The organism is Planktothrix prolifica NIVA-CYA 540 (assembly GCF_963864145.1).
Lineage (GTDB): Bacteria > Cyanobacteriota > Cyanobacteriia > Cyanobacteriales > Microcoleaceae > Planktothrix > Planktothrix agardhii.
Genome location: NZ_CAWLTW010000001.1, coordinates 4,363,539 through 4,421,209, shown reverse-complemented (window position 1 = coordinate 4,421,209; position 57,671 = coordinate 4,363,539). Strand labels below are relative to the sequence as shown.

Genomic DNA, 57,671 nt, shown 5'->3' with positions numbered 1-57,671 from the left:
CAGGAATTAGAAGAAGCCCTAAAAATTCCAGTACAATTAGTCCCGATTGAACAGCTACCCGAATTATTAGAAAAAGTCCCATCAGGAACGGTGGTGACCAGTCGCTATTTTATTGGACAAGCTGAAGCCATTGCCGCCCCTAAGTCCGTGCGGGTGATTCCGATTGATATTCATAACTATGCGAAGGAAATTGAGTTGGTGCGGGATGCTCCCAAGGGGACTTATTTAGGAATTGTGAGTCTGAGTTCGGGGTTATTAAGGGCGACGGAAGTGATTATTCACAGCTTGCGGGGGGATGATATTTTGGTACTGACGGCTCAATTAAGCGATCCCTATAAGATTAATTCGATTATTCGCACAGCCCGGATTATTATTTGCGATCAAGCCAGTTATCCGGTGATCAAGAATTTGGTTCATACCAATCGAGAAGAATTGATTCGTCAACCTCAATTGGTCTGCTGTCCGAATTATATTGGTGCAGAATCAATTAATTTGCTCAAACGGGAGTTAGGTTTGAGTTAAAATTGAACATCTAAAATTTTAATGGTAGAATATCTCACTTACTAGGGAGAAAATTATGAAAACAGCAGTTTTAGAACAAAAGCAAAAACAAGATATTAGCAAATCCTCCGAGGTAGAAGCTAAAAATCCTTTTTTAGAAGAAGAAACGGGAGAATATAATCCTTTTGATACCCAAGATATAGAGGCTTTAGAGGATATTAGTACATCGGTTGAGGAAGAAACTGATATTGATGAACCATCTCCCCAAGAACCACCAATTCGTAAGGGATTAAATCTAGTTTTACTGGCTAAAATTGCTGCGGTTTTACTTGTGGTATTTGGATGTGTTTATACTGTAACTCGTCCCTGTGTGACGGGAGAATGTCAGGAAATAGATACCGCCAGAGATTTTAGTCAAAAATCTAAACAAATCATTGAAACCGTCAGTTCTTCTAAAGCTCCTATTTTGGCGTCAGAAGATTTACAATCGGGGATTAAACTCTTAGAAACCATTCCTTTTTGGTCGCCCCGTTATCCTGAATCCCAAGCTCTTTTATCGGTTTATCGTCAAGAATATAACGAATTAAATTCGGTAGTTAAATCCTTAAATGTGGCAGCAAAGGCTTCAGAAATGGGTCAAAATCCACCCCATTCCGTAGCAGATTGGACGAAAATGCAATCTTTATGGGAAGAAGCGATCGCCCTTTTAGATCAAGTTCCTAATAGTAGTATTGTTTATCCCTTTGCTCAAGCCCGATGGCAACAATATCGTGCTAATTTAGGGGATGTGAGAAATCGCTTAAAATTAGAACGGGATGGGGAACAAATTTTAGCCACGGCGAAGAAAACCGCCCAAGTTGCAGAAGCCCGTCAAGGAGTAGCCAAATATGCCGAAAGTTGGCAACAGGTATTTGAAACTTGGCAAACCGCAGCTAATACTTTATCGACTATTCCCTATGGGACAACGGCTTATCAATCAGCCCAGGTTTTATTAGCCCGGTATCAACCTAAAGTAGAAGCGGCTCGCGATCGCAAAACCATTGAACAAGTGGGTTTAGATGCTTATAATCAAGCGATTAGTAATTCTGAACAAGCCAAACTTTTAGAACAACGGGGTGCTTGGTCTGAGGCTGTTACCTATTGGAGTCGGGCGGTCAGTTACGGAAAACAAGTTCCGGTTAGTAGTTCCTATTCTGCGAAAATTAAGCCCCTTTTAACAACATTTAATGAGTCTTGGAAACGGGCAGATATTCAAAATCAGATTACATCTCGCTTGGAAAAAGCCCGTCAAGATTTAGGTAAATTATGCAGTGGAAATCCCAAGGTTTGTAACTATAGTGTAACTGAAAGTTTGATTACGGTTCGCTTAACCTCTGAATATGTCAATCAAATTCAATCTACGGCTAAAAATGCCGATCAAGCAGGGGATTCTAAAAAACGTTCCGAAGCTGAAAAGCACGTTCAAGTCCTCAAAGTTGCTTTAGAAACTATTAGTCAAAATGCCAAAATTTCCCTAGAAGTTTATGGGGCTAATAACGAAAAAATTGCCACCCATGTTCCTTTATAAAAACTGCTAAGTAGTTAGGCCCATTGTTGTGCGTTGTTGCACGTTGTTGCGCGTTGTTGCGCACGTTGTTGCGCACGTTGTTGCGCGTTGTTGCGCTTCAGCGCACGTTGTTGCGCTTCAGCGCACGTTGTTGTGCTTCAGCGCCCATTCTTCTTCAGTGCCCCTAGAAAGAGCGCTAAAGCGCAACAACGGCAACAACGTTTTTAGGAATTAATCTGGAGAACTCGCTTTAAAAAAGCAAATTGATCGGCAATTTCCTCAATCACTTTATCCGTGGGTTTTCCGGCGCCATGTCCGGCTTTTGTTTCAATTCTGATTAATACTGGATTTTCCCCAATATGGTGTTCCTGTAAAGCAGAAGCAAACTTAAAACTATGGGCGGGAACCACTCGATCATCATGATCTCCTGTAGTAATTAAAGTAGCTGGATAAGCGGTTCCTGGCTTCAAATTATGCAGAGGAGAATAGGCGTATAAGGCTTGAAATTCTTCGGGATTTTCCGGCGAACCATAATCGGAACACCAGGCCCAACCAATAGTAAATTTATGGAAGCGGAGCATATCTAAAACCCCCACCGCAGGTAACACCGCCGCGAATAAATCCGGGCGTTGAATCATACAAGCTCCTACTAACAACCCACCATTACTTCCCCCCATAATTGCTAATTTTTCAGTAGAAGTATAGCGGTTTTCTATTAACCATTCGGCGGCACAAATAAAGTCATCAAAGACATTTTGTTTCTTGAGTTTTGTTCCGGCTTGATGCCAATTTTCTCCATATTCTCCCCCGCCTCGTAAATTGGCGATCGCATAAACACCACCCATTTCCAACCAGACTAAACGACTAATAGAAAACGAAGGCGTTAGGGAAATATTAAATCCCCCATATCCATATAATATTGTCGGGTTATTTCCATTCAATTCTACCCCTTTTTTAGCAGTAATAAACATGGGGATTAAAGTACCATCTTTACTAGGATAAAAAACCTGTTGGGTTTCGTAATCATCGGGATTAAAGTCAACCTGAGCTTGACGATAAATTGTACTTTCTCCCGTAATCAGATTGTAGCGATAAATAGTATTAGGAGCGGTGAAACTGGTATAACTATAGAAGGTTTCCGTATCATATCGCTTCCCCCCAAAACCTCCCACAGAACCAATTCCTGGTAATTCAATTTCTCGAACAAATGACCCATCTAAATTAAAGATTTTCATTTGAGTATGGGCATCTTTCAAATAATCGGCAATGAATTGATTATTTAAAATGTTAACTCCTTCTAGGGTTTCTGGAGCTTCGGGAATAATTTCGGTAGGAATTTTGGTATTAATATCAATGGCAATTACTCGACTTCGAGAAGCATCTAAATCCGTCGTAAACCAAAAGATATCTCCTTGATAATCAATAAAACTATAACTGGCTTCAAACTCAGAAATTAGTTCTATAACCTCAGTATTGGGTTGAGTTAAATTTTGATAAAAAACCAAGTTTTTAGATTCAGTTCCCTTCCAAACAGAAATAATTAAATACTTACCATCTTCGGTAACAAATCCATTAAATCCCCATTCTTTATGATCAAGACGTTCATAAATTAAGGTATCTTCAGATTGGTCAGTTCCTAAACGATGGTAATAGAGTTTTTGAAAATAATTGATTTCTTCTAAGGGTTTTCCATCCTGGGGTTGATCATAACGACTATAATAGAATCCTTGATGATCGTGTGTCCAAGATGCTCCCGAAAATTTAACCCATTTTAAATGATCCGATAAATCTTCTTTAGTATTAATATCTCTGACTTTCCATTCTTGCCAATCAGAACCGGAAGTTGATAACCCGTAAGCCATTAAATTTCCATCTTCACTAATAGACATTCCTGATAGGGCAATTGTACCATCATCAGATAGGATATTTGGGTCTAATAAAACTTGAGGTTCGGCATCTAATGAGTCTAAAACATACAAAATACTTTGATTCTGGAGTCCATCATTTTTAAAATAAAAATAGCGATTTCCCTGCTTAAAAGGAATCCCATATTTTTCATAATCCCAAAGTTGAGTTAAGCGTTGTTTAATCGTTTCTTTGGCTGGAATTTGATTCAAATAACCGAATGTTACCGCGTTTTGGGCTTCAACCCATGAAGCGGTTTCTTCTGAATCTAAATCTTCTAACCACCGATAGGGGTCAGTAACGGTGACACCATGATAATTGTCAACTTGATCGGATTTCCGAGTTTGAGGATAGCTAAAGATTGAATTCTGTTCAGACATGGGGTTAAATAATAAGGGTTGAACTGCTGTGGGATGAGGCTATTACAGTGCCAAGTACCACTTGATAGATAATTGAATTGAGGTCATCGGCGAGTTTTGAGAAATTGTTTTGAGGTATTCTCGAACTCACCCCTACTGATTCTATTATAATTGAAAAAGATCATTATGATGAAATTAAATTTATGATCAATCAACAAATTACTTATAGTCGAGCCTATACCTTGGTTCCAACCTATGATTGTTTTAATCGCTGTAGTTATTGTAACTTTAGAACGGATATTGGTGAAAGTCACTGGTTAACCTTAACAGAAGCCGAAAAAATTTTAAAATCACTTCAAAATCAAGGAATTATTGAGATTTTAGTATTAAGTGGAGAAGTCCATCCCAATAGTTCTCAACGTTTAGCTTGGTTTAAAGGGATTTATGAATTATGTGAATTAGCAATATCTTTAGGATTTTTACCCCATACCAATGTTGGGCCATTAAATTTCACGGAAATGACCCAACTAAAACAAGTGAATGTTTCTATGGGTTTAATGTTAGAACAAATTAACCCCAAATTATTAGAAACCGTTCATCGTTATTCCCCTAGTAAAATCCCAGGACTGCGATTAAAACAGTTAGAATGGGCAGGAGAATTAAAAATACCATTTACCACTGGGTTATTATTGGGAATTGGAGAAACCTCTGAAGATATGAAAGAGACTTTAAAGGCAATCACAATGATTCATAAACGATGGGGACATATTCAAGAAGTGATTTTACAACCTCATAGTTTAGGGACTCAACAAATCGATCCCAGAAACAGTTTTAATTTACAACAATTACCCGAAGTTGTGGCGATCGCCCATTCTATTTTACCTCCTGATATTACCTTACAAATACCCCCCAATTTAGTTACCCATCCTGATATTTTATTAGCCTGTTTGGAAGCCGGGGCGCGGGATCTCGGCGGAATTGGCCCCCGTGACGAAGTGAACCCCGACTATCCCCATCCCCATCAGCAGTCCTTACAGGAGATTTTAGCCCCCAATGGGTGGGAATTGGTGCGACGGTTGCCCGTTTATCCTCAGTACGATCCTTGGGTATTCCCTGACCTGCAAGGGGCTGTGACTGAATGGCGAAAAAAACTTGCTATTTCAGAAACACCTGTGTTATATTAAATAACTGCATGGTCGTGGCGGCATAGCCAAGTGGTAAGGCAGAGGTCTGCAAAATCTCCATCCCCAGTTCAAATCTGGGTGCCGCCTTTAAAATAATCAATTTATGGGGTCTAGTCTTTCAGGATTTGATCCTTTATTTAGTTTGTTTGTTATGATCAAATATTATTACGGAACCTGCCCCTACATTTTCTTGTTTCCCCCAAAATAACTTATGTTAGATCTAACAAAATTGGCTCAACAAATGCAAGGCATGAGTCAACATATTAATCGAGAAGCAGAAGCATCCCGTAAACGCATTGAAATCGCTTTAAATTTAATTGAACAAGCGAAATTAAATGATGATCAGTTAATGCGGAACTATGAAGACTTTCATGCGAAAATGATCTTTAAACCCGCTACTCCCTTAGAACCTTTAAGTTATTGTCCTGATATTAATGCACCTCCTTTAGCCCATACCGTTTTTGCCACGGATGGTTCCCAAATTGCGCCCAGTGCCCATGAAATTGCCTATTGTTATTTAATTAATATCGGGCGAGTAATTTTACATTATGGTCAAAGTCGTCATCCGATTTTAGATAGTATTCCTGAAATTTATTATCGCCCGGAAGACTTATATTTATCCCGCCAATGGGGAATCAAAACCGAAGAATGGATGGGATATCGTCGGGCTGTATCCGAAGCAATTATTTTAGCAGAATCGGGGAATCAATTATTAGAAATTTCACCAAATCAACAGTTAACAGTTCCCACTTTAGCCTTAGTTGATGGCTCGTTAATCTATTGGTTTTTAGAACAATTACCCTCAGAAGCCAGAGATTTAATTTTATTACCAATTTTAGAATCTTGGGAACAGTTACGGTTAGCAGGTATTCCTTTATTTGGATATGTCAGTGCTTCTCGAAGTAGTGAAAGTTTATCCTTTTTAAGATTACAGGCTTGTCCCTTTGAGCAACCCAATTGTTTACAACATTGTCCGGGAATAGGAGGTATAATTTCAACCGGAAGCGAGAAAAAAGCCCCTTGTCAAGTGTTTGAACCCCTGCGGGATACGGTATTATGGGAATCCCAATTAAAACCCGGTCAACGCAGTCCTTTTTGGCGTTCTAATTCATCAATTTTAGATTTATATGAACATCATCAAATCTATTTTTGTTATGTGAATATGGGTAGTGAAATCGCCCGTTTAGAAGTTCCGGCTTGGGTGGTAGAAAATTATGACCAATTAGAGTTAGCATTAGGAATGGTAATGGCGCAAGTTCAAAAGGGATATGGTTATCCAGTGGTATTAGCAGAAGCCCATAATCAAGCAGTGGTAAAAGGGGGCGATCGCACTCGATTTTTTACCATGTTAGAGCAAGAAATGATTAAAGCGGGATTAAGAAATGTGGGAATTTCTTATAAGGAAGCAAGAAAAAGAGGTAGTATTGCGTGAAATCAGTCATCACTGTAGAGAGGTGCCATGGCGCGTCTATAGCACGTCTCTAGCAGTTATCAGAAAATACAATCAAAGAGTCCTGTGCGTCGTAGGTTGGCGTGCAGGACTTTTAGCCCTGTTTTCTTTAAACCCCGAACCCCACAATTCATGTAGACAAAATTTACCGAACCAGAGAAAACCGAGCTTGGTGTAAAGAAAAAGGAATTAGAATGAGTGGCCCCCGTTAGGTAGACCACCAGGAATTAGTAGTAAAGCCACTAAGAAATAAGTATTAGAAGATGAAAAAATTAGGAATGCTATTGAGGGTAAATTTGGTCAAGGAAAAAGAAGATTTAGCCTCAATCGCATTATGAATAAACTAGCTCATACTTCCGAAACGGCAATTACTATTACTTTTTTAGTCATGAATCTCTCTGTGATTCTTAGATAGATTTTTTGGTCAATTTTTTTATTCAATTACTTTTTTTGGGTAATTGATATTGCATGATTACCCTTCCCTTCAATATCAATGTTTTGAATTTAGCTTTAATCATCTATTGCTACCTGATAACAAAATTACGCAAATTCTCAAAATTTTTTTTATTCATTCTAATTTAGAGGTAATCACCTCAATCGGACGCAATACTTTATCATTGACTCGAAATCCTTGACGCACAACTTTTGTAATGGTTTGAGGTGAAAGATCCGGTTTAATTTCTCGATCAACAACTTTACAAACTTCAAAATCGGGCTGATTTCCCTCTAATTCAATCGGTGTTACTTGTCGTTTTCCGAGAATATTTAATAATTTTTTCTGAACATTTCCTACCGATTTCGGTAAACGTTGAATAAACTGGGGACTAGGATCGGGATTATTAGCCATATATTCCATTAAAAAGTCTAAAGCATCGACTACTTCTAATAATTCTAAAAATAATTCTTCATTAGCAGCTTGATTCTCAGAGTCTTGTTCGCGTAAAGTTTGTTTTAGTGAAACTTCTTGTCTGAGGAGAGTCCCGATTTTATTAAGGATGCGATCGAGGATTTCACTACTTATTAGATGATTCTCGGTTGGGTGATTCATAGTTATTCTATCCTAATTATTCATTGAAAAATTTTTAGTCTTCCAGAAACCGGATTTCTTCAAGAAATCCGGTTTCTATTAAAATAACGTCGCTCCTAGCTTTTGATCGACTTCTGAAATTTGATTAATTTGCTGAATCATTGTGTCTAAATTATCAAATTCTGATATAAACTTGACTTGAGTTTCTGGAGTTTCTAACTCAGAAAAGTCAGTGCGTTTAAATCGTTGAATCGGGGGTAAAATCGGGCGAAGATAATCGGCTAAAATTCGTTCTTCCTGATTCATTAAAGTTTTTCTAGCCTTAGCAATAATATCAGGAGAATAGCTGCGTTTTTTCATGGCTAGAGTAAACGCTTTGGTTATTTCAGCATTGGAAGCACCCGGAGATACTTCTAATACATCATAAGGATTTGGATTAGATAATTGATGATCCATGATTAAATCTTCCTAATAATAGATTCCTAACTGAGAGAAAATCGGTTGAAATGCAGGTTCATGGGGACAAAGTTGATAAGCAAATCGTGCCAGTTGCATAATTAGCTCGTGAGGTAATTGGCGACTTTCTGCACCCTTCATTAAAGCGATAATGAACTGTTCAGCCAGGTAGCGACGAACGGGGTCATATTGACAAGATTTTGCTCGTCTAACAGCATCTTCATATCGATTTTGTTTCATCAACTTATGAATTTCATTGAATTCTTGACCGATCTGATAAATTTCTTTAATGTCTGATTCTTGGGGAAGTAGTTCATAGGCCCATCGGCTAAAATTATATAAATCTTCAAAACTTAAATTATGTTGATTAAATCCCTCAGCAAAAACTTCTAAGCAGATTTTACCAATTTGGAATTTAAGCTCGTTATTGTTGGAGTTTTTAGCCCGACTAACAGCCTGCTCAAATTTACCATTTTTCCAGAGTTTGTCGATTTCTTCTGCTTCTATTGTATATTCTATTCTGTTGATTAAATCAATAATAATGGGATGATGAGCATCAATTTTTTGGAGATCTTTGAGTTGTTGTAATGCTTGAGTAGAATTAATGGTTTTATTGACTAAGTTTTGACGAATCTTTTCCGTTTTATGTTCAATCAAATAACTCCGAGATTCTTGACTGTTTAAAAGTTCATACCAAAATTCAGCAAAACTAAACTGTTCATCTATATTTGATATAACGTTCCTTTGGTTTTTACATAATCTGTCAATTTGATTAAACCATTCAGAATTAGTTGGAAATTCATGTTTAACTAATTTCAACACAGAAACAGCTTGTTTCCAACGGTTTTGTTGGAGATAATAATAGCCTTCTGAATAGGATAAAAACCCCTGAGCAAAACGTTCTGCTTCTGTTTTAGGAGATATCCCAGAGGGTTTAATTTTGATAGCTCGTTCTAAATCTCCTTCAAAAGCCGCAGCCACCGCTATGCCAAAAGAACTATAAAGAGCTACCAAAATTTTAACTTCTAAAACCGATGAATTTGTAACGGTTGGAAGTTGCAATGTTTTTAAAGAACGTTGATGACGTTCATAACATTCTGGTAAGATAAAAAGAACATCAATGTTAGCGCTAAAGTTAGGAAACTTTTGAATTAATTGTAAAGCCAAGGTATCTCGACGGAAGCGATCTCGTAACTGTAAATACTCTTGAGGATGATCATCTTTTAGGGTATCAATAGATGTTGATAGTAAAGATTGTAAACGAGTAGAAACCTCTGGATAATTGACGGATTTGCCTTGTAACCAAGAAATATTTTTTAGGTTTAGGGATGGATCAAGATTAAAATTTGCTAAAGCTGTTGCACCTGCTATTAACCAATCTCCGCGTTTATTCGGATAGATTTGAGCTTGATAGTAACAAGCAATAACCCAATTATGCAAGGATTTAATATCACAATTTTGAATCCATTGATTTTCTGTATTTTCAGCAATTGTTAACCAATCTTTTTCTTGCCAAATTTCTGACTCTAAACGAGGTTGAATGTGATCTTCTAGGTTAGATTTCACAACAGGATCAACACCAAACTTTTTGATAAAATTACTGCTACTAGACAAAGCTAATTTCAGTTTATTATTATTAACATATTCTTCAATTTCTCTAATTGCTAACAAACGCTGACGTCGAGTAATATTTTGGAGAATTAGACGTTGATTTTTAACTTGAGGATCAGCTAAAGATTGCCATTCTCGATCGGCTTGTTGCAAATTGTTCTGCTTAAAATAGGCAAAACCTCGCAAGTAATTCGCCTGTTGTCCAGGGACTTTTTCTAAATAATGGATGACCTGATTCCAGTTTTCTATTTTGACTGATAAAAGGCTTAACCGCATCCGAGCTTCTGTTAACTCTGGTAATAGCATTAAAGCTTCTTGGTAGTGCGTATCTGCTTTTTTAAAATCTCCCGATTTCTCAGCTAATAGTCCATTATTAAATAATTTTTTACTGTGAATAACCCGACTTAATTGTATGACTAACTCTTGTCCATCTGAACGATTAAATTGAGCTTGAGCCGGGTTTAATACAGCCAAAGCGTCTTGAAATTGACCTGCTTTTGCAATCGATCTGACTTTTTTTAAGGTTACTTCATATTGTTCTTCTTGCTTGACTTGAACAGAACAATTTTGAATTGCTGTTTGTAACTCATCAGTCACAAATAATTCCTGGGCTTGTGCAAAATAAGCTAAGGCTTGCTTAAACTGTTTTTGTTTAGCTTGCTCTTGACCTGTGGCGAAAAAACTTTGAAATTGATGGCGACATTTAATTTCTTTTTGACAACGCTCAGTGGATTGAATTAACTTCGGATCATCAATCAGATTTGTACATTTTTGATACAGTTGTACAACCTGTGATAAGACCGTAATATCCATGGGATTCTTTTGATCAGAATCTTCAAGTTTTCTTGCAGAAGCTAAGGTTTTCTGAACCATTTTAACTTGACTATGCCATGTTTTAACCTGGGGTTTAAATTTTTCTAGTAAATCTCCCATCGCCATATATCTAAATTTTTGTTCAAAAAAAGCTGGCGATGATGGCCATTGAGCGATGACTTTTTTCCCAATTTGAACGGCTTTTAGGAGTTGCTTCCGTTGCGCTAATGTTCTAGCTTGTTGAATATCTTTTTTAGATTGGGCTGCTTTTTGAAAAACCTCAACAACACCCACTCCAAAAATGATTAGGCTTAAATAATTAATCCAGTTTGAAATTGATTTCATGGACAATTTTCCTCTAAATTAGGAACAAAAAAGACTTCTCCGATCTCAATCGAGCTTTCTCTGCCTTTAAGGGTTGGGTTAACTGCAACAATTTTTGAAAATAACTGACTGCTACCGTAAAATTGAGCAGCAATTTTATTCAGAGAATCTCCCCGTTTAACGGTGTAATAAAAACCCCCACAGGATGATTGAGATCGAGTAGATTTTGCAGTAGATTTGATAGCAAGAGGCTTTAATTCGGGTAAAGGGGTGGTAGTAGTTGCTGTTGAGACTGGCGGAGATGGTTTAGTAGCAAATAGAGAGGTTCCCATTGCTCCTAAACCGAACCCTAAAACCAGAATTAAAATGGCTAAAATCACCAATTTTCCCGAAATATTGGGTTGAGTATTTAACGAATTTCCTGCGGGAATTACTATTGATTTTTCGTCAACTACAGGGAGTTCTTGTAATTGGCGAATCAGAGATAAATCTGTTTCGCAATTCGGGCAAATATTGTCTTCTATTTCCGGGCGATCGCAAACTGGACAAGTTAATTTAATCATTAGCGTGTTAATCCTGTAGCAATAGTTCCGGTGGGTAAATCCTGATCTAAATATTTCATAATATCAGGACGAAGTTCATCAAAAATACGATTGATTTCATATTCATTCCCCTGTTTTAAAGCACTAATTAGTTGGGAAAATTTACCTTCCATGACTCTAGCATGACTAGGATTAATCCGATAAGCTTGTGCAATTCCTTCACGAGTTAGACAGATTAACTTAACTGGATCTGGCAGGTTTTCATACTCTCGTCGTGCGTCTTCTGCTAGTTTTTGCAGGGCTGATTTATTATTGTGTTCTAGGGCTTGATTTAAGTCTTGAACTAAGGTCTGTAATCGCTGTTTTTGGGCGGGATGAATTAAGGAATCACAAACCTCTAAGACAAACTCAAACATAATTTGATAGAATTGAGCAGTATCTCGTTCTTCCGAGGCAAAATTATCTAATTCTTTGAGTTTCTTCTGAGCAACTTCTAAACGATCTGATTGAATCTTATCATTGTGATAAATTTGATTTGCTGATTTGATTACCTCTCCGGCAATTTCATTGGCATTTTGCACACCAGTTTCTGTTAAATTAGCAGCCGTATTTAGTTCTTTAATTCGTTGTTCGACCTGTCGAGAGATTTCTTCATTGATCCCTCCCCGTGAGAAAGAACAACTAACTTTAACCTCTGGTTTACTTTTGAGTGCAGCCATCATTTGTAAGGAGTTATTTTGTTCATCTAATTCGACCGTTACTAACACTTCTGTTCCTCGTGGATAGGGTTGATCTAAGGCTAACCACATATCGCCAATGCGTTCATCTCGGTCAGTGTTATCTAAATCTTTTCTCACCAGATCAGGACTAAAAAATTTAAAATGAATTAAGCGTTGTCCATCAGCTTCTGTTTTGAAATTATGGAATTTTTTAACGGGAAGAATCTCTCCTTGCGGAATAATTATAAATCGAGGATCATTGACTAATTCAATACAATAATCACGGGAAACTGTTGTAACTTTTTCGGTTAATCCGGCTGCTACAATTGCCGCCCCTTCTGCAACTGCATACATGGGATTAGGATGTACTAAAACTTGATTGATTGGGAAAGCTTCTCGAATTTTTTGTTGTACTATAGGAACCTGTGAGGAACCTCCGACCAACAAAATTATATCAATTTGATCTAAAGGATAATCAGAATATTTGATCACATCATAGCAAATTTTAACTGAACGCTCAATTAAAGGTGTAATTAATTGTTCAAATTTTTGACGAGTAATGGTAACTTGAATGGGAACCGCCATTCCTAATTCATCTAATAAAGGTGTGGAAGTAATAATCTCGGCTGAAGGCTGACTACTGAGTTGTATTTTGGCTTTTTCTGCTTCAATTTTAAGTTCTCCTAATAAACGAACTCGTTGATAATGGGGCATTTTGGCAATTAATTGATCAAAATTATTTAAACCTTCTTGACGGGCAACTTCTTGCTTAACAAATTCAATAATTGAGTGATCAAAATCATCTCCTCCTAACCATAAATCCCCTGCTTTCGCAGATTCAATAAATTGATTGCCCACCGCCGTCACAATTGAACAATCTAAAGTTCCACCCCCGAAGTCATAAACTAAAAGGGTTTTAACTTCATCAGAATTAGGACTATAACTATAGGAAATAGCAGCAGCAGTGGGTTCGGGAAGCAGTTCTCGTAAACTTAATCCGGCTTTCCCAGAGGCGATTTGAGTGGCATATCTTTGTTTATCATTAAAATAGGCAGGAATAGTAACAACGGCTTGATTAATGATACTTTTCTGTCCGGTTTTAGCTTGGTGAGTTTGAGCATTTTGGACTAATTTTTTGAGAATTTCTGCCGCAATATCTTCAGGTTGATATTCTTTTCCCCCTAACCAAACGGAAAGACTATTATCTGTTCCTTGAGTGGATTTAGTAATTTTATAACCAAAGCGAGATAATTGTTCTTGAATAACCGGATCATTAAACCCTCGTCCGATGAGACGTTTAATCGAAATGATCACGTTTTCGGGATCGTTTTGCAATTGATTATAGGCACTATTTCCAACTTTAATTTTACCTTGATCTAAGGCGACGACAGAACGGGTTAATTTTCGATCTGGTGGGGTGTTATCCTCTGCCGTTACGACATCAGTATGGGCTAATTTAAAAGCTGCTACTGAGTTGGTTGTACCGAGATCAATTCCAACGATGTTACCCATGATGTTTGTCCTAATTTAATCTAATATTGATGATTTGTTTGAGTGTAGAAACCAAGTTTCTTAGGGTTATGTTTAATTCATGTTTTACCCCCTACTTAACTCTGGAATTTTTTGGATTAGATACGCATTACTTCGCAATAGTTTTCGAGCGAGTTCTTGTTTTTGGATAAAGTTGGGTGATAAATTTTGAGATGAACCTCCTAAACCTAAACGGTAGATCACTTCTTTCGCCGCAATGGAGCGATAATCAAACCCCATTGAGTCGGCAAAAAGGGCGCGGGAAGTATCGCATCCATCATTTCTTGAGTTATATCTTAGGAGTTTATACCTCACATATTGTTTTGTCAATCAGTGAAATTACGGAACTTTCGTTTCAGATTTTTTTGAAGTTTAGGCTCCGTCTACCCCCTCGTTAGTCGAGCTATTTCACTAAAATATGATCTCTAAAACCCAGGGATAATGGTGCTACCAGTCAGAATCTGATTCGTTTCCCTCCCACATCTCCCGTTCTGAATCTCTTTCTAATTCCCGATCTAAAGCGTTTTGTTCTCGGTAATCATCGTAACTATCCTGAGCATCTCGGTCGGAGTCATATTCGTGGTCGTTGTTGTCGTAACCGTCTTCACCTGGGCCAAAATTATCGTAATCCATAGTCAGAATCCCTCATGATCACTTCTACTGACCTATTGCAACCTGCGAACAAAATTACGCAAATTTTCAAAAAATTTTTTTTAGAGTTCTGGACTCAATGCTATGGTTCGTGTGATTTCTCGTTGCTAGGTTCTACCTAGCAATGCCCAATTGCAGGCTCCGCCTGCTATGATTCGGAGGCAGAGCCTCCTGTTAGCATTCCCTGGTAGAACCAGGGAACAAGGGAACAATATCTGGTTTATAATTACACTGCAAGAAGGAGTAAAATTATGCCTGCAAAGGATATCTACCATGATGCTGTTAAAATAGCCTTAGAAAAGGATGGCTGGACAATTACCAAAGATCCCCTAGTCCTGCAATGGGGGGCTAAGGATTTGTTTGTGGACTTAGGGGCTGAAAAATTACTTGCAGCCCAAAAAAATCATGAAAAAATTGCTGTTGAAATTAAAAGTTTTGTGGGTAGTTCCCAAGTTAATGATTTAGAAAAAGCCGTAGGTCAGTATATTGTTTATCGAAATATTTTAGAAGAAATTGAAACTGACAGGGTTTTATATTTAGCAATTTCCCAAAAGGCGTTCCGAGATATTTTTATTGAACCGTTAGGTAGTCTAGTTTTAAGAAAAAATCAACTACATTTACTTGTTTTTAACCCTCAAAATCAGGAGGTTATACAATGGATACTTTAACAAAATACCAAACCATTATTTATCAAATTTTAAACGAATATGCTAAAATTCCCTATTCCTATGGAGAGCTAGAAAGGAGATTTATTATTAGTGAGGACAAAAATAGTTATTTATTAATGACCCTAGGATGGCAAGGAGATCAACGAGTACATGGCTGCTTAATTCATTTAGAGATAAAAGATGATAAAATTTGGATTCAACGGGATGGAACAGAAGACGGTATTGCTGAAGAATTAGTTAAGGCTGGTATCTCTAAAGAAGATATTGTTTTAGCCTTTCAACCGCCAGAAATTCGCTCCTATACAGAATACGCTGTTAACTAATCAAGAAACCGTTATCAAGAAATCGGGTTTTTGAGTTAACCTAATACTAATTCTCAAATAAAAAGTCTACTCCCCCAGAAACCCGGTTTCTAAGGCTCTGGGAGGGTTTGAAGCCTCAAAACAATCCCCGATAGCGAATAAATAACAAAATCACGGCCCAGGAGCCTAGGGCGACCTTAATTCCGACTAAAATATTCAATACAGGAATTACCCCGCCACTGAACAGATCTCCGAATTTTCCTGGGGGTAACTCCAAACCTGCTAGGGTGATCAAAGATAAAATCATAAAGATCAAAACCGAAATTTTCTCCCAAAACGAAGCTCTATATCGCCGATAAATGCCCATCATCCATTCGGGAGAGGAAGTAATCGCAATCAAACCGATGGCGGTTCCCCCGGCGACTCCGGCGGCAAAACCTCCCCCCGGAGTCAAATGCCCCCTAATCGCTAATTCAATCCCGACTAAGGCACTGATCATCGCTCCCAAACGGGCTAAAATAATTGAGGGTTGATCACTAAACTGATGGATACTGGCTAAGGGTTTCTCATTGCCGAGGAGAAAATAGACTCCCATGGTCGCGATCGTAAATACCACCACCTCAAAAATCGTATCGTAGAGTCGATTTCTGAGAATAATGGCTGTGACTGCATTAGGAATTCCGCTATCATTCACAATTGATTCCACCCCCGACAAAACTGATGAACTAGATTCGGGATTGGGCAGAATTAAAAACTTAGCATAAATCAAAATTCCAGCTAAAATATAGATCCATTTCATCACTATTTTTCCCCTGATGGCTGTGTATCAATATAGTTTAAGCAAGTTGTAGATGCGGAAAGTTGAGGTTTCATGATCTCATATAAACGCTGGATGCGAGTAAGAGTCTGATAGGGTTGAGAGGGCTCCTCTTGAATGCAGGTGAGATGAATGTCTTTATCGATTAAAGCCTGTTGTAATGTTTCGAGATCTTCATAGGAAATTAACTCTAACCGCAGATGATATTTGCCGAAAATTTTCCGAAACTCATCGAGAATCGGAGCATTTCCTAGGTCTTGAATCACCCCCAAACGCACCACCAGAGAAGAACGCACCGCCACCGCATAGAGGGTAATTGCTAACAGGGTTCCGACTAACCCCTCAGTTAAAGCCACATCTGGCGCACCCAAAACCGTATAGAGTAAGACGGCGATCGCTCCTAATATCCCCCGCACAATCAAAGCCTGATAGGGGTTTGCCTCCAATACCACCATCGCCGCCGCCAAGGGAAGTAAGGCCGTGATAATTTTAATATAGCTATCGTCCATGATCGACCTCGCTACTGGAACAGTAAGCCAAAACATACCCCAAAATAGTATTCCAGATCGCCAGGGAAATTAGGGCGAGAATCAGTAAGGGCCATTCGCGGGGAATTTTCAAGAGTAACCCAGCAATAATAGCCATCGATCCTAGGGTATCGGAGACGGAAAGACTATGGAGTTTGAATAAAATGGATCGCTTTCCCATCAAGGGAATCGTTCCCCAAAACCAAAATAGGAGTCCTATACCGATGAGAAAATAGCCAAATAAATCGATCATTGTTGTTCATTCATCCTTTTTAAAAGGTTAGCTAGTAACATAAATCCGGCATTGCCAACACTGAGAATAATCACTCCCGCAATCCCGATCATCCAGTCATCTCGTAAAACCGAGATCACTAAAATCATCACCGATGTCTTTGTCGCAATACTAGCAAAGGCTAACATTTTCTCCCAAATATCATCCTCTTGCCAACAGGCTTCTGATATCGGAATTAATAAGGCAATAATCATGGCAATCAAAACCCAGTTCATTTGGCTCTCCTTCGTCGTACCCAATGGACAGCATACCAACCATCTTCGTGGTATTTAACAACAATGGTTTTTGGGGTAAAGGTAATCAAAAAGATATCTAAAAAAATCAGTCCCGGTGTCCGGCGGGGTTTGACTTCTTCCCGGGTGATTTCCTCGTAATTATGGGGACGGAAAATCATTTCAAAGGCTTCAGTGTATGCTTGAGGAATGGCGATCGCAATTTCATAAAAAACCCATAACCAATCGGTTAAAACCGTTGGCGTTTTACGCAAACCGGGTAAAAGTAAGGCAATTGCGACCCCGATAATAATATTGGTCAGGCTAAAATTGGCTGTTAGTAGAAACCAAATTACTAACCGTAAAATTAGATTCAGATAGCCGATCATGACCACACCATCCAGAATAAAAGAATTAACATCAGACTCATGACTCCCATCAAATGATCAAATTGTTCGATGACCCGGGGGAGTTTAATTGATAACCGTTGAATCCCGAAAACATAGATTAACCAGCCCAGAATAATTGTGAGCAGAGGTTTGATAATATTAGCCAGGGTATAAGCCTGATAGTAGACAATATTGGCGCCTACCAAACCCGCTAGGAGTAGAATTATCCCTGGCCAAAAGCCTTTTCTGACTTTATCCTCTCCCCCAAAAGGTAAAAAGATAAATTTGGCAAAGGAGATGGCCGTTCCCAAAGCGGCTATATTCATGGCGATCACTTGCCAAGGTAAAAGATTTTTCATGGTTAACACCTTTGCCCCAAAACCTGACAATAGGGGGAAACCCGATATGGAAAAACTCGCGATCGCCAACGCGATCCAGAGGTGGGTATTCATCGGTTGATGTTTAAGTTCTGAGAAATTTCGACTCGGTAAAGTCCCTGCTATCAAAAATAAAGCGGATTTAACTAAGCCGTGGGTGAGGGCATAAAATCCTCCCACTTCCGGTGCTGCTAAAACAAACCCTAATTGGGAAATGGTATGAAAAGCCAGCATCCGCTTAGTATCCTTTTCAAACATGGCATAGGACACCCCCAGCAGGGCGGTGCCGACTCCAAAGAAACGGACAATGGGATCGATCTCACTAATCATCAGGGCTAAACGCACCAAGGGAAATACCCCGGCTTTGACCACCACCCCAGACATTAAAGCCGATACGGGGGTTTCTGCTTCCGAGTGGGTTAAGGGTAGCCACAACCCAGAGATAAAGATCCCTCCTTTGATTAGTAGTCCTAAAAAAATCAGGGCGACGGCTTCGGGTGGCACACCCTGTAAACCAGTAAAGGCAAAGGAATGATGGGTTTGATAGACTAACACCGCCCCGACTAAATAAAACAGCAGGGCGACGTTACTCACAAACAAATAGCGCAACCCCACCCAAATTGACCGATCGGATCGGGGATAGACAATTAACAAAAAGGTGGCTATTCCAATTACCTCTAATGCCACATATAAACTCATGAAATCCGCGCAGATAAACGCGGCATTCAGGCTACCGTGTAACAGAGTAACTTGGGTATAAAAAAAACTGGTTTTATTGGTATGCCAGCAGTAGAGGATCACTGCTGCGGTGACTAGCCCATTGGTTAAAATAAAATAGCCACTGAGTTGATCAATAATTAAGCTAACCCCGAAATGATCGAGTAACTGTAGATTCAACGGAGACGGATTCAGTAAGGTTTGTAACCCATATCCTATTGAAATAATTGCCATCCCTAGTGCTAAAACTTTATCCAGTTGGGGGAGAAGATAAATTGTAAAACCCACAAAAAAGGGCAGTCCAATCCAAACTAGGGTTAGAGTTGTCATGGTGTATTGTTTTTCTCGATCTCGTTAGTTTCTAAGGTGGGATTATCCTGGGCGAGTTTCATTACTCCCACTAGCATTAAGGCCTGAATTGAAAGACCGATTACAATTGCTGTTAAAATCACCGCTTGGGGGACGGGATCGGCGTAAGTTGGATTGGGGGTATCTGAAAGAATCGGGGTTAACAAACCATCCCGGGATGCAATTAGCACATAGTAGGCGATCACACCCGTACTCATGACATCCATCGAGATGGTCTTCATCAGCAGGTTTTTTTTCAGGATAATTCCGAAAAATCCACAGAGTATGGTGGCAAAGACAAAGGCTTCTAACACGATAATTAACCGGGGGCTAAGGGTTGTTTTTTAAACTTGGCTCTATTAAAGCGAGTCGTTTTTATTTCAACTCTATTAAAATAACACAAATGATTCAGTTTTTAGTCAGGTGAGGACAAATTCAATCATCAATAACTTTTCCCCGCATGGTCTTCAAATGTGAGTGCTTTGTTTTGCTATCCAGACGCCTTCTCTGAGAACTGCGAGTCGGTTTACTCGGTTTACGAGGTTTAGGAAGCGAAATCGCACTTTTAATTAAGTCTTGAAGTCGTTGTAAAGCTTCTTCCCGATTTTGTTCTTGACTACGGTATTCCTGTGCTTTGATAATAATTACCCCTTCTTTACTAATACGTTGATCATTTAATGTTAATAGTCGCTGTTTGTAATATTCAGGTAATGAAGAAGCGGAGATATCAAAACGTAAGTGAATAGCTGTTGCTACTTTGTTCACATTTTGCCCACCTGCTCCCTGAGAGCGAATTGCACTCATTTCAATTTCATGCTCTGGAAGGCTGAAAATGTTAGAAATTTTTAACATAATTGATTAATAATTTGAGGAAAAAATAGAAAAATTAAACCCGGTAAGGAAGGATCGCTAAATCTGTTTTTGGATCGAATAAATGAATTTTTTCCGGCGTTAGCGCTAACCAAATTTTTTCACCCTGTACAAATTCAGTTTCGGCGGGAATTCTGACTTGTAAGGAAAAAGGAAGATTATTTTCTCCGAATAGATGTACCCATAATAATGTTTCATGTCCTAATGCTTCCATTCGATCAACAATTACGGGTAAATTTTTAGTAGCTGGACAACTAACAATTAAGTGTTCTGGTCTAATTCCTAAGATTAATTTTTCTTCTTTTTGGCGAGGTAAAACCGTTTGCCAAATATCGGGTAAAGTTAAACGGAATTGGGGATGGGTAATTAATAAAGGGGCGATAAATTTAACCGGGATAAAATTCATTGGAGGAGAGCCAATAAATTCCGCTACAAAGCGATTATTAGGACGATTATACAGTTCTAAAGGAGGAGCTACTTGTTGAATTCTGCCTTGATTCATAACAGCAATTCGGGAACCCATAGTCATTGCTTCGACTTGATCATGGGTGACATAAATGGTGGTTGTGCCTAATTTTTTTTGTAATTCTACAATTTGGGCGCGGGTTTCGGTTCTTAATTTTGCATCTAAATTTGATAGGGGTTCATCCATTAAGAAAACCTGGGGGTTTCTGGCCATGGCTCGACCTAATGCTACCCGTTGTTTTTGGCCGCCAGATAATTGTTTGGGATATCGATCTAATAATGATTCAATTTGTAATAATTGGGCAACATTTAGGACTCTTTCATCTACGGCTTTTTCTCGTTCTGAAAGATAGCGAAATTGGGAAGGGAGCGATCGCGTTATTCCTACAATAGCATCTTCTAACCATAAGGGAGCAAAGATTTGATAGTCTCCAATGGTCAAGGATAATTGTTGCTTAGAATGTAAATTAGAGTCTTTTCTGGGAATAATTAAAGGCTGTTTGGGTTCTGTTTCTCGATAGGAACGACGCAACCCAAAAGCTAAGTTATCATAGACTTTTAAGTGAGGATACAGAGCATAGTTTTGAAACACCATGGCAATATCTCGCGCCTTGGGGGGTAATTCATTAACTAATTTATCCCCGATATAAATATTACCGCCAGTAATCGTTTCTAAGCCCGCAATTAACCTTAATAGGGTACTTTTTCCACAACCTGACGGCCCGACTAATACCATGAATTCGCCATCAAATATATTCAGATGCACCCGTTTTAAAATAGCTTGTCGGGTCAGGGTTGATTCTTGAAGTTCTGATGATTCTGTTTCCTCGGAGGCGGTTTGACGACGAATGGGAAAACTTTTATAAATATTATCTAAAATAACTTCTGCCATTTTAATTTTACCTAATTTTGAATCCAATAAATGATTGTAAATTACAACAATAAACTTTAATTTTACCTGATTTTCCGTAGGGGCGGGTTCTCTCAGATATTGATAACAAACCATTAACTGAATTAAACCCGCCCTTTCTTTTTCTCTCAGATATTGATCACAAACAATTAACTGATCTAAACCCGCCCTTTTCTTATCTTGGTGTTATAGCAACCGCCAAGGCAGTTAGGACACCAGATGGATCTTAGAACCCAGACGGTGAAGTATTTTCTCCCCTGTTCCCTCCCCCCCTAGCCCCCCGTGCACGGGGGTTTGGGGGGCTGTTCCCCTAGCCCTGCGTGTACGGGGGGTTTGGGGGGCTGTTCCCTGCTATAGTGAGTGTGATCCACGCTTACAGACCCTACGACTTGATCGAGATAATTCTCTCATCGGGTTTAAGTTTGAAAATGCGATCGCCTGTACTATCTTTTGTGGATAGATTAATTTGATCCGTGGGAACATGAATAATCCGATTATCACTGGTTAACAGATGGATTTGTTGTCGAGGTTTAGCCGGAGCAATTCCTACTAATATATCATTAGGAGATTTAAACTGGATCATGGAAATTCCGATCCCCCCTCGGTTACTTCCCCGCACTAATTCCATCGCAATTCGTTTAATATAACCCTGTTCTGTGACTAATAATAAACTGCCTTTAAGTGATAGGGTAACACATCCGATTAAATGTTCTTTTTGTCTTAACCGAGTGGCTTGGGAACCCTGGGCGACTTTACCCATAGGAGGTAGTTGTTCATCATTCAGATCAAATCGCAATAGTCGCCCCCCGGATGTGGCTAAGACTACTTTTTCATCGGCGTTAGAAAGGGTAGCAAAAGATAATTCATCGTCATCTTTTAGTTTAACAATTGTACTGCCTCGGTTGGTTAATTCCGCTAATTCTATTAGGGGTAAACGTTTAATTTTCCCCTGTTGAGTTAGGGTAATTAAATCGGTTTTATCGGGAAAAGCTGATAAGAGAAATTGAGCAATCATTAAGTCTTGGGGATTAATTGATGTATCTTTATAGGCGGAAGGAGATAATAAAGTAATAATTGGTTTTCCCTTAGAACGATTATTACCGACAGGAATATCCGCTACACTCAAGGGATAAGCTTTTCCAGTTCTCAACACCATGACTAGATTTTGACTGGTTTTAGTATTGTGGGTTTGGGTGATAAAATCATCGGTTTCCTCAATATTAATAGTGGTTTTATTGTCATTCTGATTCCGTTTAGAATCTGCGGTTTTGGGAGATACTCGCCGAATATAACCACGATGGGTAATTTCAATTACGGTTTCTTCATCCACCGGGGGTAAGGGTTGTAATACATCGGGAGGAGATGTCAGTTCTAATATCTTTTCTTTGGATATTTTAGCGGTTTTATCGTCAGATGTAATAGCATTCTGAGGATAAATAATTCGGGTGCGTCGTGCATCGCCATATTTTCGTTTAAGCGATCGCAATTCTTTTTTTAAGGATTTTAATAGTTCTGGACGTTCACCCAGTAACCGTCTTAACTGTTCAATATTAGTAGTTAATTGGCTAAATTCTTCCTGTAATTTTTGTCTTTCTAACCCAGTTAACCTACGCATAGGCATTGCTAAAATAGCATCGGATTGAATATCACTAAACCCTAATTGATTTTCTAAGGTTATTTTTGCTGTTGAACCATCGGGGGCATTTCTGAGAATTTCAATCAAACTATCTAAATTTTCTAAAGCTAGTAATAACCCTTCCACTAAATGACAACGCCGTTCGGCGGCTTCTAATTCATGGCGGTATTGACGGGTTAAAGTTTGTTCCCTAAATGATAGAAATTCTTGGAGAATTTGTTTTAAACTTAATTGTCGGGGTTGTCCATTCACGATCGCCAAAAAAATCGCCCCAAACTTGGTCATTAATTCCGTTTGCTGATAGAGATGATGTAAGACAACTTCGGGAGAAAATTCCCGTTTTAATTCAATTACAACTCGAATGCCTTCGCGATCGCTTTCATCCCTAATATCAGAAATTCCATCTAATTTTCCCGCATTAACTAACCCGGCAATTTTTTCAATCCAAGCTGCTTTATTCACCTGAAACGGGAGTTCAGTAACAATAATTGCATTTTTAGTCCGACGTTTTTGGGCGGTGGGAACTTCTTCCATTTTTGCCACTCCCCGCACCACAATACTGCCTTTTCCGTGATGATACGCTTCAGCAATTCCTTCGGTGCTAATAATTTCTCCCCCGGTGGGAAAATCCGGCCCAGGAATCAATTCGATTAATTTTTGTTCGGATAATTCAGGTTGATCAATTAAGGCAATTAGTCCATCGACTACTTCCCCTAAATTATGGGGGGGAATATTCGTCGCCATCCCAACAGCAATTCCCGAAGATCCATTTAACAATAAAAACGGCAGTTGGGCGGGTAAAACCGTGGGTTCCTGTTGAGAATTATCGAAATTACTAATAAAATTAACTGTAGCTTCCCCGACTTGGGAAAGTAACCCTTCATGGCCCACCGCAGCTAAACGGGTTTCGGTGTAACGCATCGCCGCTGGGGGGTCATTATCCACAGACCCGAAGTTACCATGACCCGCTAACAACGGATACCGACTAGAAAACTCCTGAACCAGTCTCACCAAGGCATCATAAACCGATTGATCCCCGTGGGGGTGATATTTCCCTAACACATCCCCAACTACCCGCGCACATTTGCGGTAGGGACGGTCGGGAGTTAACCCCAATTCGTGCATCGCGTACAAAATCCGACGATGTACGGGTTTCAACCCATCGCGAACATCGGGTAAAGCTCGGCCAACAATCACACTCATGGCATATTCGAGGTACGATTGTTGCATCTCGGTATGAAGCGATGTGGTGATCACTTGCCCAGAAAAGAGGTTTAACTGTTTAGCCATGAGTTTAGTTGAGTCTACAGCGATAGGGTTCTGACAGTTATCAGTAAACAGTAATCAGTAATCAGTGTCAGAGTTAATAGACTGTTTACTGACTACATCTGTACTAATAACTTATAACTCATTACTGATTACTGATTACTGTATGGCGTGGTATGATTACTTTTCGGTACTGGAGAGTGAAAAATAGAGATATTTGGTAAATCTATTTGAATAGTATATCGGGTGGGAGACTCAGATGAAGACCGTTCTGATTGTAGAAGACGATCAGGTTAATGCTCGTGTTTTTTCAAAAATCTTGACAAAACGGGGTGGATTAGCCGTTAAACACACGGAAAACGTGGAAGAAGTGCTGGAGATTGCTCGCACAGGGGAGGCGGACTTGATTTTGATGGATGTTTCCCTGGCGCGCAGTGTCTATCAGGGAAAGGCCGTTGATGGAATTAAAATTACCCAACTGCTCAAAGCTGACCCCAAAACCGCGAAACTGCCGATTATTTTGGTAACCGCCCATGCTATGGCCGGAGATCGGGAGGATTTTCTGGCTCAAAGTGGAGCCGATGACTATATCTCTAAACCCGTGATTGATCATCAAAAGTTCGTGGATAAGATTAAATCCTTGATCCCTCCAGAGGAGTGAGCCGCCTTTTTTAACCATACCTGCGGCTGTGTACTCCTAAGATTTTGGGATGATCGAGATCCTTGAGATTATGGACTAGGGGGCGTTGGTTGAGTATCTTTAACTTCAACTAGCACCTTTTGGATTTGGGGATTGGCTAGAAGTTTTTGGGTATCCTTGATTAAGCGATCGCCCCAAAGATTTTCTTTAAGATAATCAGAGTCGGCATAACGGCTATCCAGACGTAAAGCCGTTTCTCCTAAAGATAGGGCTTCTTGGGCTTGCCCTTTAGTGTACAGAGCAACGGCTAAAGCCAATAGGGGTTCGGCGGCTTTTGGATCGACCTTAATCGCCTGTCTCCATTTGCTGATGGCAATATCAATTTCTCCCTGTTCATACTTGACTAAGCCCACATTGTTAATGGCTGGCCAAAGACTACTTTCTTGGGCAAAGGCTTTCTCGTATTGTAAAATTGCTTCCTCTAATCGCCCCAACTTATAATAGGCATTGCCTAAATCAAATAACGCCCCCGGAACATTTGGGTCAAGTTTCAAGGCAGCTTCTAGGGATTGAACGGATTTTTGATAGTCGCCTTTTTTGAAGTAGGCTTCCCCTAAAATAAACTGCACCCCCGCTTCTTTGGGTGCTAAGTTCCTAGCTTTTTGCAGAAACTCAATCCCTTTATCGAGTTCTTCTAATTGTAGATATAAACTGCCCAACAAGGCCCAGGCTTGGTAATTATCAGGAGCTAGTTGAGTGGCGAGTTCTGCCCTGGGTAAAGCTAATTGATATTGTTGAAATCGCGTTAACTGAGCCGCTTCTTCGAGCAACCCTAATCCCGTTTGTTGGAGTTGTTCTGAGTCTAGGGTGGGGGTATAGGGAATCAGGGCTTGTCCCATGGCTGATTTAGCGACATTCCACAAACTGAGAGTAAGAATCACGGACAGAATCAGGGTTCGATTTCGCACAGTAAGAGTTAACCTAAATTTTTTAATATTTTGCGAGTTCTATTGATCTTACACGAACTTGAGTCAATTGCTTAAATAAAGGGTAATAAAATCTCAAATTCCGTACCCATTCCTGGCTGCGATCGCAATTTTAATTGTCCGCCATGTTTGGCGGTGACAATATGATAACTCAGGGATAAACTGGTTTCTTTTTCAGTCCGTTTGAGATTAGAAAATGAATCTAGGATTTTTTGTTGTTCTTCGGGAGATAATCCAGGGCCATTATCGGCAATGGAAATTGAAACCCAACGTTTGGGAGTATCGAGGTTCTCAACTGGAGATGAGTCTAAACTGATCATCGCCGTTGTAATCACAATTTGTGGAGCTTTCCCTAACTCTAAACTTTGGGAAATACTATATTCATCCACCCAATCTTTTCTAACTAATTGATTGAGCAAGGCATCAAAACCATGAATTAAAATATTGATAAATACTTGACTCAACTGTCCGACATAACAATTTACTGGAGGTAAACGACCGTAATTTTTAATTACTTTAATTTCTCGGTTAATTCGACTTTTCATTAATAGTAAAATACTATCCAAATGACTATGTAAATCCGCAGGTTTGGGATGAATTTCATCAATATGACAAAAATTTTGTAAACTGGTTGCTAATTTACTTAATCGTTCCGTACCACTTTTTATACTTGATAAAATCCGAGGAAAATCTTGGCGGAGAAAGTCAAATTCTATTTCTTCTTTCAGTTGTTCAATGGCCGGGAATTTCTGGGCATAATGGGATTCATAAGCGTCCAAAAGTTCAATTAAACCATCACTATAGGTGATTAAATAGGTTAAATTTCCCCAAATAAATCCCACGGGATCTAAAATTTCATGGGCAACTCCATCAACTAATCTTCCTAAACTCGCCATTTTTTCACTTTGTAACAGTTGAACTTGAGTTCTTTCATAGCGAACTTGAGTTTCAATTCCTCGAATTTGCCAATAGGCAAGATTCAATTCATGACTGTTTAAAAGACGATAGGAAACCATCCAGGGATAATCCTGAGAAGATAACCAATTTCCCTGTACCACAATCGGATCTATATATCCAGGGGCGGTTCGCTTCAATGACTGTTGATTTGCTGCTAGAATTGTAGTTTGTGCAGGTAATACTAATACCGGAGTTCTGACATAACTATAAAGCACATCTAGGGATTGATCTAAAAATAATTCTAACCCCTGGGGACGGAGAAAAAATTCTAGGAGATCCCGTCGAGAAATCATCCCCAAAAACTCAGAAGTGGAGTTTTCTTTTTGGTCTACAATAATTACTCCGGGGAGTAAGGGATGTCTTTCAAACTGTTGTACAAGGGTTCGTACACTCGAACCCAAAATTACTTGAAAATCATACAGGGGTAAATCTTCTAGGGTGGAGTCTAAACTTAAATCTCCTCCGGTTTGACTTTCCCATAAATAGGGTACAGATATGCTCGTCAAGGTACTTTTAGGTAGAATTAGCAACACAGTTTCCTGTCCCTCAGACTAGCATTAAGATGTCAAAAATTAATCAAAAATTTATTAATTTTAATTACCAGTGAGGGTTATCTTGTAATAACGCTTGAGCCGCATCCGCATCTAAAGGACGGGCGAAGAAATAACCCTAAATAACTTAGGGATGAATAACCTGTACCAAAATCATCAATACTTAGAGGAAGCCTACACTTCAAAAGCTAGTTTCTTAGAGGTTGACTCCCTACCCAAATACGGTGAAAAACCAACGGGGTGGAAAGCATCTGGAAACAGAATTAGATTAAACCAATTCTGTCCGCAGAATCTCAGCGTCTTCAGACCTGAGAGTGTCAACTATATAAATCCTTGATGTGATTCTACGCCATCACCATTCCCCCATCCACATTAAACACTTGACCCGTAATATAAGCCGCCGCCGGGTCTGCTGCTAAAAACCGAATCATGCCCGCCACTTCTTCCGGTTGACCGTAACGACCCAAGGGAATAAATTTGAGAATTTCTTCCGTATTTTTTAACTCTTTGGTCATATCCGTTGCAATAAATCCAGGCGCCACCGCATTCACCGTTATCCCGCGACTTGCTAATTCTTTTGCCACGGTTTTTGTAAATCCAATTACCCCCGCTTTTGCCGCACTATAATTAGCTTGACCAGGGTTGCCCATTTGTCCTGCAACGGAGGTAATATTAATAATTCGTCCTGACTTTTGTTTGAGCATTATTTTACTAGCCAGACGAGTACAAAGAAACACCCCGGTTAAATTCAAATCAATTACCGCTTGCCAGTCTTCTGGCTTCATTCTTATTAGTAAAGTATCACGAGTAATCCCGGCATTATTCACTAAAATATCAACTTTATTCCAGGTTTCTGTGACTTTGTTAAACAAGATATCAACTTGATCTGCCTTCGATACATCCGCCTGGAGTGCGATCGCTTCACCGCCCGCTTGGGTAATTTCAGCCACCACTGCATCCGCCACCGTTGAAGAACTGGCATAATTAACCACAATCTTTGCGCCTTCGGCAGCTAAGGCTAAGGCCGCAGCGCGACCAATACCCCGCGACCCGCCCGTAATAATTGCTACTCGTCCATTTAAGTGTTGTAAATTTTCAGGTAAACGTTCCATTTTGTAGTTTCTCCAACTATTATTCCCAAAACTCATCATCTCAGATTTGAGCAAATTCAGAGAAACCGAGTTGCTAAAGAATAGTTATAATTGAAGTACAAAACTTTCAGCTTATGAACTATGGCCGTTAAACAAACCTTTAATAACTTTCAAGAACTACTAACCAATTCCGATGTTCCGGTGTTAGTAGATTTTTACGCAACTTGGTGTGGCCCTTGCCAAATGATGACCCCGATTTTAGAAGAAGTCAATCAAGAAATGAATCAACAAATCCAAATTGTTAAAATTGATAGTGATAAATACCCTGAACTGGCATCTCAATATAATATTATGGCCTTACCGACATTAATTTTATTTAAAAAAGGTCAACCCGTTGGGCGTCATGAAGGAGTATTGCGATCGCCTGAACTAATTAAATGGGTGTATGGTTTACTCTAATTTGATTAACCACAAAGACACAAAGACACAAAGGTTTAGAGGACAATGCGTTTGATTCCATCTTTGATTAAAGGAACATTAAAATTAATCAGAAGTGCGAGTCGGTGTTGAGAAAGTTTGAGATAGGTAATTACTTGTGCCGTATGAACGGGTAAAAGAGTTTCGACAGCCTTGACTTCGATAATAACAGATTCATTGACCAATAAATCAAGTCGAAAGCCCGCTTCTAACTTAATTTTATCGTAAATTATAGGTAGAACTAGCTGCCGATCAACCCTGAAACCTCGTTTAGTTAATTCATACTCCAAACAAACCTCATAAGATCATGATGGGAGTGTGGAAACTCAGTGTCTTCAGACCACCAGAGGAAACACGACACAGGGGAATTTATTCCCCTTGAAATATTAAAAGATGTGCTAAAATCAAAAAACACAAGTAAGAACAATAAACATCTGCGTGTTGAAACATTCTAGTATCGGAGAAATCCCGGCTCCCCTGAAACAACGGTTAGGTTAAAGTCCTAACGGCAGTATGACAAGCAAGGAGCAAATAATGGCAGATTGTAGAGCGTACCGCAACTTGGCTTAGTGATGGCTTGGTGAAAGTGTATTGATTCAAGAGTAAAAGTATCGGGAAGATTGGGCTTGTCGCTTAATCAACTCAGTAGACGATATGCGGCGGTCGTAGCGAGAATTAGGTTAAACTAATCCTGTCCGCAGAATCTCAGTGTCTTCAGACCTGAGAGTGTCAAAAACACTTTCTAATAAACCTGCACCTAAAGCAGAATGCACAGTAAAAGCAGCATCAACTATCTGCTTTGATACTTGATTCATCTGATCAGAAATTGCCTCTCTCTGCATCTTTTCTTCTTTGTGTTTTTGTGTCTTTGTGTTTTTATTGAACCACAAAGACACAAAGTTTTTCTTAGTGTCTTCGTGTCTTTGTGTTTCTAAATAATTCTGTCTTTGTCCTAACCACCAAGTACGACTGCTATATTAGTCAATCTGAATTGATTGGGGGCCACCAGAATTTCCATTATTATTGTTAGAGTCCGAAGAACTCGATGCCGTAGTTCCGCCCTGTTTCTCGATCCAAGTTTTAATCGGATCATCGTTGAGGCTTAATTTTAATAAACCTGAGACAAACCCTCCCAAAAAGGCAATGGGTTCACGGGTTAATTCTTCTAAAATAGGTTTGAGTTCATCCATAATGAATCAAGATTCTCCTTAACTTGGCGATCGCAATAAATCCTCTTGAATTTTAGCGCGTTTAACAGAATTTGGCTGTTTAATAATTATTGGAACCTTCCGAATATCCACTTTCAGGAGAAGCACCCTCGGAATATCCCTCAGAAGATGTACTCTCGGAATATCCGCCAGAATATCCATCGCCATTACTGTAGGAATTACTATAGGAGTTATTATTTTCTGAATAACCACTATCATAATTTTCGGAATTGCTGGCGTAACTACCATCGTTATTAGCAGCTTGGGCTGGATCACCAGGATCACCATCTTCAATGGCTACTTTTGACCCGGTTTCTATACTATTGGGTTGATGGGCTTTGGCTTTAATACTGCCTTTTCGTCCTTCTAATTCAGGTAGTTTAGGGAACTTTTCAACTGGCATTCCCTCCACAACTTTCCGCATAAATTCCCCCCAACTATAGGCGGCACTACTACTAGCGCCCCAAGTCGGATCATTATTATCATTCCCTAACCAAATTCCGGTTACGGCTTGGGGAATATAACCAATAAACCATAAATCCCTGGCTTCTTCAGAGGTTCCGGTTTTACCCGCCACCTGTCGATCCGATAAAGCAGCCGGGCCTCCGGTTCCCGCATTCACTACCCCTTCTAACATCCAAGTAGTGATGGCGGCACTGTTTTTATCTAAAACGGGTTTGGGTTTAAATTTAGCTTGATAAATAATATTTCCCTGTTTATCTAAAACCCGACGAATGCCATGGGCCGGAATATAACTGCCTTGATCTGCTAGGGTTCCGTAAGCATTGGTTAACTCTAATAAATTAACTTCATAGGCTCCTAATGCCATAGCATAGGTTGGCTTTAATGGTGATTTAATTCCCATATCTTTTGCCATTTTCATAGCGGGTTCAAACCCAACATCTACTAATACTTTAACCGCAATTACATTTACAGAACGGCTTAAAGCATCGGACATAGACATCCATCCAGAATGCTTATTCCCATAATTTCTAGGACGGTAGCCATCAACCTTATAGGGTTCATCTAAATAACTATCATAGGGGGAAAAACCCGCCCCAATTGCTGTTGCATAAACTAATCCTTTAAAGGTTGATCCCGGTTGTCTTTGAGCTTGAGTAACACGATTAAATTCACTATCTTTATATTGATATCCTCCCACCATGGCTTTAACTTCTCCGGTTTTTGGTTCTATGGAAACTAAGGCCGCTTGACCAAAATTTGAACCCGCACCATCAATTTCTACCGCATCTTTAATAGTTTTTTCTGCTGCTTCTTGCCATTTCACATCTAAACTGGTTTCAACTGTTAACCCACCAGCTTCTATCACTTCTTTAGAAACATATTGGGGGAGTTCTTTTAATACATAACTCGAAAAATAAGGAGCTTTAACTAATAAACGTTTAGGTTGACTGGGTTTAAGGGTCAGGGGTTCTTGTATCGCCGCTTCCGCTTCGGCTGCGGTAATTACCCCAGCATCCTGCATTCTTTGTAAAACAATATTGCGCCTTTTTTTGGCCGCTTCTGGATTTTCCAAAGGAGAATATTGACTCGGTGCGGGGGGTAAACCCGCTAACATTGCCATTTCCGACAAAGTTAATTCGTTCACGGGTTTACTAAAATAAACAGAAGCCGCATCCGCTACCCCGTAAGCACCCGAACCCAGATATACTAAATTCAAATAGCGTTCTAGGATATCATCTTTACTAATTTGATCTTCTATTTTCCAAGAAACCATAGCCTCTTTAAGTTTCCGAATCAGACTATGTTCTTGATTCAAATAAACAATTCTAGCTAACTGTTGGGTAATGGTACTTCCTCCTTCCACCACTCCCCCGGCTAATATATTAGAGCCAACGGCGCGAATAATTCCTTGATAGTCCACCCCATCATGGTCATAGAAACGAATATCTTCAGTGGAAATAAAAGCTTGCGCCAGTTTTTCAGGAATTTGTTTGAGGCGGAGTTTCTCCCTAGTTGCTGGCCCGGTTTGCATTAAAATATCACTGTTATTGGCCTTAATCGTAATTGTACCATCACGATTAAAGGAGGCTATTCCACTAACGGAGACGGGGGGAAGACTTTGATCCACAAGATACCATTGCCAAGCACCATAACCCAAGGCTCCACCGCCCACACTGAGCACTCCAATTCCGATCCATACCTTCGGACGGCGATACCAACGTTTCCCCGCAGGATTTTCATGGGTGAAACCCTGACGCAGTTTAACCCATTTTGAATTGATCCGATTCAGAGCCTGATGATACCAAGTTACAGCTTGGGGGTTTGACTCAGAAGCGGTTTCCGCAGAAACCTGATCGGGTTCTACTTCCGTCGTCATCACGGGTGATGTCAAAACGGGTTGGGTTGAAACCACCCCAGAAGTATTTTCCGGGTAGGTTTCTGACTCTAAGGAGTCCGTTTTGGTTATGGATGGTAATTGAGATTCTTCCATTGGTTCGGACAAATGGTGGGTTGAGTTGAGCATTCGATAGTATATTCTAGGATAGCCCAGGGTAGGGCCAACTTTCCTGAATAGTTAGCAGTCGAATCGGTGATCTCGCCAAAAATCAAGGTTTTTTCCTTGATCCCCGGCTTCACACCAGGGTAAGGAACAGGCGGTTTGATCGGAAATTAACCTACAATCGCCGCATGACCTATAGCTAAACCCACAACTAGCATTCCTAAAACTAGAAACGGTTGGGCGCTTGCTTGATATTTAACATCATTTTCTACAGGATTGCGTAGAAAATACATATCTTGGAAGGTGATTTGGGGAATAATCATCAGTAAAAGCACCGTAGCATATAGGTTTTGCTTGATACTAACTAAATAAACCGCCATCCCCGCTTGGAAAATATCAATCATTAAAACACAAATCCAGGCCGCCGTCGTGATCCCAAACATCACTGGCAGGGATTGTAACCCCAATTGGCGATCGCCTTCCACACTTTTAAAGTCATTAACAATGGCAATTCCTAACCCAGCTAAACTATAAAATAGGGTTAATACCATCAAGGTCGGGGTGAGTTCTCCAAATAACGCATGACCCGCCCACCAAGGTAAAGCAATATAACTCGCCCCTAGTGCGTAATTTCCTAACCAGCCATTTTGCTTGAGTTTGAGGGGAGGCGCAGAATAAATATAGGAGACAAACGCCCCACCGAGACATAAAACCGTAATTATGGGAAATTCATGGCCAGCCCAGGTATCTAACAGGTAGGAAATCCCAATTCCTAAGCCTAACAATAGTAAAATTTGGGTGACAACTTGGGGAATGGAAATCACCCCGGAAGGGATCGGACGATAGGGCTCATTAATGGCGTCCAATTCCCGATCGTAAAAATCATTCATGGTCTGGGTGTAACCCGTCATTAATGGCCCAGACATTAACATACAAGTCACCACCTTTAACACATCTTCCACTGACCAACTAAAATGTCCCGATGAAGCCGCACCACAAACCACCCCCCAAATTAAAGGTATCCAGGTGATCGGTTTCATCAATTGGAGGCGAATTTTCCAGATAGATGTTTCTCCCGACGACGCTCCTTTCATCCCTAAAAGTTGTCGGGTTTTAGCACTGCGCTCTGAATTCGCTTCTTTTGTTAATTCTTCTGAAGGTTGAGACGATGGAGTATCCGACATGATCCTTTGTACGTTTGTGTTTTGAGTATCTGCAATACAAAAGTTAACATGAATCAGTAGCAAACTAGATTTTTAATCAATAGCAAAGTTGGGTTTTTATTAATTTCACCAAAAAACGAGCGAGAAGCCCCTGGCTTTAGACATGGGGAGGAAAGTGGCTGCGGTTTCAACCGCCTTCAATATTTCCTGATCTAACTGATTGAAAAGTTGAGTTAGAATAGATCGTAAGTAAAACAACCATCTGCGTGTTGAAACACTCTAGTATCGGAGAAATCCCGGCACAGTGAGCCACCACACTCCTTGAGGAGTAGTAAGCCTGTATAACTGACAAGTAATGGCAGAGTGTGAAGCGTACCTATCTGGCGTTGTGATGGTCTATGAAAACAAACACAATTTAAAAGTAAGCGCAATTGCAATATCTTTTATAAGGGTAGTTGTTTTGAGCGTGTAGAGGTGATTTGATAGCGCCTTTGAGAGTTTTCGGATTCATTCAAGAATCCCCGTGGCTTCAGCCCTGGGGAGTATCAAACGGAATTGGTATTACGGCTATTTTAGCTCCCTTGTCGGTTTTTGGCCTTTTGAGACGGGGCTATCAACTCCCTGATTTGATGGTTTCGTTGATGCTCCTATTATGAGAGAATGAGACGTTAACTCCTAACGGAAAAAGGTTTAACAAAACAATATGGTAGCTAAAATTCAGTTTTCAAGAGGGATTGATGAAGATGTAATTCCTGATGTTCGCTTAACTCGTTCACGGGATGAGAGTCAAGGAACAGCAAAATTTTATTTTCTCAATCCTAAAGCCTTAGCGGATGATTCCACCCAGGAAATTACAGGAATGTACATGATTGATGATGATGGGGAAATTGTCACTCGAGAGGTTAACGCTAAATTTATTAATGGAAAACCTACGGAAATTGAGGCAATTCATTTAATGAAATCTCCTGAAGAATGGGAGCGTTTTATGTTGTTTATGGAACGTTATGCGAAAGCCAAAGGATTAGAATTTAGTAAATCCTAATTCAGTCATCAGTTATCAGTTATCAGTTATCAGTCATCAGTATAAGAGTTAATTGATTAAATCAATTAACCAAAACCCAAAACCCAAAACCCAAAACCCATTACCCATCACCTTATGAATTCAACCGTCCCCCATCCCGATCATTCCGAATTTCGGGTTAGTTGTGCGGTGATTACGGTCAGTGATACTCGCACCCCAGAAACCGATAAAAGTGGTCAACTCATTCACCAATTCCTACAAAATGCTGGGTATCCAATTATCGATTATCAAATTATTAAAGATGAACCGCAAGAGATTACAGAACTCTTAAAAAAACTCTGTCAAATTTCTGAACTGGATGCTTGTATTTTTAATGGAGGAACTGGAATTGCGCCCAGAGATACGACCTATGATGCTCTGGAACAATTATTAGAAAAAACTTTACCTGGATTTGGAGAAATTTTTAGAGCTTTGAGTTATCATGAAATAGGGTCAAGAGCGATCGCTTCCAGGGCTGTAGCTGGAGTTTATCAAGGAAAATTAGTCTTTTCAATTCCTGGGTCTTCTAATGCAGTAAAATTGGCAATGGAAAAATTAATCATACCTGAATTAGCCCATTTAGTTAAATTATCATAGAATGGATAAACTCACATTGAATGGTGAGACTTAGATAAGTTTAATCAAGTTTTGTATAGCAGTTTAACTATGAGTCAAACATCTGAGATCAAGTCCCCTCAACCCTCACAGCCAGAATTAAAACCCCAACTCAAAGCGGTTTTAGGTTATTTGGATGTGCAACTCGAATCAGAATTAACCCGTTATCGGCGTCATCGACGACGCACAAAACAAACCACAACCGACCCCAGTGGACAAACCAACCCGCAGTTTCAACAAGCGACTGATGTTGTAACTGTAGCCATGAATGACACCGCAGCATCGGAGGGAAAGCTGTTTGAGCCCCAAACTCAACCTTCGGGTTGGGAAACCGTAGTTCCAGCAAAATCTGCACCTTTGGCCATTGCGGCTCAACCGTCATCGACAACACCTCCTCAAACCAATGGGGCTGAACCTGCGGTCAGTTTTAGCTTAAAGTCACCCGTCCCAACTGCGACTTCATCGGATGGATATTTAGAATCGACAGAAGCCCTAATTAAAAGTATAGAAGAACGGCGCCCTAACCCCCAGGAAAACCGGGGTTTGATGGCCAGTCTCTTAACGCCCCTGGGCATTGCTTCAATGTTTATGTTTTTGTTATCCTGTACCGCCTTAAGCTATGTAATCTCGTCTCCCTCTGGTCGTACTAGCTTGGGTTTGGATCGGTTTTTTCCTACTCCAACGGCTAACCATGCTCCTGCTACCCCCCCAACCCTAGCCACAACAGAAACATCTCTCCCTCCGACGGACTCCCTCTCCCCTAATTTAGCGGCCAAGGAATTTGTTAACTTGGATTTGGATACCTTGAGCCATATTAATCCGAATCAGAATCCGGTTCCGCTCCCTTCTGTCCCTGCCCAATTACCCCCAAGTCCAGCCACAACCTTACCTGCACCCTCAAATAACCTAACATCCCCGAATGATCCGGGTTTGAATAATCTGACTCAGGAATTATTACCCAAAAAACCTGTAACTCCTGCTGTTACACCTCCTCCAGTGTCGGGACAGGGAACCAATGCCTCAACGGTTCAACCCGGGGGCGGTGCAGTTCCTAGAGTTGCGACGGCGGCGAGTCCGGCTAGACCGACTGAACCGATAAAATCCGGGGACGGATATTATTATGTTGTGCTGGATTATAGTGGCGATCGCTCCTTTGAACAGGCGAAAGAAGTGGTTCCTGATGCTTATATTGCGGAGTTCAAAACGGGTAAAAAAATTCAATTGGGTGCTTTAACCGACGCCGCCGGGGCTAAACGCCTACGGGAACAGTTGCAAGTTCAAGGGATTGCGGCCTATTACGATGTTCCTAAGCCTTAACTTACCCCTAATTGTTTCAGATTATGGGCTGCATTTTTTAGCTCTTGGGTTTCCAATTTAGTTTGGCTAATTCCAATAACTGTTTGTTGAGCGCCGTTGTTAATAGAATTCATCGCCGATATCACTTCTTCAATGGCAAGAACTTGTTGTTTTGAAGTTAAATAAATTTGTTGGGAACTTAAAGAAACTTGATCCATTGCTACGGTAACTTTACTAAAAATTGCGGTGGTTTCTTCGGTAATTTTTAAATTTTGCTGGACGGTATGTTTGCCATCGACCGCCGCGATCACTGTACTTTTCACTGCTTTTTCAATTTGATCAATTAATTGATTAATTTTTTGGGCAGATTTATGGGTTTGGTCGGCGAGTTTACGAATTTCTAAAGCCACAACATTAAACCCTAAACCATGCTCTCCGGCTCTAACAGCTTCAATCGAGGCATTCAGGGCTAACATATTAGTTTGATTGGCAATATCACCGACTAGGTTGCTAATACTATTAATTTGTTGGGCTTGTTCATTCAGCGTCATAATTTGGCTAGAAATTTCACTCACTTTTTGGTCTAAAGTTACCATCCCTGACATGGTTTTAGAAACAGCATTAGCCCCATCCTGAGATAAACTTAAGACCTGTTTAGTAATTTTGGCTGCGGTTTCAGCTTGTTGGGTTGCTTGACGAGAAGTTTGCCCTAATTCATCCATTGTGGTTGTGGTTTGATTCACAGATGCCGCTTGTAAAGCTACAATTCTTTCCTGTTCTTCAATGGTAGCCGCAATTTCGGAGGAAGAATTGACAACGGTATTGACTAATCCTTTTAGACTTTGACTAATGGGACGGGCGATCGCTATACTTAAAATAATCCCTAAACTTAGGGCTATTAAAGGCCCAAATATCATAGCTAAAACGCTAAAGTTTTGACTGTTTTCAATGGTTTTATCTGCTTGAATTTTAGATGATTCTGCTATATGTTGATTTTCTTGAATCACTTTTGCTAAACTTTGAGATGTGGCGTATAAAATAGGTTGATTAATAGAGCGATCTTGAATATTTAATTTTGATAAAAATAGAGATGCTTGGCGGGCTATTTGCATTTCTGGGGAATTTTGTTGACCTGTTTTCCATAATTTAATTTGAGTTTGATAGGGGTATATAACTCCAATTTTTTGAAATTCATTATAAAGATTCATAAAAACTTTTTGTTGTTTTTCCCATTGCTGCCATCTTAACTTAAATTGCTTCCACAGTTGATCTTCTTTCTCTGTCCGAGGCAGTTTTTCATATTCTAAAAAACCCGTATTGATTAAATTAAAATTTTCTTGAATTTGTGCCAGAGTAATTTCCCTATTGTCACCTCCTATACAGTTATTTAAAAGACAAGATTGTTTAGAATCAATATTTCTTAATCCTTGATCAATCTTTGCTAAACCCAAAATTGAAGGTAATCTGACTACGCTAATTTCATTGAGTTCCTGGCTTAAATTTAATGTTACTTGCCATCCCAGAAAGGCAACAAAAAATACAATTAATCCCATTAAAATAAAGGCATTAATCATTTTTAATTGTAACTCACCTTGTTTAAAAAATTTAATTATTTTTTTCATGATTCATTGTCCTTAAATTCGATTGGTTTTTATTGAAGTTATAAACAAAACTAGCATCAAAAATTTGTTCTATATTAACAGATTTTGTCAGCAATTTATTTTTTTGTAAAAACTGATATATTTTGTCGGCTGCATAGGGTAAAGAGGTAAAATTTTCTCCCCTTTCAAAAGCAGTTAAATTTTCTGATAAGCCTTTTATGGGAATTTTGGACTGATAATCTTTTAGATCTTGAACAGTTAACCCAGCAGTATAACCAATAATTTGCCGAGATAAATCTGGATTTTTTTGAATAAATTCAACGGTATCAAACCAAGTATTGACGAGAGCTTGCACGACTTGAGGATGGGTTTCCATAAATTTACGAGTTACCACTAAATGATCAGAAACAGCCCCAGGGAAATCTTGAGATGTTAATATGATTTGACTTCCAGAACGATTCATAGCTTGCTTAGAAAAAGGAATATAGGTGCTGATAGCATCCACTTCTTCCTCAACAAAAAGGGCAACATTAGTGATTAAATCCTGATTAACCGCTTGAATATCCGATAGCTTTAATCCATACTTTTCTAAGGCTAGTAGGAGTAAAAAACTCCCCACAGATCCCGATTCAAAAGCAACTTTTTTCCCTTTAAATTCCCGAATAGTCTGAATTCCTGGTGCGGCAATAATTTGATCTCCTCCTGTAGACCAATCTGTTAGAGCTACAATCACTTGATCAACTTGTGAATCTGTCCCCATAATATAAATTGTATCATATAAAGTCTGGCAATTTGCATCTAATTGCCCCGAGGCTAAGTTAGTTAATCCGGTGGTATAAGCAGAAAATTGTAAGTCAACATCCAGATTGTTTTTCTTGAAAATTTCTTGCTCGGCAGCAATTTGCCAAACGGCACATCCCGGCCAATTACTAAAACCCAGGCGCAGAGTAGAAACAGGCACTTCTGTTGTTAACTCTGGCTGCAATACCTGACAGCTTACAATTACAAATAAACTGATTAAAACTAGGCTAAAATAAATTAAATATTGATGCTTCTTCATACTTTTTTGCTGATACTTGCTGAGTAAAATAGATTAAAATTTTACTTGTAACTATTATATCTTAATTAAAAATAATTTCCAGAAACTTAATATTTCTGTAGTTAATAAGATCGTTAATCTTTATGGCTGACTCCTAATGTTGAGTTCCCCTGATAAGGAGTTCGGGCTAAATTTTGTAGCTTTTTGCTCAAAAATACTACCAATGCGATCGCAGATGCGTTACAATTATTAATAGATTGGAACAATATTGACAATTTTCCAAAAATTCTGTTACCTAGACCTAACTTATGTCTCTCCCCATTCGCAACGTAGCAATTATTGCCCACGTCGATCACGGCAAAACGACCCTTGTGGACGCACTTCTCAGACAATCTGGCATTTTCCGTGAAGGGGAAGAGGTTCCAGATTGCGTTATGGACTCTAATGATATTGAACGGGAACGTGGGATCACGATTTTATCTAAAAATACCGCAGTTCGCTATAAAGAGACCGTTATTAATATTATCGACACCCCTGGTCACGCCGACTTTGGGGGCGAAGTCGAACGGGTATTAGGAATGGTGGACGGTTGTATTTTAATCGTCGATGCCAACGAAGGGCCCATGCCCCAAACCCGGTTTGTGTTGAAAAAAGCCCTGGAAAAAGGACTGCGCCCGATTGTCGTGATTAATAAAATTGACCGTCATCGCGCCAGCCCCCACACCGCCGTTGATAAAGTCTTAGATTTATTCTTAGAACTCGGTGCTGATGACGACCAATGTGAATTCCCCTATCTATTTGCTTCGGGTTTAGGTGGTTTTGCCAAGCGCACCCTAGAGGATGAAAGCTCGGATATGCAGCCGATGTTTGAGTATATCCTCGAATATGTTCCGCCCCCAGTGGGAAACCCGGAAAAATCCTTGCAAATGCAGGTCACAACCCTGGATTATTCTGAATATGTCGGGCGCATTGTGATTGGAAAAATCCATAATGGCGTGATTAAAACCGGACAACTAGCCTCATTAATTAAGGAAGATGGCAGTATTGTTAAAAGCAAAATCTCTAAATTAATGGGATTTGAAGGCTTAAAACGGATTGAACTGCAAGAAGCATCGGCGGGAAATATTGTGGCGGTGGCTGGGTTTAGTGATGCCAATATTGGCGAAACTATTACCTGTCCCAACGACCCCCAAGCCTTACCATTAATTAAAGTCGATGAACCGACCTTACAAATGACTTTCTCGGTGAATGACTCGCCCTTTGCTGGACAGGAAGGCAAGTTAGTGACTTCGCGGCAAGTGCGCGATCGCTTAATGCGAGAATTAGAAACTAACGTCGCCCTGCGGGTGGAAGAAACCGACTCCCCCGATAAGTTCTTGGTATCGGGACGGGGGGAACTGCACCTAGGGATTTTGATTGAAAATATGCGTCGGGAAGGTTACGAATTCCAGGTATCCCAACCCCAGGTAATTTACCGCGAAGTCAATAGCCAACCCTATGAACCCTTTGAATATCTGGTGTTAGATGTGCCTGAAGATGGCGTGGGTAGCTGTATTGAACGATTGGGTCAACGGCGGGCAGAAATGCAGGATATGTTAGTTGGTGGTAATGGCCGAACTCAGTTAGATTTTGTTGTGCCTGCCCGGGGTTTAATTGGGTTCCGAGGGGAATTCATGCGGATGACTCGCGGGGAAGGGATTATGAACCATAGTTTCCTAGAATATCGCGCCCTATCTGGGGATATTGAAGCCCGTCGGAATGGGGTGTTGATTTCCTTTGAGGAAGGGTTGAGTACCTTCTATGCGATGAAAAACGCTGAAGACCGAGGGGTATTTTTTATTACGCCTGGGACTAAGGTGTACAGAGGTATGATTGTGGGTGAAAACAACCGTCCCCAAGATTTGGAACTGAATATCTGTAAAACCAAACAATTGACTAACCATCGGGCGGCCGGGGCGGATGAACTGGTGCAGTTACAAGCCCCTATGGAGATGAGTTTGGAACGGGCGTTGGAATATATTGGCCATGATGAATTGGTGGAAGTTACTCCCCAGTCTATTCGTCTACGCAAACTCAGTAAGAAGTTAGTTAAACGTTAATCTTGTCTTAACCTCGTTAAAATGTAGAGACGTGCCACGGCGCGTCTCTTATTGCTTGGAAGGGAAGACAGATTGCGCTTAAGCGCAACAACTATATACTTTTTTCTTAAATATGTTATAGTACCGATAACAAAAATCAATCTTAACCGTTCATCTCCCCCAAATGCTCAATTAAGAGGGACGCATTCCGGTGTTTGAGGAAGACGGAAGTAGGGAATTTTCCCGAAGGAACGCACAACACCGTTTCACCTGAAATTAAGGGTTTGTTGTGATGTTAGTACCTTCTTTATTTTCTTTAGCAATTTCCGTTTTTGCAGTCTTGTTCAGTCTGAGTACCAACGAAGAAATCGTTCAAGTCATGGCGAGAGGAGTTGCTGCTATCAGTTTGGTGGTCAGTTTAGCTTTAGCACATTGGTTAGTGCTGCTGATTTTATCAGTCCCCGTTATCGGTGCTAAATTGGTCAAAAATGCTGGATAAATACCAAAAATCCCTGTTTGGTTTTCAGGGTGCAAAAATCCACAGCCAACTCAATATTAATCTATTATACCCCGCATCATTACCCAGTAACCAACGCGGGGTTTTTATTTTTCTGTTCCCCATTCCCGATCACGGATTTAAGCGGATTAACACAGATGAAAATCCGTGAAATCCGTGAAATCCTCTTAAATCCGTGATCCCTGTTCCCTCAAGAATTAGGAAGATTATATTGTTCAACAATTTGTTTAGCAAAATCAGGAACATGAGTATCTAATTTCTCAGGATAATTTCGTTTAACATACAAATAATTCCGAGTAAAGTGAGAATCTATCGAAAAACGGGCATATTCTAACCCTCTAGGGCCGATTTTATCAATCACTACTCCCATTAATTTTGCTGCCCACATCGGTAAGGTGACTGCTTTATCGTATGCGGGAATACTTTGCTGCACGGCGGGTTTCCGATTTCCTTGGGCTATTACAGGTTGGGTGTCAATTAAATCTTCCACTAAGTCTAACATTTCCTGTCCGGTTTGATTTCTAACTACAATCCATTGCCAGCCAAAAGTTGCCCCCATATATCCGACAACTAAATCCGCCAAAGAGTTAACATAATCAAAACAACTCAAACAAGATGGGGCAAAAATATCCTTTAATTCCTTAGTATTTAACCCAAAAAATGGCACGGTTTCAGTAGAGCCATCCTCATGTTTAAAGTGAACTCGAAAATCCTGCATAAATTCATAATAAACAACAGTATCAGGGGATTTACTGGTGGTTTCCAGAAATTTTTGTAAACCTGCTCGGGTAACATTATCCACGCAGGGAGTTCCCAAAACATAAAGTTTTTCTAATCCTAATTCCTTCTCAACTGCCCTTAATGCTTGGATTTGACAGCCCACCCCAATTACTAACAGACGCTTCATTTTCGACTGTTCAATTTGTTCTAATACCGATAAATTTGGGGATAATGTAGGTTTATTAACCTTAGCTGCTAAAATTTCTTCTGGAGTTCTAGCAATCACGGGTTGAGGTTGAAAACGATCTTCTTTGCTATTCTGAACACAAACCACACCTTCCACTAACCCACGGTTAAGCATTTCAATAGCAATGGTACTTACAATTCCCGTCCATTGGGCGCCCTCGATAGGTTCTTTTTTTCGAGCTTGCATCATATCTTGATGCACCCCAAAATAGACATCATCCCAATTATCTAAATTGCGGCGACGTCCATGAGCTTCTGTTTCTAATTCGGCAATTTGTTGATTCAGAAACGCACAGGCTTCTTTAACATAATGAATATAATAGGTATCGCACAGACCGCACTCGCTACAGAGTTCTTTCGCCGGGCGACGACTCCCGGGTTTCATACCTTTAGCTTTGAGATGTTTGGCGGGCTCTTGTAGTGAAGTCATAAGAAAAGGGTGGGAGTGTGGAAACTCAGTGTCTTCAGACCTGAGAGGAAACACGACACAGGGGAATTTATTCCCCTTGAAATATTAGTTTACCAAATGGTGCGGATCTTCAATATATTTTTTAACAGTTTCACTGTAGTTGATTACCATAAAGATGTCAACAAAGTCTTGATGGTCGAGTCAATGACTAAAACAATTAAAAAAATGGGAGTGTAGCAAATTTTACATTGTTTTCGCCATCGGGCAATCCGAACTATTTTAGTCCTATTTTGTTTAGGGGGAATGGTACGATTATTTCCCTATTTTATTCCTATTCATGCAGCAGATATTCAACAAAAAGATGTAGCTTTTGAATTTAGCGATCGCAATAATTTACCATTAGGAACAATTTTAAGTTCCGATCAAAATCATACTGCAATTGTGCCTTTAAGTCAAGTTTCACCCCATTTTATTCAAGGAATTATTGCCGCCGAAGATAAACGCTATTATCAACATGGGGCGGTTGATTCCGTTGCCCTGATTCGTTCTATTTTAGAAGCCTTTCAAGCCAAGAAAATTGTTAGCGGTGCGTCTACTATTACCATGCAATTAGCGAGATTATTAGAACCCGCACCTCGAACATTGTCAAATAAATTTGGCGAAATTTGGTTATCTTGGCGACTCACCGCCGGAATGAATCAACAGGAAATATTAGAAAATTATATTAATCGTTTACCAATGGGAGGTAATTTATATGGCGTTGAAGCAGCAGCAAAAACCTATTTTAATACTTCTGCATCGGAGTTGAATTTAGCCCAAGCAAGTCTATTAGCCGCCCTTCCCAATGACCCCACAGACCTAAATCCTTATTATAATTTATCCTCCTTAAAAAAACGTCAAAATTATGTATTAAAAAGAATGGTTGAAGATGGATATATTACCACTATTCAAGCGGAACGCGCCTATGAAGAAAAGTTACAATTCCAACCCCAACAACAAGGAATTATCGCCGCCCCCCATTTTCTATTTTGGCTAACCGAAAAGTTAACAAATTCCATCCCTCCTTCCCCGATTAATCAGGGGAGTATTTATCCAGAAATAACCCCTAATTCTCCCCCCATTAATAAGGGAGGGCTGGGGGGGGTCAGAGAGTCAACCTATAAAATTAAAACCACAATAGATCGCCCGTTACAACAATTTATTGAAGCCCAAATTCAACAAATTATTATCAGTTTAAAAGATCATAATGTTCATCATGCTGCGGCTTTAGTTATTGATAATCATACCGGGGAAGTATTGGCTTATGTGGGTTCTCCCGATTATTTTAATACCGATAAATTCGGGCGAAATGATGGTGTTCAAGCCTTACGACAACCCGGATCAACCTTAAAACCATTTTTATATGAATTAGCCTTATCAAAAGCCATTATTAAACCCCATACAATATTAGCAGATGTTCCTAGTTATTACGCAATTCCAGGGGCAAAACTCTACAGTCCAACGGACTACAGCGAAACATTTTTAGGCCCGGTGCGGGTACGGGTAGCGTTGGCAAACTCTTTAAATGTTCCCGCAGTCAAAGTATTAGAAAAAGTCACTGTTACCGTATTTTTAGAACGATTAAAACAATTAGGATTTCAACATTTAACTCATACTCCTGATTATTATGGTTTAGGATTAACTTTAGGGAGTGGAGAAGTCAGTTTATGGGAATTAGCCCAGGCTTATTTAATTATGGCAAATCAAGGTAAAATAATCACACCTAATGTGATCATAAATCAAGCTAGAAATATCAAAAATTCTGCACTTTCTATTGATGCTCCTGTCACTTGGCAATTAATCACAAATATGTTAAGTGATGCCCATGCAAGATCCCATTCTTTTGGGATTGATTCTGTCTTGAATTTACCCTTTCCAGTTGCAGTTAAAACCGGAACTTCTTCCAATTATCGAGATACTTGGACAGTGGGTTTTACCACAGATTATACCGTAGCAACTTGGGTAGGAAATTTTGACGGTCAAGGTATGGAAAATGTATCTGGAGTGACGGGTGCTGCACCATTATGGAATCGAATTTTATTGCATTTACACGAAACAAAAGAACCTGCTAATTTTCCCGCCCCAGAAGGGTTAATTCAGTTACCGATTTGTGCAACTACCGGGTTACGTCCGACCAAAGATTGTTCCGGTGGAATAGTATTAGAATATTTTGATCCCAAAGCTATCGCCGAATATGAGAAAAAATCTCCTAAATCAGTTTTAAATTCCGAATATAATGAATGGTTATCTCGACAATCTCATCCTCAATTAACCCAAAATCAGTTAAAAATTATTTCTCCTCAAGTTAATGATTATTTTGTGATTAATTCAGAAAAAACTGCTAAATTAGAATTTAAAATTACTGGTAATTCTCAACAGTCGGTGGAATGGTGGTTAAATGGAGAAAAATTAAATTCTCAGTCTGATAATTCTCTGTTTTGGCAATTACAACCTGGACAATGGACATTAACAGTTAAACAAGGTACTCAACAGGATAGTGTTCAATTTCAAGTGCAAAAAGCCGATAAAAAACCCTATCGTCGGGGTTTCTCGGTTGTAAATTAGAAACCGGGTTTCTGTTTCCAAATCCTTTATTTTTCAATAGCAGGTCGAACTAAAATAACTGTACATTGACAGTTTTTAGCGATCGCTTCTGGAATATTACCTTGAATTGCTTGTCGTAACATTCCCTCTCGACTTGCCCCTAATACAATCACATCACATTGATCTTTATCCGCTAAATCAATCACCGCTTCTGATACGGAATTAGAACAAACATTACTAAAAATTACCTCCGTATTTAAACGATGACTTAAATTTTCCGAATCTTGGTTAAAATCTCTAATTTCCTCTGTAGAAATCATACTTTTAACTACTCTAAAAAGACAAATTTTTGGAGACAAACTTAACTTAATTAATGCAGGTAAAAGCTGCACCGAAACTGAATTTTCCAGGGTGTCCCTAACGGGAACTAACCAACGATGCCAAGCCGAAACCGGGCAAGTATTAGGATCGGAATTAGTATTAGTTTGAGGGTCGTGAGGCGTTTGATTTTGACCCCATTTTATCAACATAACTTGGCAGGGAACTAGACGAATAACCGCATCCATCACATTGCCAAAAATCCGATCTGGTGCTGATATATCCCCATGCCAACCCATTAATAATAAATCAATATGTTCCTCTTGAGTTGTTTCTAAAATCGCTTGGGCAACATCATGGGCAACTCGAATTTGAGTATGAACAGAAATCTTTAAATTCTGTCCTAAACGTTCCGCTTGTTGTAATAAACGCCGACTTTTTGTTAATCGAACAGAGGTTTCTGAAGGAGAGTTACTATAGGGAATAGTAATCACTGTGATACATTCTAATTCATAATTGCGTTCCTGGGCGATCGCCACGGCAACTTTTAATAATGCCGGGGCAGTTTGGGGGTTATATAATGATACTAATAAACGCCCATTTCCGGTTTGTGGCCCCCTAGTTTGATAGGCAATATAAGAAGATTCATGATGTCGCCCGACTTGGGTTGTTTCCCCATTAATTTGCCCTAATTCCGCTCGAATAATATCACTGCGAGTAATAATTCCCACTAAATGATGATGTTCTATAACGGGTAAACGACTTAATTTATAATGACCTAATAAATATAAAACATGAGTTAAATTATCATCGGGATTAACAGTAATTGGTTGAGTAGTCATTAACTGATTAATCGGAGTATGATCAGGTAATTGACGATTACTAATTTGGGCTAAATCAGTTTGGGTAATAATTCCGACTAATTTGCCATTTTCAACTACAGGAAATCCGCGATGATGGGATTTTGCAAAGGCTTCAATCACCTGTTCTAAAGTCAAATTACCTGCTAAGGTTTCGACATTTCTTTGCATAACATTAGCTGCGCGTAAATTCTCCAATGCCCCATCAATTGGGTGATCGGATTTGAGTTCAATTCCACTCAATTTTAATAACTGATCATAGAGAGATTCAGGATCGATTTTTTCCGCAATTAAATATGCTACAATAGAAGAAATCATTAATGGTAAAACTAACCCGAAATCCGTTGTAATTTCAAACACAATTACAACAGCCGTCATCGGTGTTCGCGCCACAGCACAGAAAAAAGCCCCCATTCCCGCAAAGGCAAAAATAGTGGGTTGGTCAATTCCTAACATTAATTCGGATTCCCAGGTTCCGACTAAATGACCTAACGCCGAACCCAATACTAAAGAAGGGGCAAATAGTCCCCCAGGTGCGCCGGAACTGGCTGCAATTATAGTTAGAATAAAATGAGCCGTAAATACTAAAGCACTGGTTTCCCAAGACAATTCCCCACTTAAAATTAATTGCCTAATTCCGGTATTATTCCTAAAGGAAAGGGGTAATAATGATACGATTAAACCTGATAATAACCCGGCAACTGCCATGCGCTGAGGTAATCCCCAACGTAATACTCGGCGGTTAAATTTTGACCCGGAAATAATACTCCGACTAAAAATTGCTCCTAAAACTCCCGCTAAAATTCCTAATAGAATAAATAACGGAATTTCTCTGGCATAAAGTAATCGATCATGTACGGTTTCTAATATAATAGTTTTTGTGGCGCTATCACTAAATTCTTGACCCCCTAATAAACGGGAAACCACCGCACCAATAAAAGAGGCAATAATCGCCGGGCCGAGGGTAATTCCTGACACATCATGCAGCAGTTCTTCTACTACAAATAAAACCCCGGCGATGGGTGCATTAAATCCAGCAGCTAATCCGGCGGCGGCACCACAAGCGATTAATTGACGTCGATAATTCGGAGAAGTGGGAACCCAACGACTAATCCAAGCAGCTAAAGCGGCACCAATTTGGACAGTCGGCCCCTGACGTCCTAAAGTTAACCCAGAACCCATCGTAAACATCGTGCCAATAAGTTTAGCAAATGCCACTCGAAAGTCAAGGGAAATCGGTTCTCCCGCCAATGCTGCTTTTACTTGTGGAATCCCACTTCCGGCGGTTTCTGGTGCTAATCTTTCTACTAAAAAACCCGTTAATAAACCCCCGATTAATCCAATGATGGGAAGCAATATCCAAGCGGGAATCGCAGAATTTAAGGATGTGGAAATTCGTAAAGAACCTAACCAACCCGCACCTTCTTTTAATATAAATGCGGCTAAACCGGAGACTAAACCAATTAAACCCGCTTCAATAATGGCAAAACGTTTCGGGGTCGTGGGTGATAAAATTTTGGAGAACAGAACAGAAACTTCTCTGGAGATAGAGATGCGCCACATAATCAGTCATCAGTTAACAGTCATCAGTTAACAGTGTAAGAGGTATAGCAACCGCCAAGGCAGTTAGGACACCAGACGGATATTGGAACCCAGACGGTGAAGTATTTTCCCCCGGTGTTCCCTCCCTCCCTAGCCCCCCGTGCACGGGGGGTTGGGGGGCTGTTCCCTGCTATATCAGTCAACAGTCAACAGTCAACAGTTATCAGTGTAAGAGGTATCAGTCATCAGTTAACAGTAAAGAGTTCATTGTTAATACTTGTAGGCTGAAAACAGTTAACTGTAAACTTCTTAACTGATAACTGTTAACTGTTAACTGATGACTGATTTAACGACCCGTTGAATCACATCATCAATTGTTAAATTGTCCGTTTGAATTTCCATCGCATCAGCGGCTTTTCTCAAGGGTGAAATAACTCGATTACTGTCAAGCCGATCGCGCTCGGCAATATCCTGTTCTAATTGTTCCTGAGTAATTTCCGTTTTCCCTTGACTATGCAGTTCTAATAATCTCCGTTTTGCCCGCTCTTGTACAGATGCAGTTAGGAAAATTTTTAATTCGGCATCGGGGAATACCGTTGTGCCAATATCCCGACCTTCAGCAACAATTCCACCTTGATTCCCAAACGCCTGTTGCTGTTTAACCAAAGCCTGACGCACAGCCCATTGAGCCGCGATCGCCGATACCTGGGCCGTCACTTCCAAGGATCGAATCGCTTCAGTCACATCCTGACCATTAATCAGGGTTCTGGGTTGTTCTCTGTCGGGGATCAATTCAATCCGACATTGACTGACAATTTCAGCTATAGCAACTTCATCCTCCACCGCAATTCCAGACTGTAACACCAACCAAGTCACGGCCCGATACATGGCCCCGGTATCTAAATATAACAATCCCAAAGCCTGGGCAATTTTGCGGGTAACGGTAGATTTCCCGGCTCCGGCTGGGCCATCAATGGCAATAATCGGTTGACGACGGTGCAGAATCAGATTATCAATTAAACGAGTTTGTCCCACACGAGCCGCGATCGCTAATAACCCCTTGGTTTCCACTGTAGCTAAGGGAATTAAAGTTTGGGGTTCCACTAAATCAATATATTCTACCTGTACCTCCGGTTCCGTCTCCAATTCAGTTTGGACAAAGGTTTTAATCTCCGTAGCAGAATTACAACCTTTGTGGAAATATTCTTGGCCACGACGTAGCGCCCGATATAAAACCGTTGCTTGTTGTTGTTCCGATGAAGTTAAATATTGATTCCGAGAACTATAGGCCAATCCCGACGACTCCCGCACAATTGGACAGGGAATAATCTCAATTGGCAAATTCAAATCCTGAACCAGACCTTGAATAATCGCCACCTGTTGAGCATCTTTTTGTCCAAAATAGGCCCGATCCGGTTGAACTAAATTCAATAATTTGGTCACAACCGTCGCCACCCCTGGAAAATGTCCGGGGCGAGATTTTCCGCATAATCCTGACATGATTGATGTAGGAGGAATCACCATCGTCTGCACCGAGGATTGATACATCTCCTCTACCGACGGAGCAAATATAACATCAACTCCGGCCTGTTCACACTGCTGCAAATCCGTTTCTAACCGCCTAGGATAGTTTTGGAAATCCTCATTCGGCCCAAATTGCAGAGGATTCACAAAAATACTCACCACTACCAAACCATTCTCGGCTCTAGCCCGTTGAATTAAGCTCAGATGTCCCAAATGTAAGCCCCCCATTGTAGGAACTAGACCTACAAAATGCAGGGGATTTTGAGTTCGGTAGGAACGCAGATAACACCGCAGAGCAGCAACGCTAGTCAACAGACGAACCATAAATCAGTTATCAGTTATCAGTTATCAGTTATCAGTTTAAGAGTTATCAGTGCAAGAGTTGATTGTTAATATTTGTTAACTAAAAACTGTTAACTGATGACTGTTAACTGTTAACTGATGACTGATTACTAATTAGCAGTCAATACATCAATTTGCACGGGAGCAACTCCACTACCAATCATCCCAATTGCTTGAGCCGCTCCTTTAGATAAATCAAGTACACGACCTCCGGCATAGGGGCCACGATCATTAATCCGCACCACAACGGATTGGCCGTTATCTTTATTTGTGACTCGCACCGTCGTCCCAAAGGGTAAAGAGGGATGGGCCGCGGTTAAATCGTATTGGTTAAAGGTTTCTCCATTGGCTGTTAAGTTGCCATCAAAGCCAGGGCCATACCAAGAAGCCCAACCCTCAATCCGTCGAAACAAAAATCCCGTCGCTACGTCTGGAATCGAAAGTTTGGGTTGACCTTCAATAGTATTCAAAGGAGGAGCATTCCCAATTTGGCGTCTGAGTCTATTCGTGGCTTGTAGGGCATCCGTTGCCGTGTCATTGGTGGTATCCGGTAGAATCGTTTGCGCGTCGATGCTGACCAGTTCCTGACCGGCTGCTTCAATCAGGTAACGCTGACGTTGTGCATCCCATCGCACTTGAATCGTGCTGGCATCAAAATTATTGCGAATCAGTTGGTTAATTTCGGCTGCAACCGCAGTGGCCCTAGAAACGGGATCGGTGGCGACGGTGGGTTGGGTTGCAGGAGTTGTCGGGTTGGGTAAATAGGCCTGGTCTGAATACGACCCTACTTTGATGCGTTGAAGGGTTGGGGGTGTAATGGCTTTGGGATCGAAATTCGTGTTTTTGATAAAAGTCAGGACGGGAATATTTCTGATATAGAGGGTTGCAGCCTGTTGTTGATTCAGTTCATGGGCCTTGATTTTGGCTACGCTATCGGGTAATAAAGCTGCATTAGCTTGTTGGGATTGATATTCTCCCACTTTAATCACATCAGTAGCTTCAGAACCCGTTAGACTTTTTCCTTGAATGAGTTCAGGATTCGGGTTAGGTGCTGATATTGATTCAGCATGGCCCGAGGAGGTTAAGCTCAAAACAGGCAGAAGAATAACTGCTGTAAGACTGCCCCAAAGTTTATGTTTCATAAAATACACTCTCAAAACTGCTGGTTATCGAGTTGAAGCTTTACCCTGGTTGATATCTCCTGAATTTGGAGCCTTGAAATCAGCTAATAAAATGCTGAAAGTTTCAATCGGTGGGTTTTAAACCCAAATATCAGGTAATTCAATTCGTCAACTCACACTCGTTCCGCATTCACCTTTGTTTGGGGAACTGCAACAGACTAACATGAACTTGGAATTTTGGGGATCACGACAGATCAAGGCTTTGCGGTTTTTTTAAAAAACTAAACTGTTCAGTTTCAAGATATAACCCTGATTGATTAAAGGATGTAGAGATTCTGAAGCTATGAAAATTTTCCCAATTGAGTTTTGATTAAATTTTCTTATCAGTTGAATCAATAGCCTGGCCATCAGCACCACGAGAACCCAAAATAATCGTGCCGAAAATTGCTTAAATATCCTTTAGATAGCTAAAGGAAAGCAGAAGATGGATTATCGGGAAGCTGGTGTTGATATTCAAGCGGGTCGGGATTTTGTCGATCAGATTCGCAACCTCGTACAGAAAACCTATCGACCGGAAGTTTTAGGGGGACTCGGCGGGTTTGGGGGCTGTTTTGCCCTACCTTCGGGCTATACCGAACCCGTTTTAGTATCGGGAACCGATGGCGTGGGAACTAAGTTAAAATTAGCCACAATCCTCAACCGCCACGATACCGTAGGGATTGATTTAGTTGCCATGTGCGTGAATGATGTTCTTACCTGTGGGGCCGAACCCTTATTTTTTCTGGACTATTTAGCCACGGGAAAACTTGATCCCGACCAATTAACTCAAGTGGTGGCCGGGGTAGCCCAAGGCTGTCAACAGGCCGGATGTAGTCTCCTGGGAGGAGAAACGGCCGAAATGCCCGGATTTTATCAACCGGGGGAATATGACATGGCGGGTTTTTGTGTGGGAATTGTAGAAAAAAGCCGAATGTTGAATGGCTCTCAAGTCCAAATTGGGGATATTGCGATCGGACTGGCCAGTAGTGGGGTGCATAGTAATGGATTTAGTCTAGTTCGTAAAGTAATTAGCGATATGGGATGGGACTGGAATCAATCCCCGGACACCTTGGGGGGTAAATCTATTGCCGAGGTCTGTTTAACCCCAACTCAAATTTACGTTAAACCCGTGTTACAAGCCCTGCGTAACGGCCTAGAGATTCATGGCATGGCCCATATTACCGGAGGGGGTTTACCGGAAAACTTACCGCGCTGTCTGAGTTCGGGACAATCAATTAAGATTCATCCCGACAGTTGGCCGATTCTCCCGATTTTTCACTGGTTAGCTCAAGAGGGTGAAATTAGCTCTGTGGCGATGTTTGATACTTTTAATATGGGGATCGGTTTTGTGGTTTTGGTTCCGCCCCAACAGGCTGAAAGTACAAAAGAATGGTTTAAAACCCAAGGAATTGCCGCCTATTCTATTGGGGAAGTGGTGTCAGGAACGGGGGATTTAATCGGATTACCAACCAATTAATTGATAGAATGAAAGCCTGTTTTCTGATTTTCAACCCCTAATTAATTACCCATAATGTCAGTTGCATGGCAAATTGCCAAAACCTACGAAGATATTTTGTATCACAAAGCCGACGGTATCGCTAAAATTACGATTAACCGTCCAGAAAAACGTAATGCTTTTCGACCTAAAACTGTTTTTGAACTCTACGATGCTTTTTGTGATGCCCGGGAAGACCTGAATATTGGTGTGGTATTGTTTACAGGAGCCGGGCCTCATACCGACGGAAAATATGCCTTTTGTTCCGGCGGGGATCAAAGCGTGCGGGGGGATGGGGGATATATTGACGATACGGGTATCCCTCGATTAAACGTTTTAGATTTACAACGGTTAATCCGAAGTATGCCCAAAGTTGTGATTGCTTTGGTAGCAGGATATGCGATCGGGGGCGGTCATGTACTGCATTTAATTTGCGATTTAACTCTAGCTGCGGATAATGCAATTTTTGGGCAAACCGGGCCGAAAGTTGGCAGTTTTGATGGGGGATTTGGAGCTAGTTATTTAGCTCGAATTGTCGGTCAAAAAAAAGCCAGAGAAATTTGGTATTTGTGTCGTCAATATAATGCTCAACAAGCCCTAGATATGGGGTTAATTAATCATGTTGTTCCCGTAGAACAATTGGAATTAGAAGGAATAGAATGGGCTCAGGAAATTCTGGAGAAAAGCCCAATTGCGATTCGCTGTTTAAAGGCGGCGTTTAATGCCGATTGTGATGGTCAAGCGGGTCTACAGGAACTCGCCGGAAATGCCACCCTACTATATTATATGACCGAGGAAGGAACGGAAGGGAAACAGGCTTTCTTGGAGAAGCGATCGCCTAATTTCCGTCAATATCCCTGGCTTCCTTAGTCTAGGATATGATTTTTGCGGGGACTAGGAATTCCTAGACCCCAAATTTTTCAATTAAGCCAATAAGGATTCTACTTCGTCTAGCTCTTGAACCTGATGGGATGGCAACGGGATCACATCCCCCTTGCGAGGCGTTTCTTGGGGGAAGTGGATCAGGTTTTCTAGGGTTTCCCAAGATGGAGCAAAGGCGGGAAGTGCTAATTGACAAGACTTCCAACTGCCTTTGACTGAAACTTGAAGCAACTGACAATGCCCCCCACGATGGCCTTCGGGGGTGTATTTTTGGCAGTTACGGCAGACCGATATCAAGTTCCCAGACTCCATACTTTTAAATTCCCCAAGAAAATTACCTATCTATAATTATCGGGGATGATCAAATTCAGGTTTTTTATCGTCAAACTTCGATTCTGTATGGTTTTGAGTTAAATTTTTATGGACTAAGAACTTAACACTTATTTTATATTTTGTTTAAAATCAGATTCAAAATATTAAGAAATGTAAATTTGATAGACTGTACCTGAAACAAAGTAAAATATATAGGGATCAAGGATTAATTTAGATTAAGGGATTAATAAACTCAGTATAAATCCCGTTTAAAACGAGTTAATAGATCAATTTGTAATTACTCTCCGTTTTGGATTGAACAAAAGCCACAAACTGACCAACGAGACAATTCCCCTGGAGGTGTTGGACAGTGACATTGGGGACATAAGGGGAGAGGTTGTGATCGCTGCTTTAAACGATTAGCCCAACCTTCAAAGGCCGTTAACGGAGTCAGGGAGGAACGCCCGGGTACCTCGTCCACTGCTTTTGGAGTTGGAATCTCAACCCGACTGGGATGTTCTTGCCACATTTGAGAGAACTCATCGGTCGAAAAATCGAGAGAAACCGATTGATCTCCCTGGAGTTGATAGCGCCACCCCGCCGAGGAAAATCTGATATCCTGAACTGGAAATAACAGTTTTTGATGCAATTTATGGATAATTTGCACCCGTCTTAAGGTTAAATCCTGAGACCAAGTGGCACTAGAGGTGGCAACATTCAACACCCCTCGATGCCAAGTGACTGGACGGGTATGACGACTCGCTACAGTCCCCACAATTTCAGACCAACATTGACAGAGATCTTGAAATTGTTGCTGTTCTGGGGTAAGAATCTGAGATTGAAGGCGACCTAAAATACGATGGAGGGATTGCATTAATCACAAACACGGGTTCTAACCGATAGAGATTTTTGGACTAACTTGCCACAATTAAAACATAACAAACACAGTATTCCTGACAGAATCGTAAGCCTGAATTCATCAGTTAGTTAATCATTCTTTTCCTTTTCTGTTACTTTTTCAGCAAGCCCTAATTAAATTTAACAAGCGATCGCATCTTCAAAACCCATTGAGAATTTCCTAGTTTTTCAAGGGAATAGTTAAAGGAGAATACGGAATACTAGGCTCTATTCCATCGTTAGGTGCTGAGTTTATCGGGACGGTTTCTTCTGAAAGAATGCGAGATTGTGGTTCTACGGGAATGGTCGGTTCTGTGTAGTAATTAGGAGCAGATTCTTCAGAAACATAACCCCCTCCTTCGGCGGGTGGAACCTGTGGCGGTAGAGTTTCAGCCCCAGATTGAGAGTAATTGGGGTCAGTTGGAATATCGGGTTGAACCGTTGGATCACCAGAATAGCTATTGACAGGGGTAGAAACCGAGTAATCTGTAGTAGGAGTAGGAGGTTCCGATTCTACCTCGGAAGGTGGGAGTAAATATTGATCGATTTTAGATTCATCCGTTGACGGACTTTTTTCCAGGGTTTCAGCAACAACACCAGAATTACTATATTGATCAACGGGGGATTGTTCTTCGGTTTTTGCTTCTAAGTCCGCAGGTTTTGGTATGGAGTAATCTCCATCTTCTAATGGTTCTTCAACCGAACGTTGAGGGGCTACTTCACTCGGAGCTTGAGTTTGAATAGAGGGATTTTCAAACATTGGTTCCGTCGAATCTAAATTAGCAAAGGGATGATTGATCTGAATCTTGGTTTTCTGACTAACAATATATCCATAACGACGGGTCAAATCAAACCCAACCCAACCAAAAAATAAAGAGGTGACTAAGAATAAAATCGGAACTAAAAAACCCAAGGAAGGGTTATATTCTATGGTTTCCCAGTCAGGAATCTGGACAGGAACAGGTTGAATTTTAGGTTGGGGATGGGGCTGGGGAACGGTTACAAATACTGGAGTTTCAACAACAGGTTTCACCGCCACAGGTTTAGGGGGAATAACAACTGGATTAGGTTGAATCAAAGTATTAGGAGATTGAATTACCGTAGTAGTTGTTTCAATCGGTAAAAAAGCGATCCACTGATCAACATTTTGAGGCCGTCGTCCGGGTTCAATTTCTAATCCCCAATAGATCAACCGTTCCACTACGACACTGAGGGTAGGTTGAATTCGTCTTAAATTTGGTTTAGTGGCGTTTAGTAACTCCTGTGTGGCTTCATTGACTCTTAGGGGGGCTTCTAAGGGCGGTTCACCTGTTAATAAATAATAGAGTATGGCTGACAAACCATAAATATCCGTTGCTGGGGTCAATTGTTGATGGGGAAGATAATGTTCTAGGGACGCATAACCCACGGATAAAACGCGGTTACGAATAGGAAACTCCGGGTGATGTTGGATGAAGCCATTGGTTAAGCCAAAATCAACTAAGGTGAGGGTATTTCCGTGGAGTCGGATATTTCTGGGTTGGAGATGACAGTGGAGTAAACCTTGTTGATGGAGTTTCCGCAACGCTGAAGAAATCTGACTAATATAGTTTAGGGCTTGACCCACCGATAGCCTGGGACTCGATTTTAGTGTTTCTTCTAAGGTTTCCCCTGGAATATAATTCATCACCATATAGGGTAAACCCTGTTCTTCAAATAAGTCGAGGACACGCACAATATTTGGATGGTGACACTGACTTAAACCCTGAGCAAAGGTGATAAATTGTCGCTTAATTTTGGGAAAATCAACGGAGGTCATGAATTTCGGATGGAGGGTTTTAATCACCACCGTTTGATTCGTCAGAGGGTGAGTCCCTTGGTAAGTTACACCAAACTCCCCACGACCAAGAACCGCATCAATCCGATATTTGCCGTTCTGGAGAACCATTTCCTGCGTTAGATTCATTGCTTGATCACCAACTCCCCACCGTTTACTTATCTGCCCATACCATAACGAAACTATCGTTTTAGCATAGTCTACCTTTAGTTCTGGGATTGTAGCGCCTCTGTGGGACGAGCGCCAACTCTCCCAACGGTTAGACCTAGAAGTCCTCCACCATCCATTCCGAAGATCTCCCCCCTAAATCCAGGGGAATACTCACAGCTTTTCCTAAACGGGGTTTTTCTCGAGTATTTAGAATATAATGTCTTACCTGTTCCGTACTTCCCCAACTATTTAGATAGT

Annotated in this window: 52 protein-coding genes, 1 tRNA gene, 1 pseudogene and 1 riboswitch (2 of these 55 cut by a window edge); of the genes and pseudogenes, 18 read left to right on the top strand and 36 right to left on the bottom strand. The window is 40.4% G+C overall.

Translation table 11 applies throughout. The annotated features are described in order from the left end of the window. Nucleotides 1-522 carry the 3' portion of a GntR family transcriptional regulator gene (locus tag AC559H_RS19485; RefSeq protein WP_026787933.1) on the top strand. The gene continues 462 nt to the left of window position 1, outside the view, so the window shows 522 of its 984 coding nt (coding positions 463-984); its start codon lies off the left edge, out of view; its stop codon occupies nt 520-522. Between the two features lie 55 nt (nt 523-577). Next, on the top strand, nt 578-2,068 hold the full coding sequence (locus AC559H_RS19480) for a hypothetical protein (RefSeq protein ID WP_026787934.1): 1,491 nt from the start codon (nt 578-580) through the stop codon (nt 2,066-2,068). Nucleotides 2,069-2,271: 203 nt separating this feature from the next. Here the strand turns inward: AC559H_RS19480 and AC559H_RS19475 are convergent, their stop codons facing one another. Continuing rightward, nucleotides 2,272-4,332: a prolyl oligopeptidase family serine peptidase gene (locus AC559H_RS19475; RefSeq protein ID WP_026795217.1), complete on the bottom strand. Its 2,061-nt coding sequence runs from the start codon at nt 4,330-4,332 to the stop codon at nt 2,272-2,274. A 182-nt stretch (nt 4,333-4,514) separates the two neighbouring features. On the opposite strand from AC559H_RS19475, the gene cofG reads away from it, so the two are divergent. From cofG to AC559H_RS19455, 4 genes and pseudogenes are all read left to right on the top strand, one after another. Continuing rightward, nucleotides 4,515-5,495, top strand: coding sequence for a 7,8-didemethyl-8-hydroxy-5-deazariboflavin synthase subunit CofG (gene cofG / locus AC559H_RS19470; RefSeq protein ID WP_036832119.1), 981 nt, complete (start codon nt 4,515-4,517; stop codon nt 5,493-5,495). Between the two features lie 16 nt (nt 5,496-5,511). After that, a tRNA-Cys gene (locus tag AC559H_RS19465) sits at nt 5,512-5,582 on the top strand. Between the two features lie 124 nt (nt 5,583-5,706). Continuing rightward, entirely contained in the window at nt 5,707-6,927 is a 1,221-nt protein-coding gene (locus AC559H_RS19460) for a DNA double-strand break repair nuclease NurA (RefSeq protein ID WP_026795219.1), read from the top strand. A gap of 143 nt (nt 6,928-7,070) precedes the next feature. Continuing rightward, nucleotides 7,071-7,357 (top strand): annotated as a pseudogene (locus AC559H_RS19455) (transposase); the annotation flags it as partial. Nucleotides 7,358-7,513: 156 nt separating this feature from the next. Here AC559H_RS19455 and AC559H_RS19450 read toward each other — a convergent pair. From AC559H_RS19450 to AC559H_RS19420, 7 genes are all read right to left on the bottom strand, one after another. Beyond that, nucleotides 7,514-7,993, bottom strand: coding sequence for a nucleotide exchange factor GrpE (locus AC559H_RS19450; RefSeq protein WP_026787938.1), 480 nt, complete (start codon nt 7,991-7,993; stop codon nt 7,514-7,516). Between the two features lie 78 nt (nt 7,994-8,071). Further along, nucleotides 8,072-8,428 (bottom strand): J domain-containing protein, encoded by a 357-nt coding sequence (locus AC559H_RS19445; protein WP_026787939.1) that lies wholly within the window; start codon nt 8,426-8,428, stop codon nt 8,072-8,074. A 12-nt stretch (nt 8,429-8,440) separates the two neighbouring features. Then, nucleotides 8,441-11,197 (bottom strand): tetratricopeptide repeat protein, encoded by a 2,757-nt coding sequence (locus AC559H_RS19440; protein WP_027250253.1) that lies wholly within the window; start codon nt 11,195-11,197, stop codon nt 8,441-8,443. Then, nucleotides 11,194-11,739 (bottom strand): LysM peptidoglycan-binding domain-containing protein, encoded by a 546-nt coding sequence (locus AC559H_RS19435; RefSeq protein ID WP_036832125.1) that lies wholly within the window; start codon nt 11,737-11,739, stop codon nt 11,194-11,196. Before AC559H_RS19435 ends, AC559H_RS19440 begins: the two co-directional genes overlap by 4 nt. Continuing rightward, the gene (locus AC559H_RS19430; protein ID WP_026795221.1) at nt 11,739-13,949 is read right to left on the bottom strand and encodes an Hsp70 family protein; all 2,211 of its coding nucleotides are present in this window, start codon (nt 13,947-13,949) and stop codon (nt 11,739-11,741) included. Before AC559H_RS19430 ends, AC559H_RS19435 begins: the two co-directional genes overlap by 1 nt. A gap of 84 nt (nt 13,950-14,033) precedes the next feature. Further along, nucleotides 14,034-14,282, bottom strand: coding sequence for a hypothetical protein (locus AC559H_RS19425; protein ID WP_237746375.1), 249 nt, complete (start codon nt 14,280-14,282; stop codon nt 14,034-14,036). A gap of 132 nt (nt 14,283-14,414) precedes the next feature. Next, the gene (locus tag AC559H_RS19420) at nt 14,415-14,600 is read right to left on the bottom strand and encodes a hypothetical protein (RefSeq protein WP_026795222.1); all 186 of its coding nucleotides are present in this window, start codon (nt 14,598-14,600) and stop codon (nt 14,415-14,417) included. Nucleotides 14,601-14,869: 269 nt separating this feature from the next. Here AC559H_RS19420 and AC559H_RS19415 point away from each other — a divergent pair, with 269 nt between their 5' ends. Then, entirely contained in the window at nt 14,870-15,286 is a 417-nt protein-coding gene (locus AC559H_RS19415; protein ID WP_026787943.1) for an element excision factor XisH family protein, read from the top strand. After that, a complete protein-coding gene (locus tag AC559H_RS19410) occupies nt 15,274-15,609 on the top strand; it encodes a XisI protein (RefSeq protein WP_026787944.1) in 336 nt (111 codons plus the stop codon). Before AC559H_RS19415 ends, AC559H_RS19410 begins: the two co-directional genes overlap by 13 nt. Nucleotides 15,610-15,724: 115 nt before the next feature. Here AC559H_RS19410 and AC559H_RS19405 read toward each other — a convergent pair whose 3' ends face one another. The 10 genes from AC559H_RS19405 to gyrA form a co-directional block, all read right to left on the bottom strand. Beyond that, a complete protein-coding gene (locus tag AC559H_RS19405; RefSeq protein WP_026795223.1) occupies nt 15,725-16,387 on the bottom strand; it encodes a Na(+)/H(+) antiporter subunit B in 663 nt (220 codons plus the stop codon). Nucleotides 16,388-16,389: 2 nt separating this feature from the next. Further along, nucleotides 16,390-16,914 (bottom strand): DUF4040 domain-containing protein, encoded by a 525-nt coding sequence (locus AC559H_RS19400; protein WP_026795224.1) that lies wholly within the window; start codon nt 16,912-16,914, stop codon nt 16,390-16,392. After that, a complete protein-coding gene (locus tag AC559H_RS19395) occupies nt 16,904-17,185 on the bottom strand; it encodes a monovalent cation/H(+) antiporter subunit G (RefSeq protein WP_026795225.1) in 282 nt (93 codons plus the stop codon). Before AC559H_RS19395 ends, AC559H_RS19400 begins: the two co-directional genes overlap by 11 nt. Then, on the bottom strand, nt 17,182-17,439 hold the full coding sequence (locus AC559H_RS19390; protein WP_026795226.1) for a hypothetical protein: 258 nt from the start codon (nt 17,437-17,439) through the stop codon (nt 17,182-17,184). The genes AC559H_RS19395 and AC559H_RS19390 overlap by 4 nt, the downstream gene beginning before the upstream one ends. After that, complete coding sequence (locus AC559H_RS19385; RefSeq protein ID WP_026795227.1) at nt 17,436-17,825, bottom strand: Na+/H+ antiporter subunit E; 390 nt, start codon at nt 17,823-17,825, stop codon at nt 17,436-17,438. The genes AC559H_RS19390 and AC559H_RS19385 overlap by 4 nt, the downstream gene beginning before the upstream one ends. Beyond that, nucleotides 17,822-19,249: a cation:proton antiporter gene (locus AC559H_RS19380; protein ID WP_026795228.1), complete on the bottom strand. Its 1,428-nt coding sequence runs from the start codon at nt 19,247-19,249 to the stop codon at nt 17,822-17,824. Before AC559H_RS19380 ends, AC559H_RS19385 begins: the two co-directional genes overlap by 4 nt. Further along, nucleotides 19,246-19,581 (bottom strand): NADH-quinone oxidoreductase subunit K, encoded by a 336-nt coding sequence (locus AC559H_RS19375; protein ID WP_026795229.1) that lies wholly within the window; start codon nt 19,579-19,581, stop codon nt 19,246-19,248. Before AC559H_RS19375 ends, AC559H_RS19380 begins: the two co-directional genes overlap by 4 nt. A 121-nt stretch (nt 19,582-19,702) precedes the next feature. Then, nucleotides 19,703-20,119, bottom strand: a complete 417-nt coding sequence (gene arfB, locus AC559H_RS19370) for an alternative ribosome rescue aminoacyl-tRNA hydrolase ArfB (protein WP_026795230.1) — start codon at nt 20,117-20,119, stop codon at nt 19,703-19,705. Between the two features lie 34 nt (nt 20,120-20,153). Then, entirely contained in the window at nt 20,154-21,494 is a 1,341-nt protein-coding gene (locus AC559H_RS19365; RefSeq protein ID WP_026795231.1) for an ABC transporter ATP-binding protein, read from the bottom strand. Between the two features lie 400 nt (nt 21,495-21,894). After that, nucleotides 21,895-24,438, bottom strand: a complete 2,544-nt coding sequence (gene gyrA, locus AC559H_RS19360) for a DNA topoisomerase (ATP-hydrolyzing) subunit A (RefSeq protein ID WP_026787952.1) — start codon at nt 24,436-24,438, stop codon at nt 21,895-21,897. 235 nt (nt 24,439-24,673) lie between these two features. Between gyrA and AC559H_RS19355 the strand changes: the two genes are divergently transcribed. After that, the gene (locus tag AC559H_RS19355; protein ID WP_026787953.1) at nt 24,674-25,075 is read left to right on the top strand and encodes a response regulator; all 402 of its coding nucleotides are present in this window, start codon (nt 24,674-24,676) and stop codon (nt 25,073-25,075) included. Between the two features lie 68 nt (nt 25,076-25,143). On the opposite strand, the gene AC559H_RS19350 is transcribed toward AC559H_RS19355, so the two are convergent. The 3 genes from AC559H_RS19350 to fabG form a co-directional block, all read right to left on the bottom strand. Then, a complete protein-coding gene (locus AC559H_RS19350) occupies nt 25,144-26,022 on the bottom strand; it encodes a tetratricopeptide repeat protein (protein ID WP_233423091.1) in 879 nt (292 codons plus the stop codon). 71 nt (nt 26,023-26,093) lie between these two features. After that, the gene (locus AC559H_RS19345) at nt 26,094-27,530 is read right to left on the bottom strand and encodes an ATP-binding protein (protein WP_373282675.1); all 1,437 of its coding nucleotides are present in this window, start codon (nt 27,528-27,530) and stop codon (nt 26,094-26,096) included. Between the two features lie 362 nt (nt 27,531-27,892). Further along, nucleotides 27,893-28,660, bottom strand: coding sequence for a 3-oxoacyl-[acyl-carrier-protein] reductase (gene fabG, locus AC559H_RS19340; protein ID WP_026787955.1), 768 nt, complete (start codon nt 28,658-28,660; stop codon nt 27,893-27,895). A gap of 120 nt (nt 28,661-28,780) precedes the next feature. Between fabG and trxA the strand changes: the two genes are divergently transcribed. Beyond that, entirely contained in the window at nt 28,781-29,098 is a 318-nt protein-coding gene (trxA, locus tag AC559H_RS19335; RefSeq protein ID WP_026787956.1) for a thioredoxin, read from the top strand. 35 nt (nt 29,099-29,133) lie between these two features. Here trxA and AC559H_RS19330 read toward each other — a convergent pair whose 3' ends face one another. From AC559H_RS19330 to chlG, 5 genes are all read right to left on the bottom strand, one after another. Further along, nucleotides 29,134-29,406 (bottom strand): GxxExxY protein, encoded by a 273-nt coding sequence (locus AC559H_RS19330; protein WP_052331204.1) that lies wholly within the window; start codon nt 29,404-29,406, stop codon nt 29,134-29,136. A gap of 390 nt (nt 29,407-29,796) precedes the next feature. Continuing rightward, nucleotides 29,797-29,931, bottom strand: coding sequence for a GxxExxY protein (locus AC559H_RS19325; protein WP_237746374.1), 135 nt, complete (start codon nt 29,929-29,931; stop codon nt 29,797-29,799). A gap of 162 nt (nt 29,932-30,093) precedes the next feature. Continuing rightward, the gene (locus tag AC559H_RS19320) at nt 30,094-30,306 is read right to left on the bottom strand and encodes a ssl0294 family protein (RefSeq protein ID WP_026795232.1); all 213 of its coding nucleotides are present in this window, start codon (nt 30,304-30,306) and stop codon (nt 30,094-30,096) included. Nucleotides 30,307-30,385: 79 nt separating this feature from the next. Beyond that, complete coding sequence (locus AC559H_RS19315) at nt 30,386-32,812, bottom strand: transglycosylase domain-containing protein (RefSeq protein WP_051319885.1); 2,427 nt, start codon at nt 32,810-32,812, stop codon at nt 30,386-30,388. A 146-nt stretch (nt 32,813-32,958) separates the two neighbouring features. Next, complete coding sequence (gene chlG, locus AC559H_RS19310; RefSeq protein ID WP_026787959.1) at nt 32,959-33,972, bottom strand: chlorophyll synthase ChlG; 1,014 nt, start codon at nt 33,970-33,972, stop codon at nt 32,959-32,961. Between the two features lie 682 nt (nt 33,973-34,654). Here chlG and psb28 point away from each other — a divergent pair. From psb28 to AC559H_RS19295, 3 genes are all read left to right on the top strand, one after another. Next, the gene (gene psb28, locus AC559H_RS19305; RefSeq protein ID WP_026795233.1) at nt 34,655-34,993 is read left to right on the top strand and encodes a photosystem II reaction center protein Psb28; all 339 of its coding nucleotides are present in this window, start codon (nt 34,655-34,657) and stop codon (nt 34,991-34,993) included. A gap of 114 nt (nt 34,994-35,107) precedes the next feature. Further along, a complete protein-coding gene (locus tag AC559H_RS19300; protein WP_026795234.1) occupies nt 35,108-35,608 on the top strand; it encodes a MogA/MoaB family molybdenum cofactor biosynthesis protein in 501 nt (166 codons plus the stop codon). Between the two features lie 69 nt (nt 35,609-35,677). Continuing rightward, a complete protein-coding gene (locus tag AC559H_RS19295; protein ID WP_026795235.1) occupies nt 35,678-36,943 on the top strand; it encodes a hypothetical protein in 1,266 nt (421 codons plus the stop codon). On the opposite strand, the gene AC559H_RS19290 is transcribed toward AC559H_RS19295, so the two are convergent. Then, nucleotides 36,940-38,544, bottom strand: coding sequence for a HAMP domain-containing methyl-accepting chemotaxis protein (locus AC559H_RS19290; protein ID WP_036833490.1), 1,605 nt, complete (start codon nt 38,542-38,544; stop codon nt 36,940-36,942). The genes AC559H_RS19295 and AC559H_RS19290 overlap by 4 nt on opposite strands. Then, nucleotides 38,528-39,583, bottom strand: coding sequence for an aliphatic sulfonate ABC transporter substrate-binding protein (locus AC559H_RS19285; protein WP_051319768.1), 1,056 nt, complete (start codon nt 39,581-39,583; stop codon nt 38,528-38,530). The genes AC559H_RS19290 and AC559H_RS19285 overlap by 17 nt, the downstream gene beginning before the upstream one ends. Nucleotides 39,584-39,870: 287 nt before the next feature. Between AC559H_RS19285 and typA the strand changes: the two genes are divergently transcribed. Further along, entirely contained in the window at nt 39,871-41,661 is a 1,791-nt protein-coding gene (gene typA, locus AC559H_RS19280; RefSeq protein WP_026787965.1) for a translational GTPase TypA, read from the top strand. Nucleotides 41,662-41,806: 145 nt separating this feature from the next. Further along, a riboswitch (Glutamine riboswitch) is annotated at nt 41,807-41,898 on the top strand. A gap of 34 nt (nt 41,899-41,932) precedes the next feature. After that, nucleotides 41,933-42,139, top strand: coding sequence for a hypothetical protein (locus AC559H_RS19275; RefSeq protein WP_026787966.1), 207 nt, complete (start codon nt 41,933-41,935; stop codon nt 42,137-42,139). 208 nt (nt 42,140-42,347) lie between these two features. Here AC559H_RS19275 and AC559H_RS19270 read toward each other — a convergent pair whose 3' ends face one another. Then, nucleotides 42,348-43,553: a Coenzyme F420 hydrogenase/dehydrogenase, beta subunit C-terminal domain gene (locus AC559H_RS19270; RefSeq protein WP_026787968.1), complete on the bottom strand. Its 1,206-nt coding sequence runs from the start codon at nt 43,551-43,553 to the stop codon at nt 42,348-42,350. 282 nt (nt 43,554-43,835) lie between these two features. Between AC559H_RS19270 and AC559H_RS19265 the strand changes: the two genes are divergently transcribed. Then, a complete protein-coding gene (locus tag AC559H_RS19265) occupies nt 43,836-46,136 on the top strand; it encodes a penicillin-binding protein 1C (RefSeq protein ID WP_081693737.1) in 2,301 nt (766 codons plus the stop codon). A gap of 26 nt (nt 46,137-46,162) precedes the next feature. Here AC559H_RS19265 and AC559H_RS19260 read toward each other — a convergent pair whose 3' ends face one another. The 3 genes from AC559H_RS19260 to AC559H_RS19250 all read right to left on the bottom strand — a co-directional run bounded on the left by AC559H_RS19260 (nt 46,163) and on the right by AC559H_RS19250 (nt 51,843). Next, nucleotides 46,163-48,856, bottom strand: a complete 2,694-nt coding sequence (locus AC559H_RS19260) for a chloride channel protein (protein WP_026787971.1) — start codon at nt 48,854-48,856, stop codon at nt 46,163-46,165. Between the two features lie 309 nt (nt 48,857-49,165). Beyond that, entirely contained in the window at nt 49,166-50,683 is a 1,518-nt protein-coding gene (locus AC559H_RS19255) for a bifunctional pantoate--beta-alanine ligase/(d)CMP kinase (protein WP_026795237.1), read from the bottom strand. A gap of 128 nt (nt 50,684-50,811) precedes the next feature. Next, nucleotides 50,812-51,843 carry a septal ring lytic transglycosylase RlpA family protein gene (locus AC559H_RS19250; protein WP_026795238.1) on the bottom strand — a complete coding sequence of 344 codons (1,032 nt, stop codon included), beginning with the start codon at nt 51,841-51,843 and terminating at the stop codon, nt 50,812-50,814. Nucleotides 51,844-52,306: 463 nt separating this feature from the next. Between AC559H_RS19250 and purM the strand changes: the two genes are divergently transcribed. Continuing rightward, the gene (purM, locus tag AC559H_RS19245) at nt 52,307-53,338 is read left to right on the top strand and encodes a phosphoribosylformylglycinamidine cyclo-ligase (RefSeq protein ID WP_026795239.1); all 1,032 of its coding nucleotides are present in this window, start codon (nt 52,307-52,309) and stop codon (nt 53,336-53,338) included. A 54-nt stretch (nt 53,339-53,392) separates the two neighbouring features. After that, nucleotides 53,393-54,226, top strand: a complete 834-nt coding sequence (menB, locus tag AC559H_RS19240) for a 1,4-dihydroxy-2-naphthoyl-CoA synthase (protein ID WP_026795240.1) — start codon at nt 53,393-53,395, stop codon at nt 54,224-54,226. Between the two features lie 54 nt (nt 54,227-54,280). Here the strand turns inward: menB and AC559H_RS19235 are convergent, their stop codons facing one another. The 4 genes from AC559H_RS19235 to AC559H_RS19220 form a co-directional block, all read right to left on the bottom strand. After that, on the bottom strand, nt 54,281-54,550 hold the full coding sequence (locus AC559H_RS19235; protein WP_026787976.1) for a hypothetical protein: 270 nt from the start codon (nt 54,548-54,550) through the stop codon (nt 54,281-54,283). 298 nt (nt 54,551-54,848) lie between these two features. Beyond that, entirely contained in the window at nt 54,849-55,424 is a 576-nt protein-coding gene (locus AC559H_RS19230; protein ID WP_026787977.1) for a DciA family protein, read from the bottom strand. Between the two features lie 204 nt (nt 55,425-55,628). Further along, nucleotides 55,629-57,392 carry a serine/threonine protein kinase gene (locus AC559H_RS19225; protein WP_051319769.1) on the bottom strand — a complete coding sequence of 588 codons (1,764 nt, stop codon included), beginning with the start codon at nt 57,390-57,392 and terminating at the stop codon, nt 55,629-55,631. Between the two features lie 136 nt (nt 57,393-57,528). Beyond that, nucleotides 57,529-57,671, bottom strand: partial view of a DUF3067 family protein gene (locus AC559H_RS19220; protein WP_026787978.1) — the final stretch only. It continues 175 nt past the right edge of the window; 143 of the gene's 318 nt are visible here — the last part of the coding sequence; the start codon falls outside the window, past its right edge — the gene reads right to left on this strand; the stop codon is at nt 57,529-57,531.

What these genes read in the sequence shown, in the direction of transcription:
- AC559H_RS19480 (WP_026787934.1), top strand. Translation starts at nt 578, where the DNA reads ATGAAAACAGCAGTTTTAGAACAAAAGCAAAAACAAGATATTAGCAAA.
- AC559H_RS19475 (WP_026795217.1), bottom strand. Translation starts at nt 4,332, where the DNA reads ATGTCTGAACAGAATTCAATCTTTAGCTATCCTCAAACTCGGAAATCC.
- cofG (WP_036832119.1), top strand. Translation starts at nt 4,515, where the DNA reads ATGATCAATCAACAAATTACTTATAGTCGAGCCTATACCTTGGTTCCA.
- AC559H_RS19460 (WP_026795219.1), top strand. Translation starts at nt 5,707, where the DNA reads ATGTTAGATCTAACAAAATTGGCTCAACAAATGCAAGGCATGAGTCAA.
- AC559H_RS19450 (WP_026787938.1), bottom strand. Translation starts at nt 7,993, where the DNA reads ATGAATCACCCAACCGAGAATCATCTAATAAGTAGTGAAATCCTCGAT.
- AC559H_RS19445 (WP_026787939.1), bottom strand. Translation starts at nt 8,428, where the DNA reads ATGGATCATCAATTATCTAATCCAAATCCTTATGATGTATTAGAAGTA.
- AC559H_RS19440 (WP_027250253.1), bottom strand. Translation starts at nt 11,197, where the DNA reads ATGAAATCAATTTCAAACTGGATTAATTATTTAAGCCTAATCATTTTT.
- AC559H_RS19435 (WP_036832125.1), bottom strand. Translation starts at nt 11,739, where the DNA reads ATGATTAAATTAACTTGTCCAGTTTGCGATCGCCCGGAAATAGAAGAC.
- AC559H_RS19430 (WP_026795221.1), bottom strand. Translation starts at nt 13,949, where the DNA reads ATGGGTAACATCGTTGGAATTGATCTCGGTACAACCAACTCAGTAGCA.
- AC559H_RS19420 (WP_026795222.1), bottom strand. Translation starts at nt 14,600, where the DNA reads ATGGATTACGATAATTTTGGCCCAGGTGAAGACGGTTACGACAACAAC.
- AC559H_RS19415 (WP_026787943.1), top strand. Translation starts at nt 14,870, where the DNA reads ATGCCTGCAAAGGATATCTACCATGATGCTGTTAAAATAGCCTTAGAA.
- AC559H_RS19410 (WP_026787944.1), top strand. Translation starts at nt 15,274, where the DNA reads ATGGATACTTTAACAAAATACCAAACCATTATTTATCAAATTTTAAAC.
- AC559H_RS19405 (WP_026795223.1), bottom strand. Translation starts at nt 16,387, where the DNA reads ATGAAATGGATCTATATTTTAGCTGGAATTTTGATTTATGCTAAGTTT.
- AC559H_RS19400 (WP_026795224.1), bottom strand. Translation starts at nt 16,914, where the DNA reads ATGGACGATAGCTATATTAAAATTATCACGGCCTTACTTCCCTTGGCG.
- AC559H_RS19395 (WP_026795225.1), bottom strand. Translation starts at nt 17,185, where the DNA reads ATGATCGATTTATTTGGCTATTTTCTCATCGGTATAGGACTCCTATTT.
- AC559H_RS19390 (WP_026795226.1), bottom strand. Translation starts at nt 17,439, where the DNA reads ATGAACTGGGTTTTGATTGCCATGATTATTGCCTTATTAATTCCGATA.
- AC559H_RS19385 (WP_026795227.1), bottom strand. Translation starts at nt 17,825, where the DNA reads ATGATCGGCTATCTGAATCTAATTTTACGGTTAGTAATTTGGTTTCTA.
- AC559H_RS19380 (WP_026795228.1), bottom strand. Translation starts at nt 19,249, where the DNA reads ATGACAACTCTAACCCTAGTTTGGATTGGACTGCCCTTTTTTGTGGGT.
- arfB (WP_026795230.1), bottom strand. Translation starts at nt 20,119, where the DNA reads ATGTTAAAAATTTCTAACATTTTCAGCCTTCCAGAGCATGAAATTGAA.
- AC559H_RS19365 (WP_026795231.1), bottom strand. Translation starts at nt 21,494, where the DNA reads ATGGCAGAAGTTATTTTAGATAATATTTATAAAAGTTTTCCCATTCGT.
- gyrA (WP_026787952.1), bottom strand. Translation starts at nt 24,438, where the DNA reads ATGGCTAAACAGTTAAACCTCTTTTCTGGGCAAGTGATCACCACATCG.
- AC559H_RS19355 (WP_026787953.1), top strand. Translation starts at nt 24,674, where the DNA reads ATGAAGACCGTTCTGATTGTAGAAGACGATCAGGTTAATGCTCGTGTT.
- fabG (WP_026787955.1), bottom strand. Translation starts at nt 28,660, where the DNA reads ATGGAACGTTTACCTGAAAATTTACAACACTTAAATGGACGAGTAGCA.
- trxA (WP_026787956.1), top strand. Translation starts at nt 28,781, where the DNA reads ATGGCCGTTAAACAAACCTTTAATAACTTTCAAGAACTACTAACCAAT.
- AC559H_RS19325 (WP_237746374.1), bottom strand. Translation starts at nt 29,931, where the DNA reads ATGAATCAAGTATCAAAGCAGATAGTTGATGCTGCTTTTACTGTGCAT.
- AC559H_RS19320 (WP_026795232.1), bottom strand. Translation starts at nt 30,306, where the DNA reads ATGGATGAACTCAAACCTATTTTAGAAGAATTAACCCGTGAACCCATT.
- AC559H_RS19315 (WP_051319885.1), bottom strand. Translation starts at nt 32,812, where the DNA reads ATGCTCAACTCAACCCACCATTTGTCCGAACCAATGGAAGAATCTCAA.
- chlG (WP_026787959.1), bottom strand. Translation starts at nt 33,972, where the DNA reads ATGTCGGATACTCCATCGTCTCAACCTTCAGAAGAATTAACAAAAGAA.
- psb28 (WP_026795233.1), top strand. Translation starts at nt 34,655, where the DNA reads ATGGTAGCTAAAATTCAGTTTTCAAGAGGGATTGATGAAGATGTAATT.
- AC559H_RS19300 (WP_026795234.1), top strand. Translation starts at nt 35,108, where the DNA reads ATGAATTCAACCGTCCCCCATCCCGATCATTCCGAATTTCGGGTTAGT.
- AC559H_RS19295 (WP_026795235.1), top strand. Translation starts at nt 35,678, where the DNA reads ATGAGTCAAACATCTGAGATCAAGTCCCCTCAACCCTCACAGCCAGAA.
- AC559H_RS19290 (WP_036833490.1), bottom strand. Translation starts at nt 38,544, where the DNA reads ATGAAAAAAATAATTAAATTTTTTAAACAAGGTGAGTTACAATTAAAA.
- AC559H_RS19285 (WP_051319768.1), bottom strand. Translation starts at nt 39,583, where the DNA reads ATGAAGAAGCATCAATATTTAATTTATTTTAGCCTAGTTTTAATCAGT.
- typA (WP_026787965.1), top strand. Translation starts at nt 39,871, where the DNA reads ATGTCTCTCCCCATTCGCAACGTAGCAATTATTGCCCACGTCGATCAC.
- AC559H_RS19275 (WP_026787966.1), top strand. Translation starts at nt 41,933, where the DNA reads ATGTTAGTACCTTCTTTATTTTCTTTAGCAATTTCCGTTTTTGCAGTC.
- AC559H_RS19270 (WP_026787968.1), bottom strand. Translation starts at nt 43,553, where the DNA reads ATGACTTCACTACAAGAGCCCGCCAAACATCTCAAAGCTAAAGGTATG.
- AC559H_RS19265 (WP_081693737.1), top strand. Translation starts at nt 43,836, where the DNA reads ATGGTACGATTATTTCCCTATTTTATTCCTATTCATGCAGCAGATATT.
- AC559H_RS19260 (WP_026787971.1), bottom strand. Translation starts at nt 48,856, where the DNA reads ATGTGGCGCATCTCTATCTCCAGAGAAGTTTCTGTTCTGTTCTCCAAA.
- AC559H_RS19255 (WP_026795237.1), bottom strand. Translation starts at nt 50,683, where the DNA reads ATGGTTCGTCTGTTGACTAGCGTTGCTGCTCTGCGGTGTTATCTGCGT.
- AC559H_RS19250 (WP_026795238.1), bottom strand. Translation starts at nt 51,843, where the DNA reads ATGAAACATAAACTTTGGGGCAGTCTTACAGCAGTTATTCTTCTGCCT.
- purM (WP_026795239.1), top strand. Translation starts at nt 52,307, where the DNA reads ATGGATTATCGGGAAGCTGGTGTTGATATTCAAGCGGGTCGGGATTTT.
- menB (WP_026795240.1), top strand. Translation starts at nt 53,393, where the DNA reads ATGTCAGTTGCATGGCAAATTGCCAAAACCTACGAAGATATTTTGTAT.
- AC559H_RS19235 (WP_026787976.1), bottom strand. Translation starts at nt 54,550, where the DNA reads ATGGAGTCTGGGAACTTGATATCGGTCTGCCGTAACTGCCAAAAATAC.
- AC559H_RS19230 (WP_026787977.1), bottom strand. Translation starts at nt 55,424, where the DNA reads ATGCAATCCCTCCATCGTATTTTAGGTCGCCTTCAATCTCAGATTCTT.
- AC559H_RS19225 (WP_051319769.1), bottom strand. Translation starts at nt 57,392, where the DNA reads ATGAATCTAACGCAGGAAATGGTTCTCCAGAACGGCAAATATCGGATT.